Source organism: Streptomyces sp. NPDC054813 (assembly GCF_053611365.1).
Genome location: NZ_JBSHAF010000009.1, coordinates 64,464 through 119,766, shown reverse-complemented (window position 1 = coordinate 119,766; position 55,303 = coordinate 64,464). Strand labels below are relative to the sequence as shown.

General features: G+C 70.5%; 54 protein-coding genes and 7 pseudogenes (1 of these 61 running past the window's edge). 31 read left to right on the top strand and 30 right to left on the bottom strand.

Annotation, left to right across the window (positions count from 1 at the left end):
- The first annotated feature begins 602 nt into the window (after positions 1-602).
- Together ACWGJB_RS19865 and ACWGJB_RS19860 are read left to right on the top strand one after the other, a co-directional pair.
- Positions 603-980: a DUF6188 family protein gene (locus ACWGJB_RS19865; protein ID WP_453381455.1), complete on the top strand. Its 378-nt coding sequence runs from the start codon at positions 603-605 to the stop codon at positions 978-980.
- Positions 981-1,353: 373 nt separating this feature from the next.
- Positions 1,354-2,637, top strand: a complete 1,284-nt coding sequence (locus tag ACWGJB_RS19860) for an epoxide hydrolase family protein (RefSeq protein WP_453381454.1) — start codon at positions 1,354-1,356, stop codon at positions 2,635-2,637.
- Positions 2,638-2,722: 85 nt separating this feature from the next.
- On the opposite strand, the gene ACWGJB_RS19855 is transcribed toward ACWGJB_RS19860, so the two are convergent.
- Entirely contained in the window at positions 2,723-2,833 is a 111-nt protein-coding gene (locus ACWGJB_RS19855; RefSeq protein ID WP_453381655.1) for an aldehyde dehydrogenase family protein, read from the bottom strand.
- A 28-nt stretch (positions 2,834-2,861) separates the two neighbouring features.
- Here ACWGJB_RS19855 and ACWGJB_RS19850 point away from each other — a divergent pair.
- The 4 genes and pseudogenes from ACWGJB_RS19850 to ACWGJB_RS19835 form a co-directional block, all read left to right on the top strand.
- Positions 2,862-3,059: pseudogene (locus tag ACWGJB_RS19850) on the top strand (IS5/IS1182 family transposase); the annotation flags it as partial.
- A 202-nt stretch (positions 3,060-3,261) separates the two neighbouring features.
- A pseudogene (locus ACWGJB_RS19845) lies at positions 3,262-3,489 on the top strand (ATP-binding protein); the annotation flags it as partial.
- 491 nt (positions 3,490-3,980) lie between these two features.
- Positions 3,981-4,406 carry an ATP-binding protein gene (locus ACWGJB_RS19840; RefSeq protein WP_453381453.1) on the top strand — a complete coding sequence of 142 codons (426 nt, stop codon included), beginning with the start codon at positions 3,981-3,983 and terminating at the stop codon, positions 4,404-4,406.
- Positions 4,400-4,789 (top strand): hypothetical protein, encoded by a 390-nt coding sequence (locus tag ACWGJB_RS19835; protein WP_453381452.1) that lies wholly within the window; start codon positions 4,400-4,402, stop codon positions 4,787-4,789. Before ACWGJB_RS19840 ends, ACWGJB_RS19835 begins: the two co-directional genes overlap by 7 nt.
- Before the next feature lie 106 nt (positions 4,790-4,895).
- On the opposite strand, the gene ACWGJB_RS19830 is transcribed toward ACWGJB_RS19835, so the two are convergent.
- The gene (locus ACWGJB_RS19830) at positions 4,896-5,141 is read right to left on the bottom strand and encodes a hypothetical protein (protein WP_453381451.1); all 246 of its coding nucleotides are present in this window, start codon (positions 5,139-5,141) and stop codon (positions 4,896-4,898) included.
- 400 nt (positions 5,142-5,541) lie between these two features.
- Here ACWGJB_RS19830 and mgtA point away from each other — a divergent pair, with 400 nt between their 5' ends.
- The gene (gene mgtA / locus ACWGJB_RS19825; protein ID WP_453381450.1) at positions 5,542-8,202 is read left to right on the top strand and encodes a magnesium-translocating P-type ATPase; all 2,661 of its coding nucleotides are present in this window, start codon (positions 5,542-5,544) and stop codon (positions 8,200-8,202) included.
- Between the two features lie 470 nt (positions 8,203-8,672).
- Here the strand turns inward: mgtA and ACWGJB_RS19820 are convergent, their stop codons facing one another.
- Positions 8,673-9,647 (bottom strand): quinone oxidoreductase family protein, encoded by a 975-nt coding sequence (locus ACWGJB_RS19820; RefSeq protein ID WP_453381449.1) that lies wholly within the window; start codon positions 9,645-9,647, stop codon positions 8,673-8,675.
- A 113-nt stretch (positions 9,648-9,760) separates the two neighbouring features.
- On the opposite strand from ACWGJB_RS19820, the gene ACWGJB_RS19815 reads away from it, so the two are divergent.
- A complete protein-coding gene (locus ACWGJB_RS19815) occupies positions 9,761-10,105 on the top strand; it encodes an ArsR/SmtB family transcription factor (protein ID WP_382534399.1) in 345 nt (114 codons plus the stop codon).
- Between the two features lie 201 nt (positions 10,106-10,306).
- A complete protein-coding gene (locus ACWGJB_RS19810) occupies positions 10,307-10,642 on the top strand; it encodes a deoxyxylulose-5-phosphate synthase (RefSeq protein ID WP_453381654.1) in 336 nt (111 codons plus the stop codon).
- 76 nt (positions 10,643-10,718) lie between these two features.
- On the opposite strand, the gene ACWGJB_RS19805 is transcribed toward ACWGJB_RS19810, so the two are convergent.
- From ACWGJB_RS19805 to ACWGJB_RS19755, 11 genes and pseudogenes are all read right to left on the bottom strand, one after another.
- The gene (locus tag ACWGJB_RS19805; RefSeq protein WP_453381448.1) at positions 10,719-10,919 is read right to left on the bottom strand and encodes a hypothetical protein; all 201 of its coding nucleotides are present in this window, start codon (positions 10,917-10,919) and stop codon (positions 10,719-10,721) included.
- A gap of 240 nt (positions 10,920-11,159) precedes the next feature.
- Positions 11,160-11,513 (bottom strand): annotated as a pseudogene (gene crcB, locus ACWGJB_RS19800) (fluoride efflux transporter CrcB); the annotation flags it as partial.
- Positions 11,513-11,851 (bottom strand): DUF190 domain-containing protein, encoded by a 339-nt coding sequence (locus ACWGJB_RS19795; protein WP_453381653.1) that lies wholly within the window; start codon positions 11,849-11,851, stop codon positions 11,513-11,515. The pseudogene crcB (ACWGJB_RS19800) and the gene ACWGJB_RS19795, both read right to left, overlap by 1 nt.
- Before the next feature lie 94 nt (positions 11,852-11,945).
- A complete protein-coding gene (crcB, locus tag ACWGJB_RS19790) occupies positions 11,946-12,557 on the bottom strand; it encodes a fluoride efflux transporter CrcB (protein WP_453381447.1) in 612 nt (203 codons plus the stop codon).
- Between the two features lie 650 nt (positions 12,558-13,207).
- Entirely contained in the window at positions 13,208-13,975 is a 768-nt protein-coding gene (locus ACWGJB_RS19785; protein ID WP_453381446.1) for an ABC transporter ATP-binding protein, read from the bottom strand.
- Positions 13,976-13,978: 3 nt separating this feature from the next.
- A complete protein-coding gene (gene mdlC, locus ACWGJB_RS19780; RefSeq protein ID WP_453381445.1) occupies positions 13,979-15,586 on the bottom strand; it encodes a benzoylformate decarboxylase in 1,608 nt (535 codons plus the stop codon).
- Complete coding sequence (locus ACWGJB_RS19775) at positions 15,583-16,452, bottom strand: ABC transporter permease (protein ID WP_453381444.1); 870 nt, start codon at positions 16,450-16,452, stop codon at positions 15,583-15,585. Before ACWGJB_RS19775 ends, mdlC begins: the two co-directional genes overlap by 4 nt.
- A complete protein-coding gene (locus ACWGJB_RS19770; RefSeq protein WP_453381443.1) occupies positions 16,449-17,249 on the bottom strand; it encodes an ABC transporter permease in 801 nt (266 codons plus the stop codon). The genes ACWGJB_RS19775 and ACWGJB_RS19770 overlap by 4 nt, the downstream gene beginning before the upstream one ends.
- Positions 17,246-18,214, bottom strand: coding sequence for an ABC transporter substrate-binding protein (locus tag ACWGJB_RS19765; protein WP_453381442.1), 969 nt, complete (start codon positions 18,212-18,214; stop codon positions 17,246-17,248). Before ACWGJB_RS19765 ends, ACWGJB_RS19770 begins: the two co-directional genes overlap by 4 nt.
- 248 nt (positions 18,215-18,462) lie before the next feature.
- Complete coding sequence (locus tag ACWGJB_RS19760; RefSeq protein WP_453381652.1) at positions 18,463-18,672, bottom strand: hypothetical protein; 210 nt, start codon at positions 18,670-18,672, stop codon at positions 18,463-18,465.
- A gap of 369 nt (positions 18,673-19,041) precedes the next feature.
- A pseudogene (locus ACWGJB_RS19755) lies at positions 19,042-19,146 on the bottom strand (DUF2000 family protein); the annotation flags it as partial.
- Between the two features lie 261 nt (positions 19,147-19,407).
- Between ACWGJB_RS19755 and ACWGJB_RS19750 the strand changes: the two are divergent.
- The 4 genes from ACWGJB_RS19750 to ACWGJB_RS19735 all read left to right on the top strand — a co-directional run bounded on the left by ACWGJB_RS19750 (position 19,408) and on the right by ACWGJB_RS19735 (position 22,246).
- Positions 19,408-20,433 (top strand): LacI family DNA-binding transcriptional regulator, encoded by a 1,026-nt coding sequence (locus tag ACWGJB_RS19750; RefSeq protein WP_453381441.1) that lies wholly within the window; start codon positions 19,408-19,410, stop codon positions 20,431-20,433.
- Positions 20,434-20,439: 6 nt separating this feature from the next.
- Complete coding sequence (locus ACWGJB_RS19745; protein ID WP_453381440.1) at positions 20,440-20,703, top strand: hypothetical protein; 264 nt, start codon at positions 20,440-20,442, stop codon at positions 20,701-20,703.
- Positions 20,704-20,780: 77 nt separating this feature from the next.
- Positions 20,781-21,590 (top strand): hypothetical protein, encoded by an 810-nt coding sequence (locus tag ACWGJB_RS19740; protein WP_453381439.1) that lies wholly within the window; start codon positions 20,781-20,783, stop codon positions 21,588-21,590.
- A 164-nt stretch (positions 21,591-21,754) separates the two neighbouring features.
- Positions 21,755-22,246: a hypothetical protein gene (locus ACWGJB_RS19735; RefSeq protein WP_453381438.1), complete on the top strand. Its 492-nt coding sequence runs from the start codon at positions 21,755-21,757 to the stop codon at positions 22,244-22,246.
- 126 nt (positions 22,247-22,372) lie between these two features.
- On the opposite strand, the gene ACWGJB_RS19730 is transcribed toward ACWGJB_RS19735, so the two are convergent.
- Genes ACWGJB_RS19730 through ACWGJB_RS19720 form a run of 3 tightly spaced genes read right to left on the bottom strand, consistent with a single transcriptional unit; the run spans position 22,373 to position 24,899 of the window.
- Positions 22,373-23,071 carry a class I SAM-dependent methyltransferase gene (locus ACWGJB_RS19730; RefSeq protein WP_453381437.1) on the bottom strand — a complete coding sequence of 233 codons (699 nt, stop codon included), beginning with the start codon at positions 23,069-23,071 and terminating at the stop codon, positions 22,373-22,375.
- On the bottom strand, positions 23,068-23,571 hold the full coding sequence (locus ACWGJB_RS19725) for a hypothetical protein (protein WP_453381651.1): 504 nt from the start codon (positions 23,569-23,571) through the stop codon (positions 23,068-23,070). The genes ACWGJB_RS19730 and ACWGJB_RS19725 overlap by 4 nt, the downstream gene beginning before the upstream one ends.
- A 2-nt stretch (positions 23,572-23,573) precedes the next feature.
- A complete protein-coding gene (locus ACWGJB_RS19720) occupies positions 23,574-24,899 on the bottom strand; it encodes a molybdopterin-dependent oxidoreductase (RefSeq protein ID WP_453381436.1) in 1,326 nt (441 codons plus the stop codon).
- Between the two features lie 335 nt (positions 24,900-25,234).
- Between ACWGJB_RS19720 and ACWGJB_RS19715 the strand changes: the two genes are divergently transcribed.
- A complete protein-coding gene (locus ACWGJB_RS19715; protein WP_453381435.1) occupies positions 25,235-25,678 on the top strand; it encodes a GtrA family protein in 444 nt (147 codons plus the stop codon).
- 54 nt (positions 25,679-25,732) lie between these two features.
- On the opposite strand, the gene ACWGJB_RS19710 is transcribed toward ACWGJB_RS19715, so the two are convergent.
- Positions 25,733-26,470 carry a flavodoxin family protein gene (locus tag ACWGJB_RS19710; protein ID WP_453381434.1) on the bottom strand — a complete coding sequence of 246 codons (738 nt, stop codon included), beginning with the start codon at positions 26,468-26,470 and terminating at the stop codon, positions 25,733-25,735.
- A 195-nt stretch (positions 26,471-26,665) separates the two neighbouring features.
- Here ACWGJB_RS19710 and ACWGJB_RS19705 point away from each other — a divergent pair.
- Both ACWGJB_RS19705 and ACWGJB_RS19700 read left to right on the top strand, forming a co-directional pair.
- Positions 26,666-26,917: pseudogene (locus ACWGJB_RS19705) on the top strand (thiamine pyrophosphate-binding protein); the annotation flags it as partial.
- Positions 26,918-26,981: 64 nt separating this feature from the next.
- Positions 26,982-27,230 (top strand): thiamine pyrophosphate-dependent enzyme, encoded by a 249-nt coding sequence (locus ACWGJB_RS19700; RefSeq protein ID WP_453381433.1) that lies wholly within the window; start codon positions 26,982-26,984, stop codon positions 27,228-27,230.
- A 122-nt stretch (positions 27,231-27,352) separates the two neighbouring features.
- On the opposite strand, the gene ACWGJB_RS19695 is transcribed toward ACWGJB_RS19700, so the two are convergent.
- Positions 27,353-28,225: a hypothetical protein gene (locus ACWGJB_RS19695; RefSeq protein ID WP_453381432.1), complete on the bottom strand. Its 873-nt coding sequence runs from the start codon at positions 28,223-28,225 to the stop codon at positions 27,353-27,355.
- Positions 28,226-28,769: 544 nt separating this feature from the next.
- Here ACWGJB_RS19695 and ACWGJB_RS19690 point away from each other — a divergent pair.
- The 8 genes and pseudogenes from ACWGJB_RS19690 (at position 28,770) to ACWGJB_RS19655 (ending at position 35,377) form a co-directional block, all read left to right on the top strand.
- The gene (locus ACWGJB_RS19690) at positions 28,770-29,348 is read left to right on the top strand and encodes a fasciclin domain-containing protein (RefSeq protein ID WP_453381431.1); all 579 of its coding nucleotides are present in this window, start codon (positions 28,770-28,772) and stop codon (positions 29,346-29,348) included.
- A 177-nt stretch (positions 29,349-29,525) separates the two neighbouring features.
- Entirely contained in the window at positions 29,526-30,572 is a 1,047-nt protein-coding gene (locus ACWGJB_RS19685; RefSeq protein ID WP_453381430.1) for a zinc-dependent alcohol dehydrogenase family protein, read from the top strand.
- Between the two features lie 848 nt (positions 30,573-31,420).
- Complete coding sequence (locus tag ACWGJB_RS19680) at positions 31,421-31,669, top strand: hypothetical protein (RefSeq protein ID WP_453381429.1); 249 nt, start codon at positions 31,421-31,423, stop codon at positions 31,667-31,669.
- A gap of 11 nt (positions 31,670-31,680) precedes the next feature.
- Positions 31,681-32,877: an SPFH domain-containing protein gene (locus ACWGJB_RS19675; protein WP_453381428.1), complete on the top strand. Its 1,197-nt coding sequence runs from the start codon at positions 31,681-31,683 to the stop codon at positions 32,875-32,877.
- 134 nt (positions 32,878-33,011) lie between these two features.
- The gene (locus tag ACWGJB_RS19670; protein WP_453381427.1) at positions 33,012-33,206 is read left to right on the top strand and encodes a hypothetical protein; all 195 of its coding nucleotides are present in this window, start codon (positions 33,012-33,014) and stop codon (positions 33,204-33,206) included.
- A 127-nt stretch (positions 33,207-33,333) separates the two neighbouring features.
- Positions 33,334-34,269, top strand: a complete 936-nt coding sequence (locus tag ACWGJB_RS19665) for a slipin family protein (protein ID WP_453381426.1) — start codon at positions 33,334-33,336, stop codon at positions 34,267-34,269.
- A 67-nt stretch (positions 34,270-34,336) separates the two neighbouring features.
- The gene (locus ACWGJB_RS19660; protein ID WP_453381425.1) at positions 34,337-34,843 is read left to right on the top strand and encodes a glutathione peroxidase; all 507 of its coding nucleotides are present in this window, start codon (positions 34,337-34,339) and stop codon (positions 34,841-34,843) included.
- A 146-nt stretch (positions 34,844-34,989) separates the two neighbouring features.
- Positions 34,990-35,377 (top strand): annotated as a pseudogene (locus ACWGJB_RS19655) (MerR family DNA-binding transcriptional regulator).
- A gap of 212 nt (positions 35,378-35,589) precedes the next feature.
- Here ACWGJB_RS19655 and ACWGJB_RS19650 read toward each other — a convergent pair.
- The 3 genes from ACWGJB_RS19650 to ACWGJB_RS19640 form a co-directional block, all read right to left on the bottom strand.
- Complete coding sequence (locus ACWGJB_RS19650; RefSeq protein ID WP_351737387.1) at positions 35,590-35,781, bottom strand: DUF397 domain-containing protein; 192 nt, start codon at positions 35,779-35,781, stop codon at positions 35,590-35,592.
- A 256-nt stretch (positions 35,782-36,037) separates the two neighbouring features.
- Positions 36,038-36,895 carry a helix-turn-helix domain-containing protein gene (locus ACWGJB_RS19645; protein ID WP_351711674.1) on the bottom strand — a complete coding sequence of 286 codons (858 nt, stop codon included), beginning with the start codon at positions 36,893-36,895 and terminating at the stop codon, positions 36,038-36,040.
- 383 nt (positions 36,896-37,278) lie between these two features.
- Complete coding sequence (locus ACWGJB_RS19640) at positions 37,279-38,046, bottom strand: GOLPH3/VPS74 family protein (RefSeq protein ID WP_450762532.1); 768 nt, start codon at positions 38,044-38,046, stop codon at positions 37,279-37,281.
- A 177-nt stretch (positions 38,047-38,223) separates the two neighbouring features.
- Here ACWGJB_RS19640 and ACWGJB_RS19635 point away from each other — a divergent pair, with 177 nt between their 5' ends.
- Positions 38,224-41,028, top strand: a complete 2,805-nt coding sequence (locus ACWGJB_RS19635) for a serine hydrolase (protein WP_453381424.1) — start codon at positions 38,224-38,226, stop codon at positions 41,026-41,028.
- Between the two features lie 197 nt (positions 41,029-41,225).
- Positions 41,226-43,091, top strand: a complete 1,866-nt coding sequence (locus tag ACWGJB_RS19630) for an MFS transporter (protein WP_453381423.1) — start codon at positions 41,226-41,228, stop codon at positions 43,089-43,091.
- Positions 43,092-43,164: 73 nt separating this feature from the next.
- Here ACWGJB_RS19630 and ACWGJB_RS19625 read toward each other — a convergent pair whose 3' ends face one another.
- Positions 43,165-44,025: a hypothetical protein gene (locus ACWGJB_RS19625; RefSeq protein WP_453381422.1), complete on the bottom strand. Its 861-nt coding sequence runs from the start codon at positions 44,023-44,025 to the stop codon at positions 43,165-43,167.
- Positions 44,026-44,105: 80 nt separating this feature from the next.
- Here ACWGJB_RS19625 and ACWGJB_RS19620 point away from each other — a divergent pair, with 80 nt between their 5' ends.
- Together ACWGJB_RS19620 and ACWGJB_RS19615 are read left to right on the top strand one after the other, a co-directional pair.
- A complete protein-coding gene (locus tag ACWGJB_RS19620) occupies positions 44,106-44,894 on the top strand; it encodes an SDR family oxidoreductase (protein WP_351711660.1) in 789 nt (262 codons plus the stop codon).
- 228 nt (positions 44,895-45,122) lie between these two features.
- Positions 45,123-46,697 (top strand): sodium:solute symporter family protein, encoded by a 1,575-nt coding sequence (locus ACWGJB_RS19615; RefSeq protein WP_453381421.1) that lies wholly within the window; start codon positions 45,123-45,125, stop codon positions 46,695-46,697.
- A gap of 44 nt (positions 46,698-46,741) precedes the next feature.
- On the opposite strand, the gene ACWGJB_RS19610 is transcribed toward ACWGJB_RS19615, so the two are convergent.
- From ACWGJB_RS19610 to ACWGJB_RS19595, 4 genes are all read right to left on the bottom strand, one after another.
- Positions 46,742-47,860 (bottom strand): ADP-ribosylglycohydrolase family protein, encoded by a 1,119-nt coding sequence (locus tag ACWGJB_RS19610; protein WP_453381420.1) that lies wholly within the window; start codon positions 47,858-47,860, stop codon positions 46,742-46,744.
- A 251-nt stretch (positions 47,861-48,111) separates the two neighbouring features.
- Complete coding sequence (locus ACWGJB_RS19605; RefSeq protein ID WP_453381419.1) at positions 48,112-48,459, bottom strand: DUF6247 family protein; 348 nt, start codon at positions 48,457-48,459, stop codon at positions 48,112-48,114.
- Between the two features lie 107 nt (positions 48,460-48,566).
- Complete coding sequence (locus ACWGJB_RS19600) at positions 48,567-49,283, bottom strand: helix-turn-helix domain-containing protein (RefSeq protein ID WP_453381418.1); 717 nt, start codon at positions 49,281-49,283, stop codon at positions 48,567-48,569.
- Between the two features lie 296 nt (positions 49,284-49,579).
- The gene (locus ACWGJB_RS19595) at positions 49,580-50,032 is read right to left on the bottom strand and encodes an ATP-binding protein (RefSeq protein WP_453381417.1); all 453 of its coding nucleotides are present in this window, start codon (positions 50,030-50,032) and stop codon (positions 49,580-49,582) included.
- Positions 50,033-50,145: 113 nt separating this feature from the next.
- Here ACWGJB_RS19595 and ACWGJB_RS19590 point away from each other — a divergent pair.
- Positions 50,146-50,957, top strand: a pseudogene (locus tag ACWGJB_RS19590) (helix-turn-helix domain-containing protein).
- Positions 50,954-51,145: a DUF397 domain-containing protein gene (locus ACWGJB_RS19585; protein WP_453381416.1), complete on the top strand. Its 192-nt coding sequence runs from the start codon at positions 50,954-50,956 to the stop codon at positions 51,143-51,145. Before ACWGJB_RS19590 ends, ACWGJB_RS19585 begins: the two are co-directional and overlap by 4 nt.
- Here the strand turns inward: ACWGJB_RS19585 and ACWGJB_RS19580 are convergent.
- On the bottom strand, positions 51,107-53,509 hold the full coding sequence (locus ACWGJB_RS19580; RefSeq protein ID WP_453381415.1) for a tetratricopeptide repeat protein: 2,403 nt from the start codon (positions 53,507-53,509) through the stop codon (positions 51,107-51,109). The genes ACWGJB_RS19585 and ACWGJB_RS19580 overlap by 39 nt on opposite strands.
- Positions 53,510-53,599: 90 nt before the next feature.
- Between ACWGJB_RS19580 and ACWGJB_RS19575 the strand changes: the two genes are divergently transcribed.
- Positions 53,600-54,100, top strand: a complete 501-nt coding sequence (locus ACWGJB_RS19575; protein WP_453381414.1) for a DUF2165 domain-containing protein — start codon at positions 53,600-53,602, stop codon at positions 54,098-54,100.
- On the opposite strand, the gene ACWGJB_RS19570 is transcribed toward ACWGJB_RS19575, so the two are convergent.
- Together ACWGJB_RS19570 and ACWGJB_RS19565 are read right to left on the bottom strand one after the other, a co-directional pair.
- Complete coding sequence (locus ACWGJB_RS19570; protein ID WP_453381413.1) at positions 54,093-54,662, bottom strand: hypothetical protein; 570 nt, start codon at positions 54,660-54,662, stop codon at positions 54,093-54,095. The genes ACWGJB_RS19575 and ACWGJB_RS19570 overlap by 8 nt on opposite strands.
- A gap of 165 nt (positions 54,663-54,827) precedes the next feature.
- On the bottom strand, positions 54,828-55,303 hold the 3' end of the coding sequence (locus ACWGJB_RS19565; protein ID WP_453381412.1) for a bifunctional FO biosynthesis protein CofGH. The gene runs 2,113 nt beyond the window's last position; only the last 476 of its 2,589 coding nucleotides appear in the window; its start codon lies beyond the right edge, outside the window — the gene reads right to left on this strand; its stop codon occupies positions 54,828-54,830.

Below are 55,303 nucleotides of genomic sequence, written 5' to 3'. Positions count from 1 at the left end.
AGCAGCGAAGTACAGCAACCGCCACAACCGCAGTCGGCCATTCCTGCGCGTACGCGGCTGGCTGGCCAGCGCAGCAAACCTCAGCGACCGGCGCGCCCGAAGTTCGCATCGAGGGGACCGGGGCAGGGTCCCCAGCTTGTCAAGACCACGAGCGGGGGCTGACACCAACAAGCACGAACAGCAGCGGTCAGCGCTGGACCGCAGTGGACGATCGGCCGAGGCGCAGGGCCCGTTGGCCGACGTTGACAGACCCCCGTGATCGACCTGATAAGGATGCGGTCAGACCGCAAAGGCCGAGCCGTCGGGGCGCCACCTCCAACCGGTAGCTGACGCCCCCTTGGCTTGATCAGTCCCTGAGATTCCACTGACCTTGCGACGAAGGTCACTCACCGCATGCGTGCTGTTGCCCCCCCCGTACGCGGATTCCTGCTGACCTGCGAGGTCGTTGACCTGTGTGGGAGCTCCTCGCTGTCCGCGATTCCCCGTGGTTCCCCGCTTGTCTCCTGGTGATCGGGCACGCAGGGGGCACGCCGCTGGGGGAACAGGCTGCACCTACGTCGAACCATCAGGTTGTCGGTTTGCTGTGGACGTGGGGAGGCGGCGTGAAGGTTCCAGGGGCCTTGATCGGCTCTCGGGTGGAGCGCACAGCATTTGATCAGCAGGTGCGGCTGATCCTGTGCGCCCTCGATCCGGTCGAGGGGTGCCGGCTGGATGCCGAGTTGGTAGTGGAGACGCCGTTCCTGTTCCGGGATGCTGCTGGCGAGTGGCACGAGCTGGACCCCGGCACAGGTGTGAGCCTCGAGCCTGTTCTAGCGCTGTACGGGCAGTCGGTCACCGCGGTCGACGTGCGTGACCATGGTGCGTTGGTCATCGACTTTCAAGATGGCGCAGGACTCTGGATCGGGCCAGACCCGCAATTTGAGTCCTGGCATCTGACCGGACACGGGATCGACCCGATCACGGTCGGTCCTGGCGGCTAGGACGACTGGGTGCGCTGACTGGCGACACATGACCTGTGCCTCGCGAGAGTCGGCGACGACTGGTACATGGGGCAGCTCAACACCGACGGCTCAGTCATCTGCCGGGCCTCCTACGGCCCTGATCTGGGCGAAGCCATCCGAGAGGTGTGAAGCTGCCCGGCAGCCGTCCTGATCACTTTCGGAACACGGGGCGGCAGCCCTGCTCACAAACCCAGCCCGATTTCCTGACCCACTCGGCTCCCGAGTTGCCGAGGACTTTCGTTGCTTCAAGACTGGGCTCGAGGGTGTTGCCCCATCCGCTTCCGACAGGGCACCGCCGGCCTGCGCGCCGTGGCTGTCGTGGTGCCCGCGCCCTCTGCCGGAAGGATGCACAGTGGACGATTCTGCTTCGGAGCCCCAGGACATACATCGCAGAAGGGTTCTGGGGCTGCACGGTCCTGCGGACGGCGCCGCGCCGGTGGCGCCGGCTGGTGGCAGTGGGGCCACCGGGCCCACACCGTTCAAGGTGGACATACCGGACCATGTTCTCGGGGAGATCAAGCGCCGAGTCGTAGACTGCAACTTTCCCCGAACAGGTCCGACGGGGTGGGACATCGGTCCGGACCACGCGTCCATGCGGCGACTCGGAGACTACTGGTGCACGGGTTACGACTGGCGGGCTCAGGAACGCCGCATCAATCGTTTCCCCCAGTACCGTGTTGCCATATCCGGGGATCTTCTGCATTACGTTCATGTGCAGGCTCCCGGGAGCAACGGCAAGGTCCTGGTGATCCTTCACGGATGGCCGTACACCTTCGCATCCCTTCTCGGCCTCGTCGACCCTCTGATACACCCGGAGCGCCACGGCGGCAGCGCCCGGGACACAGTGGACGTGGTCATCCCCTCCCTGCCCGGGTTCGCCTTCTCCGAGAGCGCGCAGACCCCGATCGGGCCCCGTGCGATGGCGGGCCGGATCGACACGCTCGTGACCGAGGTTCTGGGCTACAACTCCTACCGCGCCCACGGCGGCGACTGGGGTGGCTACATTGCGAGCTGGCTCGGATACGAGCATCCCCGGTGCGTTGCCGTCGACCTCACGGTGTCCCTTCGCAACAGCGGCCTGCACACAGGGATCGTGGATCCTGGGGTCGGCGAGATCTCGCCCGAGGACCGCGCGAAGACTATCGAGGCACAGGGAACGCTCCAGAGGTCGTTCGCGTACTTCCAGCAGCAGGGCTACCGGCCCACCACGATCGGCTACTTCAGCGACTCCCCGGTCGGTACAGCCCAGTGGATCATCGACAAGTACTACCTCTGGAGTGACCGCCGTATCCGCAGCTTCGAGCAGATCTTCAGCATGGACCAGCTGCTCACCGAGGTCATGCTCTACGTCGCCACCGACTCCTTCGCCACCGGGCTTTGGGTGTACGAAGGCGCCTACGAGGAGAACGGCAACACTCTTCCGCAAGGCGCCCGTGTCGAACGGCCCACCGGCTTTTCCGCCTTCCCCGACCCCTTTGTGCCGCCTCCCACCCGCGCGGAGCTGCAGAAGGTCTACGACGTAGTGCAGTACGCACAGTTCGACAGCGGGGGCCACTTCCCTTTCTACGAGAACCCGTCAGCCCTCCTCCAGGGCATTGGAGAATTCCTGCAGGTCACCACCGGTCTGACGAGCTAGGGGGCTGCTCCGCCACACCTGCCGTCCGGCGCCCGTAGGCCAGGGTGGTTGCCCTGGCCCTCGTCTCGGTCGTCGGACGGATCGGTCAGGCGGCGGCGTGGTAAATGGACTTGGACTGTAGGTAGGCGGCCAGGTCTTCGGGGCCGAGTTCCCGGCCGATTCTGCTGTGCTTGTAGCCGCCGAACGGTGCGAGCAGGTCGATCTTGTAGCCGTTGACGCCGATGGTGCCGCAGCCGAAGAGGTGGAGGGTCGAGCAGACCTACGGGATCCTCATACTGCACCGGCGCCTGGTCCGCGACTACGAACACCGCCCGGCCTCCTCCGCGTCCCGCGTCTACTGGGCGATGACCCAGGTCATGGCCCGCCGGCTCACCGGCGCGAACACCCCCACCTGGCGCGACCCGCAGACGGTCACCGCGTGAACATCCAGCCCCTGCTCGACACGCTCGGCATCCAGGAGGACGCCGCCCGGGCCCTGGCCGACGACCTCCGCACACAGATCACCGAACTGCAGGCACGGCTGCGGGAAGCCGAGACCCACCTCGAGCACCTGGCCATCACCCGAAAGACCGTCACCGCCCTCAGCGAACGGCTCCCCGCCCACCCGGTCTCGCCCGACCTGCCCGGGCACCAGCCAAACTGCTGTTCCAGATCTTCACCGAACGCGAGGAACGCAAGGCCACCGCCGTCGCCTCGAACGCGCCGTTCGGCGAGTGGGACAAGACGTTCACCGACCCCCTGCTCTGCGCGGCCGTCGCCGACCGCCTCACCTTCAAGTGCACCCTCATCGAGACCGGCACAGACTTCTACCGCCTCGCCACCACCGAAGCTGGGCAGGCCAGAAACACCTGAACCCACTCAGTCCCGCCGCACCAAGGGCGTCGAAACGACCACCGTCGCCTCGACGCCTGCACCGCGGCCCGGCTGAAGATCGCCGCCTGGATCACCGGCTTCTACAACACCCACCGACTACACAGCGTGTGTGGGTACCGCAGCCCGATCGACTGCGAACAAGACCACCGGGCCGGCTCCGACCTGGAGCTGGCCGCATAAAAGATCTCCACATTCGAGGCGCGCGCGATCAAGAGCTACATCAAGGACCAGGAGTACGACACCAAGTACCCCGACCTGGGCGTCCTCGCCGCCTTCTCGGGTTCGCTCACCATCGACGGCGAGGAGACCACGGCATCTCCGCCGTCCAGACCCTGTCCCGGCTGAACCGGACCGCCGAGCGCAAGACCCAGGCCGCCCCACCCCGCCGGCCGTCCGCGCCCACGACGGCGTGAAACTCGTCTAGCCCGAACCCGCTGCACATGGCGGCCTACCAGCGCGAAGGAACTTGTATGCACGAGTATACGAGTCGAGTCCGAGTCTGGGGACTGACTTGCCCAGGATTTCCGGAAGAGGTCAGCCGGGCCCGCCGCTGGACGAGAGACATCCTGCGCGGATCGCCCCTGGCCGACGACGCGGCCCTGATCGTGAGCGAGCTGAGCACGAACGCACTCCAGCACACGAGCAGCGGCGGGGAACGCGGAAGCTTCCACCTGGCCCTGGCGGTCGCACCACAGGTCATCGCGCTGTCGGTCACGGACGACGGAGGAGGAGGCGCCCCGAAGGTCGAGCACCAGGACCAGGACGCCGAGCACGGCCGGGGCCTGGGCATGGTCAGCGCCCTCGCACACCGGGTCGTCGTCCAGGGCGCCCACGGCGGCTACACCGTCACCGCAGAACTCTTCGTGAACGCCCAACGAGGAGGCCACCCGTGCTGATGGACAAGCCCCGATGGGGTTTCTGGTGCGAGTGCTGGACCGAGGACCTCACCGACGGGATGCAGTGGCCGGCACTCCGGGCATCCTTCGACGCCTACTCCGCACCCCAGGCAGACAGATGGGGCGCCATCGCACTCCGCACGATCTCACCGGCACTCGACCCGGACGCCTCGGACGAGGTGTGGGCATGGCTCCACGACGGCCGCGCGGAAACCCGACGAGTCCTGCTGCGCTTAGAGCCCTGCACGGTGTCAGTCACCCAGGCCAACACTCGCATTACGTGGACGATCCGACCGGTCATCTTTCTGCCGATAGCCCACCGCCAAGTGGTCGAACTCCCAGCCTGCGCATACGCCTTCGAGCCCTGTGCCCGGGGCGTCTAGGTTTCAGTTGATGCTTGACGGTCCGGCGTCTCAACTGTGAGGCCGGGCCTCAGGCACGCGCGGCTGCATGAGTGCCTGCAGCGCCACTCCACCACTCAGGCAGCGTCTATTCTTCCGCCTCCACAGCCCGCGTCACCGCTTCCCTCATCCCATGCCACCCCCGGGGCCGCTGCGGCGCCAACCGTGCGACCACGCGGCCCAGCCACTCGGGGTCGCCCAGGAGGTGCGCCTGCCCGGCGTCGATGACCTGCATCGTCAGTGTCTGTAGGAAGACCAGATGGGCGCCGGGATAGTGGCGGGGGTGCCGGTCGAAGCGGGCGGTCCAGTTCTCGTAGGGGTGGCGCAGGGTCATGTGCAGGTAGCCACTGCCGCGCCCACGCCAAGGGCCCGGCAGGCCACCGAGGAGCCCCCCGAACCCATTCGAACCCCTGAGCAGCCGCCCGCCGGCCGCCCTCTCCGCAGGGCGTTCGGACGTCGCGGCACCCGCCCGGGACGCAGCTGTGCAGTATGCCGGATTGAGGGCGGGTTCCTCGGTGATCCCGGCGGGTGCGCCACGTGCCGGGCGTCGGGCCGCGCTGGGCGTGCGATGCTGGAATCCTGGAGCGCGCCGGGTCTTCGGGCCCCGCGTTCTCACCGGGCGTGACGGCGCCAGGGCGGCGATGCGTAATGACCGGGCAGCAGTGCCGGGATCGTGAGAACAGCCGGTACCAGGGTGTGCGGAAGGGCTCGCCCTGCCCGGGAGGCGGGGCCGGGTGAGCGTCTCCGCTCCGGCGCAGGAGTCCGTGCTCGCGCCCGGGGTGATGTCGGCGGCGGTCCTGTCGGGGGACGATGTCCTGCGTGAACTCGGTGTCGGCGCCGCCGAAGGTCTCGGCGGCGAGGATGTCGTACGACGGCAGGCGCGGTTCGGCCCCAACGCGGTCGCCACACACCACGCCCGGGTGTTCCCCGTGCTGTGGCATCAACTGCGCTCTCCTCTGCTCGGACTGCTGATGGCGGCCGCTGTCGCGTCCTTCCTGGTGGGCGAGCGGAACGACGCGGTGATCATCGGGCTGATCGTGAGCGCGTCCGTCGGGCTGGGCTTCGTCAACGAGTACCGGGCCGAGCAGGCGGCCGAGGCGCTGCACTCCCAGATCCACCACCAGGCCGTGGCGCTGCGCGACGGCCTGGCGACCCTGGTGGACGTCACGGCGCTGGTCCCCGGTGACGTGGTGGAACTGCGTCTGGGCGACATCGTTCCGGCGGATCTGAGGCTGCTGCGGGTCACCGGTCTGGCGTGCGACGAGTCGGTGCTGACCGGCGAGTCGCTGCCGGTGGACAAGAACCTCGCCGCGGTCGCGGCCGGGACCCCGTTGGCCGAGTTGTCCGGGTGCGCTCTCATGGGCACGGTCGTCCGGACCGGTTCCGCCCGCGGGGTGGTGGTGGCCACCGGGGCGCACACCGAGTTCGGGAAGATCGCCGCCGGGCTCGACACCCACCCGCTCGACACCGAGTTCCAGGTCGGCCTGCGGCGCTTCTCGCTGCTGCTGGTCTACGTCGCGGGCGCGCTGACCACCTCGATCTTCGTGATCAACATCGTCCTGCACAAGCCGGTCATCGACGCGCTGCTGTTCTCGCTGGCCATCGCGGTCGGTATCACCCCGCAGCTGCTGCCCGCGGTCGTCTCGACCAGCCTGGCCGCCGGGTCGCGCCGGATGAGCCGGCGCAAGGTGCTGGTGAAGCGGCTGGTCTGCATCGAGGACCTGGGCGATGTCGATGTCCTGTTCACCGACAAGACCGGCACGCTCACCATGGGCCGCATCGAGTACATGCGCGCCGTCCCCGCCGGCGGCCACGGCTTTGAGGCGGTGGTGCGATGGGGACTGCTCAGTACCGAGAACGCGGCGCGGGATGCGCAGGACATCGGCGGGAACCCGTTGGACCAGGCCCTGTGGCGGTCTGCGGCCACCGCGGGCGAGCGGGCCGCGCTGGACGGCTACACACAGGTAGCGGTGCTGCCCTTCGATCACGAACGGCGCATGGTCTCGGTCCTCGTGCGGGACGGGGACGGGCGTTCGCGTCTGGTCACCAAGGGTGCTCCGGAGACCGTCCTGGACCGCTGCGTCGAGGTCCCGCCCGAAGCCCGTGCGGCGCTGGCGGCGGAGTTCGCCGCAGGGAACCGGGTGGTCGCCGTGGCCACCCGGCCCGTCGCCCCCGGAACGCAGACCGTCGAACCCGACAGTGAGCGGGAACTGAGCCTGGCCGGACTGCTGGTGTTCCTCGACCCGCCCAAGCCGGACGCGGCCACGGCGCTGCGCAGACTCTCCGACCTCGGAATCGCGGTGAAGGTCGTCACCGGCGACAACGCCGCGGTCGCCGCCAAGGTCTGCCACGACCTGGGGCTCACCGACGCGGGCGCGATGACCGGCAGCGAGGTCGACGCCCTGGACGACGCACAGCTGGCCGAGGCGATCACCAGGACCACTGTCTTCGCACGGGTGAGTCCCGAGGCCAAGGCCCGCATCGTGCACGCACAACGGCTCAGCCGCGGCGGCGTGGCGTTCCTGGGCGACGGAGTCAACGACGCACTGGCCCTGCACGCCGCCGACGTGGGCATCTCCGTCGACTCGGCCACCGACGTCGCCAAGGACGCGGCCGACGTCATCCTGCTGGAGAAGGACCTCGACGTCCTCGCGGACGGGGTGTCCGAGGGCCGCAGGATCTTCGCCAACACCATCAAGTACGTACTGATGGGCACGTCCAGCAACTTCGGCAACATGGCCTCCGCCGCGGGCGCCTCGCTGTTCCTCTCCTTCCTGCCGATGCTCCCCTCACAGATCCTGCTGAACAACCTTCTCTACGACAGCAGTCAGCTCGCCATCCCCACCGACAACGTGGACGAGGAACAGCTGCGGAAGCCCTCGCACTGGGACATCGCCTTCATCCGCCGGTTCATGATCTGCTTCGGGCCGCTCAGCTCGGTGTTCGACTTCCTCACCTTCGGCGTCATGCTCTGGGTCTTCCACTCCGGGCCGACCCAGTTCCGCTCCGGCTGGTTCGTCGAGTCGCTGGCCACCCAGACCCTGGTGATCTTCGCCATCCGTACCCGGCGCGTCCCGTTCTTCCGCAGTCACCCCAGCCTGCCGCTGACTCTCGCGGCGCTCGGCGTCGTCCTGGTCGGCACGGTGCTGCCGGCCACTCCGCTCGCCCACGCCCTGGGCTTCCAGCCGCTTCCCGGGGCGTTCTTCACCGCGCTGGTCGGCATGATCCTCGCCTACCTGGTCCTCATCGAAATCGGCAAACGGCTGTTCTACGGCGCCGTGGCAGTGGCACCTCCGGTTCCCCGGCACTACGCCGACCGGCGTCACCTGCGGCGCCGTGCCGGCCGCTTCAGCACTGCCGCGCCCCGCCCCACTCCGGCCGACGGCTCGCCGTGATGCGGACCGTCGGCCCCGCGGCGAGCGGCGGGGCGCGGACAGGGAAGGGGATCACACTGCGGTGACCCGGCAGGCGGACATGCGCCGTGGGTCGCCGCGGGCTCGCGGCTACAGGGGCCCTCACCTGGTCTCGGTCGCCCCACTCGGTGCCGGTACCGAGTGGGGTCGGTCAGGCCGAGGTCCGGTACGGGTGCGGGAGCCGGCGGCACCGTGGCGGGAGTCCTGAGGGCCGGTACGGGTGCGGGAGCCGGCGGCACCGTGGCGGGAGCCGGCGGCACCGTGGCGGCGGCCGCGTTCGCTTCGCGGGCGAGGAAGGAGCCGAGTTCTCCGATGGTGCTCATCAGCGGTGCCGGGAAGTTTTTGTGATCACGCATCTCACCTGCATATTTGATGTAGGTGAGATGCATTCTCGCGTCCGGGGCCCGCTCTGGGCCCGCGATGCCCCCAGGGTCGTGGCGAGGGCCCCCCGCTCAGCCGCCCACCCGCAGCAGTAGCTTGCCCGTGCTCGTCCGTGCCCCCATCAACCGGTGCGCCTCCGCCGCCTCCTCCAGAGCGAACTCCGCCGTGACCGGCAGCGACACCGTGCCGTCCGCCACCTTCGCGAAGGCCCGCTCGGTCAGCGTGCGCAGCTCCGCCGGAGCCGTACGCGCCAGGGTCAGGATCGAGAAGCCAGCCACCGAGAGGCCCAGCGGGTAGAGCTCCGGCTGCCCCACGCTCCACGGCTCTGCGGAGCTCGCGTTGCCGAAGGAGACCAGGCGGCCGCGGGGCGCGAGGGAGACGAGGCTCGCCTTGAACGTCTCACCGCCGACCGGGTCGAGGGCAAGGTCGACGCCGCGGCCGTCGGTCGACGCCCGTACCGCCTCCGCGAACTCACCGACGAAGACCTCGTCGTAGCCGTGCTCGCGTGCGTACGCCGCCTTGGCCTCACTCGACACCACCCCGTACACCGCCCCGGCACCGGCCGCCTCGGCCAACTGGCCCACTGCCGTGCCGATGCCGCCGGCCGCGCCCTGCACCAGCACGGTCTCGCCCGGCTGCAGCCGGCCCACCGCGTGCACCAGGGCGTACGCCGTCGGCAGGACCGTGGGCAGCGTGGCGGCCGTACGCAGGTCGACGCCCCGGGGCAGGGGGAAGACGGCTGTTGCGTCGGCGATCGTCACCTCCGCGTAGGCGCCGCCGTCCGTCAGGGCGGTCACCTCCTGTCCCACGGCCAGGCCCTCGACGCCCGGACCGACCGCCCGCACCCGCCCGGACACCTCAAGTCCCGGCACGCACGGCAACCGCGGTACCCGGTAGCCCTCCGCGCGGGCCTTGAGGTCGGCGAAGTTCACCCCGGTATAGGCCACGTCGATGCTCACCCGGCCAGGGTCCGGCTCGGGGACCGGCACCTCGACCACCTTCAGGACCTCGGGACCGCCGTACTCCTGGAACTCGACCGCGCGCATGGCACAGCACCTCTCAGCGAGTGTTCGATAGGAAGCGAACACTCGGGAGTGTATGGTTTTCATCGAACACTCGGCAAGCGGGTGCGGCGATGGCACCGACGCGGGAGGACGGCATGACTCAGCGCGCCGGCACCAGTCACCGGGCCGCTCCGGAGCACACGCACCCCGACGACGTGCTCGTCCTCACCGCCCTCGCCGCTCTCGCCGACCCCGTACGGATTCAGCTCGTACGGGAGCTGGCCGGCTCCTGCGACTGGACCCGCAGCTGCGGCAGCTTCGACGTGCCCGTCGGAAAGGCCGCCCTCAGTCACCACTTCGCGGTGCTGAGGAACGCAGGCCTGGTCGAACAGCGCGACGAGGGACCCAAGCGGGTCAACCGGCTGCGCCGCGAGGAGTTCGAGGCCCGCTTCCCGGGGCTCCTCGATCTCGTGCTGAGTCCGGATCCGCGCGACCGGTAGTGCCTGGTGCTGTGGGTCAAGATGTGCTGACGCATCGGGCAGGCCCTGATCGAGCGGCCACTGTCAGACCCTTCCGGCATGCTCGTCCCAAAGCCGGACTGGCAGAACGGCTTCGCGTGGAACAGCATCGGCGCCATGTTCGCCACCCCGATTGCCGGAAATCTGTCGAGCCCGACCATGCGGCGGCTCTACCCTTGCCGCATGGCGCATGGAAAGACCTCGTACGTTTGTCTGCCCTGCCGGGCCTCGTACAAGCAGCCCTACCCCGGCTACCACGACCACGACCGGGTCTGTCCACGCTGCGCCGAAACACTGATCCACGTCGGCTCCGCCTTCGCGGCACCCAAGAGGCGGGACACCGCCGCCTGGCGCACCCTCTCCGTGCTGCTGCACGCCGGTGTGCGCTTCCACAAGAGCTGTTGCGGCGGCCCCGGCTACCGCCCACGCACCCTCAGCGAGGTGCGCGAGCGGATGGCCTACGCCCGGGCCACCGGAGAACCGTTCGCTCAGGCGTTGGTCCGCCGCGACCTGCCCTAGCAGCCCGAAAGCAGGGGGCGTTCCGCCGCGCGCCGAAGCGACCCCTGCTGCGTACACAGCACGCATAAGGCACACATCAGGCCACGGGATCCTCCAGGACGGCCACGGCCTCGGCAGCCTTGCGGGCCTTCTTCTCCGCCTTCTCCCGCTTGGCCTTCGCCTTGGCGAGCTGCTTGGAACGGCGCTTGTGCATCTTCTTCGAGACCTCGTCCAGGCGGTCCGGGAAGAGGTGCCCGTACGTGTCCAGGGTCAGCGTCGCGGACTTGTGGCCCAGCATCGTCTGTACGACGTTGACGTCCGCGCCGCTGCCGGGTAGTCATCCTCCTGCCACCGGCCCACAGGGAAGACAACGAACTCCCAGCCTGCGCATACGAATTCGAGCCGGATGTGACCGATTTCTAGTTCCTATTGATCACAGGCACGAAGGCGGGAGCCGCAGCCAGGGCTCTGCCTGCCTCCTGATCTTCCGCCACTCTCTTCCCCGGTTCCGCGGGCGAACAGGTAACAGCCAAGTCAGAAGGGCGTAGCCGGCGGCTGCGGCGGCAAGGCCGACCAGGAGGCTGCCGATGGCGTTGAGTCCGGCCTCGGCGAGGGAGCCGTCTTCGAGCAGCCGGACGGTTTCGAAACTAAAGGTGCTGAAGGTGGTCAGGGCTCCGCACACGCCGACGCCCAGCAGCAGCATGACGTCCCTTGGCAGGCCGTGGGCTGCTACAGCCCCGGCCAGGGAACCGAGGATGAACGACCCGGCGATGTTGACGGTGAAGGTGCCGAGCGGAAAGACACTGTCGTGGCGGGCCTGTATGGCCTTGTCGGTGAGATAGCGCAGGGGCGCGCCGAGCATGCCACCAAGGAACACCAGGAGGACGGCCATCAATTGATCTGCTCCTCGCTGACGGGGCTGAGTCCCTCGCTGCTCTGCGCGACAACCTGGACCGGTTCCCGTGTGATCAGTGCCTCGGGAGCGACCTCACGGGCCTGACACATGAAGGCGCGGATGCGGTCCTCCTCGTCGATGATGACGACAGTCAGGGGGAGGTCTTCGGCGAGATCGAGCAGGCGGGTGGTGTGCACCATCGATGAGGCGCCGAAGCCCTCAAAGCCGCGGAAGACGCTGGCGCCGGAAAGCCCGGCGTGGTGGGCACGGTGGACGATCTCGGTGTAGGCCGGCTTGTGGTGGCACTGGTCCCACTCACCCAGGTGGATGGTCATCCGCAGGACCAGGCCGTTCAGAGAGCACGGTGGCCGCGGGGGAGGCTTCTCCTCGGGGTGGTGCCGGGGAAGGTGCGGGTTCATCGCTGCTTCCTTACGGGACAGACCGCTTGGGGGGCGGGGTGACCGGTCCGGCGGTCGGCGAGGGGGGTGCTTTGCTGCGGCGGCCGGGACCACGGCGCACCGGCAGTCCGGCGGCCCGGCGGGCGGCCGCGATACCGAGCCATGCCGCGACCAGCCCGGCGAGAAGGCTCGTCAGGGCGTAGGCGTCGGCCTTTGACCAGTCGCCCAGCGAGAGCAGGTGGTGCAGCTCCACGGTGTAGGTGGAGAAGGTGGTGTAGCCGCCGAGGAAGCCGACGCCCAGGAAGGGCCGGACGTACCGGTTGGGCGGCCACACCTCCAGGACGCAGACCATGAGCAGTCCCAGGGCGAAGCTTCCGGAGATGTTGGTGATGAAGGTGGCCCAGGGGAACCCGCCGGCCGGGGTGGGCCAGGCGAGGGCGAGGCCGTAGCGGGCGATGCTGCCCAGTCCGCCGCCCAGGGCGATCACCGCCAGGACGTCCGCCTGGCGGGAGCGCTCGGCTTCGGCCGGTGGCTGGGGAGCCTGTGGTTCGGCGCCGACCTCGACGTCCGGGTCGACCGGCAGAACCTCCGCCGGCGGCGCTGCGTCGTCGCGGGGCCGGGCTGGGGGTTCTCCGGGGGACATCGGCTGCTTCCTCACCGAGCTACGCTGATCCAGTCCGACGGTGGTCCGCGCGCCGTAATCCGGCGTCCTCGCGCTGTGCGTCGCACGCGAGGGGTGACTGCGGGGCTGCGACTGGTCCTGTTCGGCTGAGGCGCTGTCCGGGACGGGCGGGGCACGATGACCTTCTACCTGTGGGCGTGCCTGCGCCGCAGGTACCAGGTAGGGACTGTTGTCGACCCAGGTACACGGTCGCGGTTTCGGCGAGCCCCACCGCCATCGCTTTTCAGCTTACGCCGTCGACCCGGGGAGAACGAATGGCGGAGCTGTCCCATCGGTCCTGGTAGGGGACCTGCGGACAGCCGTGGCCGTCGGTGACCCGTGCCGTGACGGACGCTCGCCATCGAGGTAGATCGTCAGCCGACCAGATTCCGGGCCTTGCGTGTCCGCGCGCCGGCGTCGGTCGGTCTCGGGGTCGTCCTCGTACACCTCCCAGTCGGTCCGCTGCCGGCCGCATGCCTCGAGTCGTCGCAGGCCTCGGAACGCGATCAGGTGAAACAGGGCGTACAGGCGGTCCTCTGCGACGTGGTGTTCGTCGTCCGGTCACGGCCGCAGGGTCAGGGCGACCAGTTACGACAGGGCCGCGACGACAGAGGGCACACCGTGGCGCTTGCTCATTCCGGCCCTCCCGGCGGAGCGCTTCGCACCGCCCGTCCCACCTCCGTGCGCAGCGTCACGAAACCGGGAGAGCTGCGCGTGCTGATCTGGTCCCGCTCGCCCGGCAGGGCGACCGGCAGGTCCCGGACGACACGGGAGCCGGGGCCGGGCGACAGGACGACGACACGGTCGCCCACGTACACGCTCTCGTCGATGTCGTGGGTGACGAACACGATGGTCGTGTCGTCGGTGCGATGGACCTCGAGGAGGAGGTCCTCCAGGTCCTCGCGGGTACCCGCGTCCAGCGAGCCGAACGGCTCGTCCATGAGCAGCAGCGCGGGCCGGCAGACAAGGGCGCGGGCGATGGCGACGCGCTGCTGCATACCGCCGGACAGCTCCCGGGGATGGCGCCGGGCGACCCCGTGCAGCCCGACCCGTTCGAGGATCGTCTCGGCCTCGGCCCGGCGGGCGGCGCGGGTGAGGTCCCGGCGGCGCAGCGGCAGGGCCACGTTGTCGCGGACGGTGAGCCAGGGCAGCAGCGAGCGGCCGTACTCCTGGAAGACCACCGCGAGCCGCTCCGGCACGCCGGCCACCGGTGTCCCGTCGACCGTGACCGTGCCCTCCTGCGCGGGCAGCAGCCCGGCGATGGTGCGCAGCAGCGTGGACTTGCCGCAGCCGGAGGGCCCGACCACGCTCAGGAGCTGCCCGTCGGGCACGGTCAGGCTGATGCCGTCCAGGACGTGCTGGTCGCCGAAGTGCCGGCTGACGGAGTCGAGGCGCAGCATCCCTCACCCGGCCCAGGGCTCGTACAGGGTGCCCGCGCTGCCGGTCACCGTGACGTGCAGCAGGAAGGGGCCGGCGTCGTCGCCCCGCCCCAGGGCGTGGTCCAGCGCGGCCGGCAGTTCCTCGGGGTGCTCGGCGCGGGCCGCGGGGCAGCCGAAGGACTCCGCGAGGGCCGCGAAGTCGATGCCCGTGATGTCCGTGCCGGGGACGGGCGCGATGCCGATCCGGCGGCCCAGCGCGCGGACGGCCGCGTAACCGCCGTTGTCCAGAAGGACGTAGGTGACCGGTGCCGTGTGGCGGACCGCGGTCCACAGGGCCTGCACCGAGTACATCGCCGAGCCGTCCCCGACCACGCACACCACGCGGCGCCGGTCGGCGAGGGCCCGGCCCACCGCGAGGGGCAGGCCCCAGCCGAGCGCCCCGCTGCCCGTGGTGAGGAAGCCGCCGCTCGGTTCGACGGGCACGCGCGCGTGGAGCGCGTCACGGTGGCTCGGTGCCTCCTCGACGAGGACCCGGTCGCGCGGCAGCCGGGCGCGCAGCAGATCGAAGAGCAGCTCCGGGGTGATGTGCCCCTCGGCGCGGGCCGGGACGGGTGCCGGCCGGGGCGGCGGCGGGGCGCGGTCGGGTTCCTTCAGCAGCCCGGTGAGCCGTTCCAGGGCCGGCCGCAGGGTGGTGACGAGGCTGGTGCCGGTGGGCAGCCAGGCGGCCTGTCCGGGGTCGCAGTCCAGATGGAACAGCTCGGTACCGGGCGCGAGCGGCGGACCGCCGTCCGCCACGTGATAGGTGAACACCGGTGCGCCGAGGGCGACCACCACGTCGTACGGCGCGAGACGCGCGGACAGTTGGCGGGCGACCGGCGGCAGGAAGCCCTGGAACAGCGGGTGCGACTCCGGGAAGCCGGAGCGGCCGGAGAGCGGGCTGATCCACACCCCGGCCCGGATCCGCTCGGCCAGCGCCCGCACGTGTTCCAGCGCGTCCTCGTCGTCCACGCCCGGGCCGACCACGAGCGCCGGGCGCGCGCAGGTCTCCAGCCGGGCGGCGAGCGCGGCCAGGGCGTCCGGGTCGGCCATGAAGGCCGACCGCACCGTACGAGGCGTGACGGGCTCGGCGGGCCGGTCCCAGTCGTCCTCGGGCACGGACACGAACACCGGGCCGCGTGGCGGCGCCATCGCGATCCGGTACGCCTCGGCGAGCACGGCCGGCACGTCCTCGGCCCGCTCCGGCTGGCGCGCGGACTTCACGTACGGGCGCGGGAACAGGGCCGGTTCGTCGGCGCCGAGGAACGGCCGCAGCTGGATCAGCGAACGCGCCTGCTGGCCCGCCACGATCACCAGCGGCACCCGGTCGCGGAAGGCGTTGAAGACCGCGCCGAGCGCGTGCCCCACCCCGCCGGCCGAGTGCAGGCTGACGAACGCGGCCCGCCGGGTGCCGAGCGCGTGCCCGGCCGCCATGCCGACGGCGACGGACTCCTGCAGACCCAGCACATAGGTGAAGTCGTCCGGCCAGTCGCGGAACATCCGCAGTTCCGTGGAGCCCGGATTGCCGAAGACCGTGGTCATGCCGGTGTCGCGCAGGAATCGTACGACCGCCTCCCGCACCGTGGGCGTGGTCATGCTGTCCTCCTTGCGGATGCGGACGAAACCGGGCCGACGAGCCGTTTCTCGACCGCCAGCAGTCCGGTGTTGAGGAGATACCCGAGTGCGCCGAGCAGCAGCAGCACCGACCACACCGTGAGCAGGTCGGAGCGGGTCTGGGCGTCGGTGAGCAGGAACCCGATGCCGTCGTCACTGCCCGGCAGCAGCTCCGAGAACACCATCAGGATCAGGCACAGCGACAGGCTGAGCCGGAGCCCCGCGAAGATCCGGGGCAGCGCCGAGGGCAGGATCAGGTACCACAGCCGCTCGGGTGCCGTCAGCCGCAGCACGGCCGCCACCTCGAGCCGCAGCGGATCGGTGGCACGGGCGCCCTCGGCCGAGTTGACCAGCACCGGCCATACGGCGCTGAACACGATCGACGCCACCTGCATGGGCGTACCGACATCGAAGACGACGACGAACACCGGCACCAGCGCGGGCGGCGGTACGGCCCGCGCGAACTGGAGGACCGGGTTGCACAGCGCGTACGCCCGGCGTGAGCGGCCCACCGCGATCCCCAGGGCGATCCCGGCGACGGCGGCGAGCGCGAACCCGGCCGCCATCCGGCCCAGGCTCGGCAGGATGGTGCCGACGGCGCCCGAGGTGAGGAACAGATGGCCGACAGGGCCCGAGAACCACAGGTCGCGGGCGTGCCGGGCGATCCGCAGCGGCGGCGGGAAGTACACGCTGTGCTGCGCGCGGGCGGCCAGCTCCCAGCAGAGGACGGCGCCGAGGAACACCGACCAGCGCAGCAGGAAGGGCACGGCGGTGGTGCGAGGTGAGCCGGGTGCGGATCCGGGCCGTTCGTCGCCCTGCGTCTGCGTCAGCTTCCGCGTCCGCCTCATGGGCGGCCCCGTTCCGACTTCCCTGCCGCCGGGCGGGGTTCCTGCCCCCAGGCGAACAACCGCCGCTCGGCGCCGACCAGTACGCCGTTGATCACCAGTCCGAGGCCGCCCGCCCACACCACCCCGGCCAGCACGTCCCGGGTGCCGTCCGTCTCGTTCTGGGCCTGGGCGATGAAGATGCCGAGGCCCTGGCCGAAGCCGGAGAGGATCTCCGTCGCGACGGCGAGGATCAGGGCGACCGCGGCCGAGATCCGTACGCCGGCGGCGATGAACGGGGCGGTGGCCGGCAGCTCCACCCGCAGCAGCACCGCGAGCCGGCCGAACCCGAAGGCGCGCAGGGTGTCCCTGGCCAGCGGGTCGGTCTCGCCGAGGCCGTAGACGGTGTTGAACAGCACCGGCCACAGCGAGGCGTACGCGATCAGCGTCACCTCCGTCTGCGTGCCCGACCCGAGCAGCAGTGACACCAGCGGGATCAGCGCGACGGACGGCAGGGGTCGCAGGAACTCGATCACGGCACGTGCGGCGGCCTCCACCACCGGCACCGCGCCGAGCAGCAGTCCCAGCGGCACGGCGAGCGCACAGGCGAGCCCGAGGCCGAGTGCCCACGCCCGCAGGGTCACCCCGATCCCGTCGCGAAAGGCCGGGTCACCTGCCAACCGTGCGGCGCGGGCAAGGACTTCGGATGCGGGCGGCAGATAGCTGCGCCGGACGATCCCGGCCCGGGCCACCGCCTCACAGATCCCGAAGGCCGCCGCCGCGCCGAGCAGGCCCAGCAGGAGTTCCTGACGCCGTGTCATTTCACCAGCAGGGGTGCCGGGTCGATGTCCTTCGTCAGCACGCCCTGGGCGCGCATGAGCCGGATGAGCCGGCGCAGGGCGGACGGATCGGCGGTCACCGGATAGGCCGGCAGGTGGATCGACGCGGCCTGGTCCGCGGTCACCTTGGCGTACTTGGGCAGTTCGGTGCGCACCGACGACGGATCCTCGGCGGCCAGCTTGGACGCCGCCTCGACGGCACGCCGGAAGCCCGCTGCCGCCTTCGGGTTCTTCTTCACGAAGTCGGCCGTGGTGACGTACCCGCTGGCGGGCAGGCCCCTCGCCGGTCCCGAACCGCCGTCGAGCAGCACCCTCGCGCCCAGCTCGCCCTGGATGGCCGTGTCGAAGGGCTCGACCGCGTGTACGGCGTCCACCTGGCCCCGCTGCAGAGCGGGGCCCATCTGCGGGAACAGGATCTGCCGGTAGACGGGTCGCCCGGCGTGCCGGGCGTCGAGGATCGCGTTCAGGGTCAGGGACTGGATGTTGTTCAGGACGGCGACGGCGACCTTCTTGCCGGCGAGGTCCGCGGGCGACTTCAGGGCGGAGTCCTTGGGCACGAGGACGTCCATCATGTGCGGGGCGGTCCGCACGCCCTCGGCGAGAATGCGCAGGTCCAGGGTGCCCTTCTCGTACGCCTGGAAGTAGGTGACGTAGTTCGCGCTCGCAATGACGTCCACCTGGCCCTTGAGCAGCGCGGGCAGCGCCTGGATGCTCTGCTGCACGGGCTGGATGCGTACGTCCAGGCCCTCCTTGGCGAACAGCCCGCGGTCCCGGGCCAGATAGAGGGCGGCGGAGTCGGTGAGCGGCAGTGCCGCCACGGTCAGTTCCTGCCGGCCGTCAGCCGAGTGCGGTGTGCGGCCGCTGTCACAGCCCACCAGGATCAGCGCCGCGGCGGCGACGAGCGCGGCGAGCCGTTTGGTTCCCGAACGTGATCGACGTAAAGGCATGTCGGCATGACTACCCGAATTTGTCATGATCTCTACAGATCCGGGGCAGGTTTCGGGGGCTTTGCAGAAATACGAATCGAGCGCCGGAGAGCTGCGCAAGCCGGGCAGGGGCGTACCGCGGGAACGCCTGACGATCAAGCCCCCCACCGGCGAATACGCGGGTAGGGGGCTGGTCGCTGCAGACGCCGGTCGGCGGTCAGGCCGCCGGTATCAGCGATCCCGCGACAGGGAGTCCCGCGATCCGACGATCAGAAGGAGAGGGTGACGCCGACCTGGCGGTACTGGCCGACGGTGTCCAGGACCTCGTCCTTGAGCGCGCCGACCTGAGCCACGAGGTCCGAGCTGCTGATCGTCGTGGGGCCGGCGGCGATGCCGATCTGCGGGCCGAGGCCGCCGGAGACGGTGTCGAGCTCGGCGTCAGAGATTTCGAGGGTCTGAACCTGGGGAGCGGAGTTCATGATGAAACTGCCCTTCATATGGATGTTCCACAAGGGGGAGCGGCCATGCTGGGGATAGAACGTGGGCCGCGACCGCAGGCGCGCGCCATCCGTTTCCGGACGCCTTGGCGCGATCCCGGCGGCGCGAAGGATCAAATCACGGAGCGTGCCCGGCATCCAGTCGGTCGCTGCCCCCGGCGGGGCAGTTGAATCAGTCGGCCCCTCATCCATGCACGCATGCACACGAATTGAGGGCAGCTTCTCTACATGTAGCCCCGCACAGGAAGCCGACAGCTATTGCCACGGCAGCTCCGGCCAGGACAACTCCGTACCAACAGAACGCAACCGTGCCGCAGTTGCACATTCGCTGTGCAGATTGAGTGACGTTTGCATCCGCGCACCCCTCAGCGCCTTGTCCACCGCGTTCCACGGCCCGTGCACCACCGGCCCCATCAGGTCCAGCTCCTGCGTCGGCACGGCCGGGACGGCGGCGCGATATACGGAACTGCTGAGGCCGCCTCGAAGCTCAAGCCAGTGAGCGTGCCACGGCCGTGCCTTGTCTAGCACTCAGGCCGGTATCCGGCCCCCCTCTCCTCAACTGGCGGGTCCTGGCTCCCACTTGATGGCGCCTGCTTGCCGAAAGTGCTGCAGAGCCCTTGACGTCGGCGATCCTGCGGGCTTGTAATCGCCATCGAACCGGTTCGCGAACCGGTTCGACCCGGTACCGCAGGCCCCTGTCGGTCTGAGAGGTGAGCAGTGAACATCGGCGAAATCGCCAAACGAGCCGGGGTGTCACGTAGCACCGTGTCCTACGTGCTGAGCGGCAAGCGTCCGGTGTCGGAAGAGGTCAGGGCTCGGGTTGAGCGGGTCATCAAGGAGTCGGGATACCGGCCGAGTGCCACCGCACGCGCGCTGGCTCAGGGCTCCACAAGAGCCTTCGGTCTGGTGATCCCTCCGATGGGAGGCCATCTCAGCATCGATCAGTTGCACTTCGTCGGTTCCGTCGCCGAGGCCGCGGCCGATCACGACTACGACGTCCTGCTGTCGCCCAGTGGTCGCGAGGAGGCTTTCGACCGCATGCTCGGCGAGCGCCGGGTGGACGGCGTGATGGTGATGGAGACCGTGCTGCACGATGCCCGGGTGGTGCGGCTGCTGGAGCAGTCGATGCCGTGCGTCACCATCGGCCGTACCGGCAGCGACGCCGAACACGGGTGGGTGGATCTGGACTATGCCGGGCTGGTGACCACGGCCGTGGAGCGGCTGGCGGAGCTCGGGCATCGCAGGATCGCCCTGGTGAACCGCCCGCAGGCGCTCCTGGACCGTGAGTACGGTCCTGCGTACCGCGCGCTGGACGCCTTCGAGAAGACCGTGGTCGAGCTCGGGCTGCGGGGACGGGCGGTGTGCTGTGAGGACGAGCAGTCCGCCGGACAGGAGTGCGCACGGGCACTGCTGGCAGAAGATCCCACTCTCACCGCCTTGGTGACGATCAACGAACGGTCACTGGCGGGCGTCCTGCGGGGCCTTCGGCAGGCCGGTCTGCGCCTGCCCGAGGACTTCTCGCTGGTGGCCGTCACCTCTCAGGACAATGCGTGCGGTCTCAGTCCTCAGGTCACCGCCGCCGACGTTCCCACCGCCGAGATGGGGCGCCGGGCCGTCGAGGCGCTGCACAAGGCGGTGACCAGCGCGGCCACGTCTTTCGATCACGTGCTGCTCCGGCCCGACCTGGTCGAACGCGGCACCCTGGGGCCCGCGCCCGGCCCCGGCGGCGTGCACCCGCGCTGAAGCCTCGTGTCCCGAGGCCGAGCCGCCGAGCCCACCGCCTGGACGGTCGAGGACCAGTTCCTGTGCGGCCCCGACCTGCTCGTCGCCCCCGTCACCCGGCTCGGCGAGCGCCACCGCCAGGTCTACCTGCCCGCGGGCGCGGACTGGATCGACACGGCCGGCCACCACCTCCACCCGGGCGGCCGGACGGTCCCCGCCGACGCACCGCTCGACCGCATCCCGGTCTTCGTCCGGCACGGATCCCCGCTCGCCACCGCGTTCGCCCGCTGAAGCAGGCCGCCGCCCAGCCGGCCGTCCCCTGGAGCCGCCCCAGCCCACCGGGCTGCGGACAAAGAAAGGGACACTCGATGTCACACGTGCTGCACTCCCCACCGCCCGGACCGCGCCCAGCCGGACCGCGCCCAGCCGACAGCACCGGCATCCGCCGCCGCGGCAGACTCGCCGCACTGCTCGCCTCGCTCGCCCTGCTCGTCACCGGCGGCCAACTGGCCGCGACCGCACCGGCTCACGCCGACGGACAGGCCGTCACCGTCGACCTGGCCACCACCCAGGGCACTGCCACCGGTGTCGGCAGCGGCTTTCTGTACGGGCTGAGCGAGGACGGGAGCGGCCCTGACGACAGCCTGCTGGCCCCGCTCGCCCCACGCTCGGCGCGTGGGGGCGGCGCCCGTCTCGACGGCGGCGGATGGGTCGGCGACAACTACTCCCCCGGCAGCGGCTACACCCGCCGCCTGAACTCCGCGCTCGCCCAGGCCCGCAGGCTCACCACACCGCCCTACGACGGCACCTACGACCTGCTCGTCAGTGACATCTGGGGTGCCGACAGCACCCAGCCCGCCGCCACCGTCTATCCCTGCACCGGCGGCGACTGCGGCAACTGGGTGACCTTCCTGCGCCGCCTGGCCGCCGATGTCGCCGCCTCCGGGGTCAAGGTCCGCTACGACATCTGGAACGAGCCCGCCGGCGCGTTCTTCCCGCCCGGCTTCAACACCGCGCAGTACTACCAGATGTGGGACACCGCGGTACGCGAACTGCGGGCCGCCGCCCCGCAGGCGGTGATCGTGGGCCCCTCCCTGTGGGACTTCAGCCCGGGCAACGTCTCCCCCTTCCTCGACCACACCAAAGCCGCCGGTACCGTTCCCGACGTCGTCAACTGACACTTCAGCGGCACGCCCGTCGCCGACGCCCAGACCATGCGCTTCTCACCGTCAACGGCCTGACCAGCCCGGCGCTGTCCGGCGGCAGCGGCCTCACCGTCACCGTCCAGCGCATTCCCGACCAGGCGCCGCTGGAGCAGCCCGTCACCGTCAGCAGCCAGACCGTGCCGGCCGGAACCGACAGCGTGCACCTGTCGCTCGCCGGAACGGCCGACCAGGATGCCTTCCTCATCACCGTCGTCCCTGCCGGCCAGGGCAGCACGACCGTCGACGCCGCCGTGACGGGCAGCGGATCGGACTACTTCCGGTACGGAACGAACTGGGGGCAGACCAACGGCGTGAGCGACATGTACGACGCCACCGCCAACTGGAGTTACGTTCCCGGCTCGACGGCGCTGCTGCACTTCACGGGCCGGCAGGTGACCCTGCGGGCCGTCCGCGACACCGACCAGGGGCGCATGTACGTCAGCGTCGACGGCTCGGTCCCCGTGACGGTGGACGACTACGCGTCCGGGCGAGCGGCTTCGTCGAGCGTGTGGACCAGTCCGCAGCTGCCGGCCGGACCCCACACCGTCGTGGTCACCGTCGCACCCGACATCAACCCCGCCAGCGGCGGGCACAACATCGCCCTGGACAGCGCTGTGATCCAGAAGTGATCGGGCCACCGGTCCCGCGGCCCGGCGCGGGACCGGCGGCCGGCGCCGTCGACGCCAGGCCCGTGACGGTGTCCGAAGGAACCGATCAGCCGGTATGCGTCCCCGGCAGGCCGCATCCATGGCGGATCAGCCGGCCGACGCGGGCGATGCAGGACGGTCCGAGGCTGATCTCCGGTGAGCCAGGGTGGCAAAGCACCGGTGCCCGCTCGTCCACTGGTCGGTGACGCTGAGGGCAAGGTCCTCGGCAACCCTGTGCAGCGCGCGTCGTCCGAGCCGCGCCCAGGGGAAGGGTGGTCCGCTGTGGCCCTGGAAGTCCTCGAACCGGGCGGTGCAGAGCTCGTCGACGTCGTGGGGGTCGACCTCGATGACGAGGCGCCCGGTCGGCGCGATGAGCCCACGACAGCGGTGCAGCAGGCCGCGAGGGTCGCCTCCGATGCCGATGTTGCCGTCGATGAGCAGAACCGTCTGCCAGCCCGTCTCGGCCGGCAGCCGGTCGAAGACCGACCGGCACAGTGCGAGCCCGCCCAGGGCGGTGGTCAGGGCGACCGCGCGAGGCGCGATGTCGACTCCCAGGGCGAAGACTCCCCGGCTCAGGAGTGCTCTGCACATGCGGCCCGGGCCGCAGCCGATGTCGAGGACGGGGCCGGCGCAGCGTTCCAGCACGGTCCTGTCGGCCGCTGTGGGCTGCGCGTGCCAGCGGTGGACCGGCATCCGGATGCGGCGCCCGTCCACCAGCCGCAGATAAACCGGTCCGGGGCCGGGTCGCAGGGCCAGCGCGTAGGGATCCTCGCCGGCGCCGTACAGCTCGTCCTCGTCGGTCGTCACGGTGTGGCGCCATGACCTGTGGCGGGCCTGCTCCCGTTGCCGCGGCCGGCCCGCCGGACGCGGCGGAGCCTGAGCGCGAAGGCCACCGCGGAGGCGACGAAGAGCACGCCGGTGATCGCCAGCCATCGGCCGAGGTAGACGTCGTAGGACAACCCGGTGTCACCGGGGTAGGGGACCGCCAGCCGGAAGACGAGGGGGAACCAGACCAGCAGGAGCAGACCGGACAGGAAGGTGGGGACGCGCACGTGGTTGATCCACGGGACCGTCGGTCCGGTGGTGGCGCGATGGCGTAGTACGGAGAGGGCCGACAGGTCCGCCAGCGAGTACAGGGGCAGCAGGATCAGGTCGTGGAGGATCGCCGCGCCGACGAACCAGATCGCCACCTCCAGCGGCTGTACGGCGAACAGCCGCACCATGGCGTAGCCGGTGAGGGCGAACGAGGCGATGAGGACGAGCAGGTGCAGGGGGCCGGAGCCGTACCAGCGGACGAATCGTGCCATGGTCACGCCCTGAAGGTGAGCCGGTGGACCCACTTGGTGTTGTTCACGCCGGGGTTGGCCGGGACGATGATGCGGGCCGGGTAGCCGTGGTCGAGTGAGAGGTCCGCGCCGTTGACGCGGAGGGCGAGCAGTGCCCGGGGGTCGCGGATCTGATTGCCCCGCAGCACCACCCTGGTGAAGGGGCCTGGGGGCTGGATGGATTCGACCAGGACGCTTCCGGTACCGGACATGCCTGCCAGGGCGGCGAGGTCGGCCAGCCGCAGGCCGTTCCAGTGCTGGTCGTCGGTGGACCATCCCTCCACGCAGGCGATCGGCAGTGCGGCCGCATGCCGGGGCATCGCCAGGAGCTGCTCGCGGGTGAAGACCAGTGGTTCTCCGCGTCCGTGGATCTCCAGTCGCCAGTCCGGTCCGACGAGCGCGGGCGTGACGCCGACGGCCGCCGCCGTCTTGTTGATCTGGAAGCCGCTGGGGCCGCTGCCCGGATCACGGTTGTGCGGTGCGAGGAGAGCGGTTTCGCGCAGCCACCCGCCGATGCTCTGACCGGCCGTCACGACGAGCAGGAGCAGCGATCCCGCTCCCACCATGCCCACCGCTCCGCGGCGCGTCATCGTCGGCGGGGCGGGAGCGGCTGCCACCAGGCCGTCGGGGTCGGGTGGTTCGGGCAGGGTGTGGGCGAGGTCGGTGCGCAGTTCGGCGCCCAGGCTGCGGGAGCGCAGGGCACGGGTCATCCGGCCGAGTCTGAGGCACACGTGGACGACGAAGGCGGCGATGAACACCCAGGCGCCGTAGAAGTGCAGGCGGTAGAACGAGCCCGGGAAGACGTAGTACAGCTGGATGTTGAGGATTCCGGTGACGAACTCGAAGATGACGCCGCCGACCAGCATCAGCAAGGACAGCCGCTCCAGGCCGTGGGCGACGGAGCGTACCGGCAGCCACTCGAACAGCTTCGGGATCACCGACCACAACTTGGCCAGCAGCACCGGTACGAGGACCACGCCCAGCGTCACGTGCACGCCCTGGAGCAGCCGGTAGAGCCAGTACGGGTGGGTGGGCCAGCTGAAGAGGTAGAAGCCCAGGACGCCCTTGTCCGGGGTCTCGTCGTTGAGGGGACTCAGCCCGGGGTTGTAGGCGGCGTAGGAGAGCAGGCCGGTGATGAACAGCAGCGGAATGCCGATCAGCAGCACCAGGCCGAACACCGAGGTCAGCCAGGGCCCGCGGATCGGACTGCGCCAGAACCCGGGACGGAACGGGCCAGGGGGCGGGGGCGTCCGGCCGACGCGCCGCGCCGCCGCCCGGGCACGCGCGGTCGCAGCTCCCAGAGCAGCCACCGGAGCAGCCCCCAAGGCAGCCCCCACGCGCTCACGCCACGCCCGCGTGCGCTCTCCGTCCGATCCCCGACGTCGCGGCCTCCCGGATGGAGCGGGCCCCGACGGCTGTCCGCCACTTGTCATCGGCCGTCTCCTCCGGTCGCCGAGCGGCCCCCCACGACGGGGCGATCCCATGCCGCGGCCTGTGCCTGACGAACGGGACACTCACAAGCTGACACAGGCCGGGTCGGCTGTCCGGGCCTGAGGTGCAAGCGGGTGTCTGTCACCGCCCGAACGGTCGAACAACTGCTCAAAGGGGTCCCCCAGGTCTCCGTGCCCCGGCTCATGATGGGCAGGTGCGACGCCTCAGCGCAGGGCACAGCGCCTCCGACCGGCCCGGCCGCGCCGCCCTGACCAGGCAGGTCGGCTGGTTCGCCGTGATCGGCGTCGTCTCCACCGCGGGTCAGGCCCTGCTGTACTGGGTGCTGCGCCACTGGTCGCCTCCGCTCGTGGCCGATCTGGCCTCCCTCGCCGTCGTCACCGTCCTCAACACCGAGGCGAACCGGCGGCTGACCTTCCGCGGCTCGCCGGTCCGTGCCGCCCAGGCGCACCTGGCGGCAGGCGTCCTGTTCGTCCTGGCGTACCTGGTCACGTCCGGAGCGGTTCTGCTCTTCCGCCACTACCGGCCCACCGCCTCACCCGCAGGCGAGACCCTGGTGCTGGTACCGAGCTTCGCCCTGGTGACGGTGGCGCGCTTCACCGTGCTGCGTCTGGTCGTCTTCGGAGGCCACCTCCGCTGAGTCCCTCACCTGGACGTGCCCGGCACACCGCCAGGAGACCGAACGCGTGAATCGCTAGCGGTGCTCGGGGTTCTCGAAGTCGCGGCGGCAGCCGGCGTCCCAGGCGGTGCGCTGGTTGCCGTAGGCCGGGATGCCGCCCAGATCCTTCAACGCCCGGGCCAGATGCAGCAGGTTCCAGGTCATGAAGGCGGTGTTGCGGTTGGTGAAGTCGTTCTCCGGGCCGCCCGAGCCGGGATCGAGGTACGAGGGGCCGGGGCCCGCCTCGCCGATCCATCCGGCGTCCGCCTGGGGCGGGATGGTGTAGCCCAGGTGCTGAAGGCTGTAGAGGACGTTCATGGCGCAGTGCTTGACGCCGTCCTCGTTGCCGGTGATCAGGCAGCCGCCGACACGGCCGTAATAGGAGTACTGGCCGGCTTCGTTGAGCAGGCTGGAGCAGGCGTAGAGGCGTTCGATCACCTGCTTCATCACCGAGCTGTTGTCACCCAGCCAGATGGGGCCGGCCAGCACGAGGATGTCGGCCTCCATGACCTGCTGGTACAGGTCCGGCCAGGCGTCCGTCTCCCAGCCGTGCTCCGTCATGTCGGGCCACACACCGGTGGCGATGTCGTGGTCGACCGCCCGTACGACATCCACGTGCACTCCCTGCGCGTCCAGGATGGCGGTGCACCGGTCGATCAGCCCCTGGGTGTTGCTCGTCTCCGGCGAGCGCTTGAGGGTGCAGTTGATCACCAGCGCACGAAGGTCGTCGTACCGGGCCGGCGGTGCGTCGGTGGCGGGCGACGAAGCGGTCACACGGCCCTCCCAGAGCCCTTGCGCCACGCGGCGCGCGGCGGCGTTTCCGTGTCCAGCCTGCGGCCCGCCCCTGTCAGCCGCCACACAACTCATCCGAACGGCCCGGGCGGGCTCGGGACATCGGTACCCGTACGGCCGCCTCGGCCGACGGCTGATGAGTGGCCGGGGCCGGCCGAGCGTGCCTACGTTCGTCTCATGGGTGCCGAAGGATCGGCCGACGCGCGGACCACGGCAGCGGTGGAGGACGTCGCGCACCTGTTGGTGCGCTGTCTGCGGGCCGAGGGCGTGGAGTACGTCTTCGGAATCCCCGGTGAGGAGAACATCCGGTTCGTCGACGCGCTGAACGGATCCGGGATCCGGTACGTCCTGGTGCGCCACGAGCAGGCCGCCTCGTTCATGGCGGAGATCTACGGGCGGCTGACCGGCCGGGCCGGGGTGTGCTCGGCCACGCCGGGGACCGGCGCGATCAATCTGCTGCTGGGTACCGCGGACGCCATGACCAACAGCGCCGATGGTGGCCCTGGCCGCCCAGGGCTCCCTGCGCCGTATCCACAAGGAGTCGCACCAGATCATCGACCTGGTCGCCTACGCCGGGAGCTTCGGCGCACGCGGCTACGCGATCGAAGCCGCCGACCAGCTGCTGCCCGTACTGCGCCGCGCCCTCGACGACGACACGGTCTCCGTGATCGCGTGCCCCGTCGACTACTCCGAGAACCTGCGTCTGACCGACAGACTCGGCAGTCTCCACGGCCCCTTCTGACGCACAGGGGCGGGAAAGAGGTGACGAGCCGGGCGGAGGCGTACGGGGGGGCGTCTGCCCGGCGGGGTATCGGCCTCATGCCGATCCGTCTCCGTCCTCAGGCAGGGAGGAGCACGGGCCGGTCATGCCGGCTCGGCCGGCTTCGGGCGCTCGAAGTACTGGAAGAGTCCGCCGGCCGTGAAACACAGCGCCCCGACGAGGGTCCCCCAGTTGGCGATGGTGGTGTTGAGTTCGCTGCCGGTCGCCGGGCGGGTGAACGCGGCCAGGGCGGAGACCAGGAAGAGCCATGAGCCGAACTGGTTGATCGCGACGATCCACCAGCCGAGGCTCCGCGCCCGCAGACAGGGCCACGGCCATGGCCATCCATGGCAGATCTCGCCGAAGGCGAGGTGACCGGAGACGAGGAAGAGGGCGCAACCGATCAGGTCCGGGGCCCAGATCAGCCGGTTGGTCTGCCGGACGCTGAGCCCGTGCAGGAAGGAGTCGAGGAGGTTGATACCGAAGACGAGCGTTCCGGCGAACAGGACGAAGGTGCTCAGCCAGTCGATGCGCTGGGGCTCGTAGCTCCACCATCTCCAGTCGCTGGTCAGCAGAGCCCCGTGGTCGGCCCGGCGCGGCGTGTTGATCGCCTGCAGCAACGACGCGTAGCCGCCGGCGGTGAAGAACAGGCCCCCGGTGAAGTAGACCGAGGCACTCGTCGTGGCGCTGCCGGAACCGAACTGGGAGAGGCCGGCGCCCAGAGCGAACAGAAGCCCGCCGATGCAGAAGGAGACGGCCGCGACGGTGTTCAGCCTGCGCAGCCGTACGAGTGACACCGGGTCCGCGGTGCGCGGGTGTTCCTCGGCAGTCCCTTCGGCGCGCACAGTCAACGTTCCGCGCCTACGCGCGGCCCGCGACTCCCAGACCGCCGTACCGCCCCCGGGGAGAGCCCACGTGAGCCGCGTGGTGAACGGTCCCGCGCCCTCTTCGTGCCGGTCGGACCGACGTGTGCTCATGGCCGTTCCGTGGTGTCATCCGTGCCCTGGGGCGTCCGCGGTCGGCGGTGGCGGAGACTTGCCGCCGTGTCCCTGCCGTGCGCCGGCTGCCGGGGGCGGCGGCCCGTCCAGCCCGTCCAGCCCGTCCACAGAGGCGTACCTGTTCTTGTGGATCATGTTCCGTCCCGGCCCTCCGCGATCGGCAGCGTCCCCTCCGGCTCCGTCGGAACGGCGACGAACGCCGCCGGATCCGCCACGAGCCGCCGTCGGGCGCCCCGAGAGCGACACCGCCACCGTAAGTCCGGGGCGCACGTGGCGCGATACGAGGCGCGGGCCAGGCTCGCACCGGTCCCGACACGGCGGGCCCCGGGGCTCCTGGCCGCCGCCGGCCCCGGGGCGACCCGTTTCGAGATGCGGTCACTCGCACCCGCTGGATACGCTCGCTGAGTGGTCGGGTGACGTCGGCCCGGGGCCGGGCGCGGCGGCCGCACCCAGCCCACCGGACACGAAGGCTTCCGCAGTCAAACCTCTGCAGTGTTCATGCCTCCATGGGAGGAAGGTTGCGATGAGGTTCACCCGCATGCGTACGGCAAAGGCCACCGCGGCAGTCGTGGTCGCCATCCCGCTCGCGCTTGGAGGTCTGGCGTCGCAGAGTCACGCGCAGGATGCGTCTCCCAGCCCGTCGGGGACCTTCGGTCCGGGCTGTTCGGCACTCGCTCAGAAGGCCAACACCGCCAAGGACAAGGTCGTTGAGGCCGCGGCCGCATATCCGCAGCTCAGCCATCTGGTCTCGGCCGCGGTCAGGGCAAAGCTGAGCGACACCCTCGACGGAAAACCCGACGTCACCATCTTCGCTCCCAACGACCAGGCTTTCCAGCAGGTGACCGTGGAGCAGCTTGCCTCGCTGCTCGGCAACGAGGGGCAGCTGAAGAAGGTGCTGACTTACCACGTCGTGGACCAGCAGATCACCCCGGACGAACTCGCCAAGGGCTCCTTCACGACGCTGGAAGGCGGCAAACTGACCACATCGGGCTCGGGCACCGACTTCAAGGTCAACGGCAAGGCGAACATCGTCTGCGGCAACATCAAGACCGCGAACGCCACCATCTACATCATTGACACAGTCCTCAAGCCCCCGTCCTGACTCATGGCCCCCGTGCCCGGCGGCTGTCGGAGTCGAGGCAGTCCATCGAGGTGATCGATGACGACTGACAGCGCACCCGGGTCAGTGTGCCGCGGCGAGCGGTCCGCGTTCCTCCTGTCCAGGACGCCTGCCGAGTTCGTCGGGCGCTGAGAGACGAGGTCCCCCATGGCGCAATCCATGCGCGCGCTCGTAGCCGGAAGGGTCGGCGAACCGGCCGATGTCCTGCGGCTGGAATCCCGGCCCGTTCCCACGCCGGAGGCAGGTCAGGCGCTGATCCGGGTGAAGGCGACTCCGGTGCACGCCAGTGATCTGCACGTGCTGCGTGGCCGCTACGGTTTCTCCCCCGGGTTTCCCGCTGTCGGCGGGCACATGGAATGCGTGGGCCGTATCGAGGCCCTGGGTCCGGACACCGAGGAACTGACGGTCGGCGAGCGCGTGGTGGCCGTCGCCGTCCCGGCGGTGCCCGGGCCGCCGGTGGCCGGTACCTGGCAGGAATACCTTGTCGCCGACAAGCACCGGCTCCTGCCGGTCCCCGACAGTCTGAGCGACTCCAGCGCCTGTCAACTCGCCGTCAACCCCTTGACCGCGCTGCTCCTGGTCACCCGCGAACTCGACGTACAGCCGGGTGAATGGCTGTTGCAGACGGCAGCGGGATCCACCGTCGGCCGGCTCGTCATCCAGCTGGCCAGGCATCTGGGGATTCCCACGATCAACGTGGTGCGGCGGCGCGCCGCCGTCGAGGAGATCAAGGCGCTCGGCGGTGACGAGGTCATCTGCACCGAGGACGAGGACCTGTTGCGGCGTGTGGAGGAGATCGCAGGACCGGCCGGCGTGCGCAAGGCCACCGACTGTGTCGCGGGCCCTGTGGGCGCCCAGGTGTCCCAGGCGCTGGCTCCGGGAGGCGAGGTCGTGGTCTACGGCGCGCTCTCCACGCATCGCCAGACCGACCCGGCGGCGCTGACGATCCCGCTGCAGGCACGCTCGGTCATCTACGAGACCAAAGCGGTCCGTGGCTTCTGGCTGAACCGCTGGTTCGGCACCGCTTCACCTGCGGAGGCGCTGCGCGCGCTGTCCGAGGTTCGCGGTCTCGTCGCCGACGGAGTGCTGGCCATTCCCCAAGGGCGGCCCTTCCCGCTCGAACGCTTCGCTGAGGCCATCGAGTTCGCCGAAGCACCCGCACACGGCGCGAAACCGCTCTTCGTCTTCGACGACGGCCGGGGCTGAGACAACAGCTGAGACGCGGCCCGGTCTAGCGCCGGTGCCGATGCCGGTGTCAGTGTCGGTGTCGGTGTCGAGCAACAGGAGCGCGCCGTGAGCGGCTGTCCGGCCTGTCGGTGCCGCGACCCGTCATGGGCGGATCGGAGGCAGCTTCCGGCGCTTCCCGCGCCTCCGGCCGCCACGACCGTTCCGGAACGTGTCCGGGCCACGCGCCACCAGGGTGTAGCCGACCACGCTGAGTACGGCGAAACAGCCGACGAGGATGAGGCCGAGCGGCTGGCGGTCCCCGGCCAAGGAGGCCACTGCACGTATCAACTGCCCCAGCCCGAGGGCAAGTCCGCCCCACCCCACGAGGGTGCCGGCATGCCTGCGGCGTTGCCGCCGAACGAACCATCCCCCAATAGCAAGGCAGATGACACCGGCAACGCCGAAAACCACCGCATTGGCCATTCCCGCCTCCGGACGGAAGCGTACCGGTCGAGGAGCGTTCAGGAGCCGCCGGGTTGACGGCGCCGACGCCACAGAGGCCGACGGCCACGAGCGGCAGCGATCGGCTCGACGGCGGCCGGAGAGCCGGTGCCCGACTGTCGTCTCGGCGGGGCGGGCGGGATCCGCGTAGGCAGCCCTGGAGGGGGCGCGGGACCGGTGAGCCGCAGGGAGTGCGGGACCGGTGGGCCGCAGGGAGTGCGGGGCCGGTGAGCCGCAGGGGGTGCAGGGCCGGGGGGCGCCGATCGGTGGCCCGGAGGGGGGTGCCGGACCGGCCGGCCGACAGGAGGTGCCGCCTGGCCGTTGGGTGCTGAGCCTGGTGGGTCTATCGTCGGAATCATGGGCCAGGACGAGGAGGGCGGCCGGTGATGCCGCAGGACGACGCCGTGATCGGCTGCACGGGACTGGTACTCATCGGAACCCGTGGTTCCGCCGGCCCCGGCGAAGTCCTGGTACGGGTCCGAGGCGGCTCCGAGACCTTCCTCGCCTGGTCGGAGGATCCCCTGCCGGTGGGCGCCACGGTGCTCGTGATCGAATCACGTGGATGCCGCGAAGTCGGCGTCATCGAGTGGGTGGATCCATTGGACGCGCTCGGCGACAGTGCCGAGGCCGGCTGAGGAGTACAAGCATGTTCGGATACCGCGTACCCGCTCCCGACGAGGCGATGTTGATCTCGGGGGGCAGGCGGGGACTGGGGGGCGCGCCGTTCCGAGTGGTGACGGGGCACGGCAAGTTCGTGCTGCCGGTCTTCCGGAAGGTCCGGTTCCTCACCCTGTCCATGTGTGAGTCCGAGGTCACCGAGACCTGTGTGACCAAGCAGGGCATCGCGTTGCACGTGCGCGCGGTCATCGCCTTCAAGGTCGGCAACGACAATGAAAGCATCATCAACGCCGGCCAGCGGTTCCTCTCCGACCAGGAGCAGATGTCCGTGCTCACCGGCCGGATCTTCGCCGGCCACCTGCGGGCCATCATCGGTTCGATGACGGTCGAGGAGATCGTCACCGAGCGGCAGAAGCTCGCCGCTGAGGTCCTGGACACGTCGAAGACGGAGATGGCGAAGATCGGCCTGATCGTCGACTCGCTGCAGATCCAGTCGATCGACGACGGCGACGTCGGCTACATCGACGCGATGTCGGCCCCGCACAAGGCGGCCATCCAGCGGCAGGCGCAGATCGCCCAGGCGCAGGCCACCCAGGCCTCGGTCGAGGCGGAGCAGGTGGCGGCCCGCAACCAGGCCGAGTACGCCCGGCAGACCGCGATCGTCAGGGCCGAGTACTCGGCCGAGGTGGACCGCGCCCAGGCGCAGGCCGCGCAGGCCGGGCCGCTGGCGCAGGCGCACGCCCAGCAGGAGGTGCTCGCCGCCCAGACGGAGCTGGCCCTGCGCCAGGCCAAGCTGCGCCAGCAGCAGCTGGTCGCCGAGGTCGTGAAGCCCGCCGAGGCCGAGGCCGAGCGGGTCAGGATCCTCGCGGCCGCCGAGGCGGAGCGGATGACGATCCAGGCCCAGGCGGCGGCGTCGTACGACCGGGTCGCGCTCGACCGGATGCTGATCGACCAGCTCCCGCAGATCGTCAAGGAGGCCGCCGGCGGCCTCGCCGGCGCCAACGTGAACGTCCTCAACGGCGCGGACGGCCTCGGCGAGATCGCCGCCGGCCTGGTGTCCCAGGGCCTGACGATCCTCGATTCGGTCCGGCAGAACCTGGGCGGCCAGGACTCCGACGGCCACCGCCCCGAGAAGAGCGAGGGCAACGCTAGCGGCAGCGCCCTGCTCCAGCTGCCTACCAGCAAGGGGAGGAAGTCGGACGACGGTCCGGTGGACGTCGACTAGGGGCGCTCGGCCAGCACGCGAGCGGTTCACGCAGGGCAGCGCAGGCGCGCCCGGCCGGGTTCTCCCGGCCGGGCGTTCTGCGTGACCGCCTCGATCGGCTCTATCACCGTGAGGCGCTGCTCGCCTCGCCGGCCGTGGCCGGCCACCGCGAGCGGCGCGAGCGTCTCGCGGCGACCGTCGGGTCGGCCGACGAGACGGTGGACCGGGCGGCGAGGGCCGTGAGGGCGACGGCCACGGCGACAGCGACGGCGACGGCGACGGCGACGGCGACGGCGACGGCGACGGCGACCGGCTACCCCTACCGCGCGGTGGACATCGTGCCGAGGTGACCGCGGGTCCCGCTCGTTTTCTTTACGCACTCCTGACGCCCGCCCCTGCATCCCGGGGAGCCCGGCCGGTGTCCTCTTCCTTACCGGATCCTTGTCGGGATCTCGTCGGAGAATGGAGTGAGTGCCGATGGACGGCGCCGTCGTAGGGGTCGTAATCGCCTTCGTACTGGCCCTGCTCGTGCTGCGCAGCGGGATGCGGGTGGTCAACCAGGTCGAGCGCGGGGTCGTGTTCCGGATGGGCAAGGCGCTGCCGGCGTACCGGCACCCGGGGATCACCTTCCTCGTCCCCTTCGCCGACCGGATGCGCAAGGTGAACGTGCAGGTGGTCACCATGCCGGTGCCCACCCAGGAGGGCATCACCAAGGACAACGTGTCCGTGAAGGTCGACGCCGTCGTCTACTTCCGGGTCACCGACCCGATCCGCGCCGCCATCGAGGTGCAGGACTACGTCTTCGCCGTCGGGCAGGTCGCCCAGTCGTCGCTGCGGTCCATCATCGGCAAGAGCGACCTCGACGACCTGCTCACCGACCGGGAGCGGCTGCACGAGGGGCTCGCCCTGATGATCGACAGCCCGGCCGCCGAGTGGGGCATCCACATCGACCGCGTCGAGATCAAGGACGTACAGCTGCCGGAGTCGCTGAAGCGGTCCATGTCCCGGCAGGCGGAGGCCGAGCGGGAGCGGCGGGCCCGGGTCATCACCGCGGACGGTGAGTTCCAGGCCGCGCAGCAGCTCGCCAACGCCTCCAAGATCATGTCCGACTCGCCCGAGGCGATGCAGCTGCGGCTGCTGCAGACCGTCGTCGAGGTCGCCGCCGAGAAGAACTCCACGCTGGTGATGCCCTTCCCGGTCGAGTTGCTGCGCTACTTCGAGCGCGCGACCAAGCGGCTCGACCAGGAGGTCGAGAAGAACGAGCGGGAGCTCGAGGCCCCGGAGGGGCAGGCCGCGCTCAAGGCCGGGATCGAGCAGATCGCCGCCGTCGCCGACAGGTTCGGGCCGGTGGCCGAGGTCACCGCTCCGCGGGAACCGTCGCCGGGATCTTCCGCTCCTGCCGACCGGCAGTAGCCGGCGTCAGCGTCACGGCGAGTGGGCCGGGACCCGGTCCGCCACTTAGCGGAGTTAGCATCCGCTCATGACGACTACTGAGAACAACGGGTCCGTGCTCGACATCGAGATCGGTGCTCTCCAGGGCGGTTCCGCCGACCTGGAGAGCTACGCCGGTCAGGCCGTGCTCATTGTCAACGTGGCCTCCAAGTGCGGTCTGACCCCGCAGTACAGCGGCCTGGAGCGGCTCCAGGAGCGGTACGCGGCGCAGGGCTTCACCGTGCTCGGAGTGCCCTGCAACCAGTTCATGGGCCAGGAGCCCGGCAGCGCCGAGGAGATCGCCGAGTTCTGCTCGGCGACGTACGGCGTGACCTTCCCGCTGACCGAGAAGGTCGAGGTCAACGGGGAGGGCCGGCACCCGCTCTACGACCGTCTCACCCCATTCGCCGACGGCGAGGGGCACACCGGTGACATCCGCTGGAACTTCGAGAAGTTCCTGATCGGCCGGGACGGCCAGGTCGTCGGCCGGTTCGCGCCGCAGACCGAGCCGGAGTCGGCGGAGGTCGTGGCGGCGGTGGAGAAGGCCATCGGCTGACGTTCCGAGCCTCGCGTCGGCGGTCACGGGAGACGGTGTCCCGTGGCCGCCGTCGGCGTTCCGGTCCTGCTGTCCCGCTGTCCCGCTGCTTGACCTTCCCCCTGGGGCAAGGGCGAGCGTCGGTCGCGCCGGGCCACGGGTGCCCGGTGACGGAGGATGTGGGCGTGGAGGACGAGGAACTGCTCACGATCGGCGCGTTCGCGGCGCGGTCCCGGCTCTCGGCGAAGGCCCTGCGCCTGTACGACCGGCTGGGGCTGCTCGCCCCGGCGCACGTCGACGAGACGACCGGCTACCGGTACTACCGGGCCGGGCAGAAGGACCGGCAAGGCGCAGGTGGCGCATCCGCAGATCCTGGCGGCCTTCGAGGCGGTGGAGGGGTGGGTGACCCGACAGGGCGGTCCGGAGAACGGCGCAGAGGGGGGTCTGGAGTACGACGGTCCCTGCCGGGAGGTCTATTTCGCGGACTGGGACGCGGCGGGCCCACAGGACCCGGTGTGCGATGTGGCCTTCCCCGTCCGCCAGGTGACGCGGTGACCGGTCCGACGACCGGTGCCACGAGTGGTCGAACGACCGGTGGGACGACTGGTGGAACGACTGGTCGAACGACCGGTGGGACGACCGGTCGGGCGGGCACAAGCCGAGCCCCCTCGGCAAGGACGGCGAGCTAGTCGAGAGGGCTCTTGAGGTGACGCTTGTGCAGTTGTGGTTGTCGTCGTGGGGAGCGTGGCCGACAGGTCAGCGAGGCCCTACGCCTTGACCGAAGCCACGAACGCGTTCCACGCGCCGGTCGGGAACGCGAGGACCGGGCCCTCCTCGACCTTGGAGTCGCGTACGGCGAGTCCAGCGGTCGTCGGCGACTTGACCTCGACGCACGCCCCGTTCCCTGCGGAATAGGAGGACTTCGTCCACGTCTCCGTGGTGCCCTGAAGCAGTGCCATGTCCACTCCTGTAGCGAGTTGCTGTGGTGCTTGCTGTGGTGTTGCTGTAGTGCGATTCACGCCAACCGTCTGACCGGTTGGCGTGATCGACGCTACTAGCCAACTCCTACGCCTGGAGCACTCGTTCACTCGACCGGATGGCATATTCCAGAGGAGACTTCCGCTGGAGCGGGGCGCCGGTGTAAGATCCGGCGCTCGCCGTCCGGGAAGGGCGCCGACGGCTCCCTGAAGGCTCCCCGGAAGCCCCCGGGAGGGCTCAGCGCGCGTACTCCTTGGCCGCGTCGGCGATGAACTGCCGGGACTGCTCGACGTTCAGCGACTGGGCCCGCAGGTGCTCGTACATCACGGCGTACTTCTGCACGTCGTGGGCCTTCTCCAGGTAGAGGTCGCTGGTGACGCCCTCCAGGTAGACGACGCTGGAGTCGGCCGCGTCGGCGAACTCCAGGATCGCGTACTGACCGTTGAGGCCGGGATGCGCGCCCACCTCGAACGGCAGCACCTGGACGGTGATGTGTGGCTGCTGGGACATCTCGATCAGGTACTCCAGCTGCTCGCGCATCACGAGCCTGTTGCCGACGAGCCGGCGCAGCGCGGCCTCGTCGAGCACCACCCAGAGACGGAGGGGGTTGTGTTCGGCGGTGATACGTTCCTGTCGCCGCATCCGCACCTGGACGCGCTTCTCGATGTCGGCGGCGGAGGTCTCCGGCAACGCGCCCTGCACCAGGGCCTCGGCGTACGCCCGGGTCTGCAACAGCCCGGTGACCAGCTGGGGTTCGTACACCCTCAGCGACTCGGCGTCCGTCTCCAGACCGATGTAGACGCTGTACGGGATGTCCCCGAACGCGTGCCACCAGCCTTGCTGCCGCGAATCCCTGGCCATCTCCATCAGGGACTCGACGACCCGCTGGTCCTCGACCTCGTAGACCCCGCACAGGTCGCGGACATCGCGTTGACTGATGCTCCGGCGCCCGTTCTCCAGCCGGCTGATCTTCGACTGGGAGACGAGCAACCGCTCCGCCACCTCCTCCGCCGTCATGCCCTTGAGCTCGCGGAGCCTGCGCAGCTCCTGGCCCAGCCGGCGTCGCCTGACGGTGGGATTGACATTGGACGCCACGGGACGTGCACCTCCGGCTGCCTGCTACTACCACTTTGCGTATCTGCTGTTGAGCAGACTGCCACCAAGGTGGTTCCTACCGCTGGGAAACCGTGTATATGCGGCGCGTACGCGTCAGTTCGGGCACGTTCCGGATACGCGGGACGTCGGCCGAGGCCGGTGGGACGGGTACGCCGACACAAGACGCCGGCACGAAGACGCCGGCACAGGTACGCCGTCACGGGTACGCCGTCACGAGTACGCCGTCACGAGTACGCCGGAAAGCCGAGCGGGGCGGTGGGGCGCGCACTGCGTGCGCCTCACCGCCCCGCTCGGACCAGCGGCTCCCGAACCGGGTCTCAGGGGTGCCGTGTTGCCGGCCGTCGCTGCCGTGGCACTGCGGCTCAGTGCACCACGGCTCGCGCCATCGCGCCCGCGCCTCGGCGCGGTTGCATCGGAACACCGCGGGCGGGTTCCGGCGCACCGGGCCTGGCGGCCGGTGCGGTCTGGCGCCCGGCCGGCGCGGCCGGGTTACGGCGTGGCTGGGCGCCGGCGCCGTTCTGCACGTCCATGACTGCGTGGGCCACGAGCCCACCCATCGGGTCGTGCCGGATCAAGTCCCGCAGCCGGGAACGCGAGGAGCGTCCCTCGTTCCCCGGATACAGGTGCTTGCCGAGACCGACCGCGTGGGCCAGGGCGGCGAGCGCCGCGGTCCGCGGGTCCGGTGGTACGCCGGTACGGATCGCCGAATCCAGCCGGGCACGGATGTCCCGGCAGATCTCGTTGTCCGTCGCCTGGTACCGGGTCGTCGGCAGCACCCCGCACATCTGGCCCGCCACGGCATGCACCATGCCGCACCGCTCCAGATGCGAGAGGTACGTCTGGCGAAGTCCCAGACGTGGCCCGCCGATCCAGTGCACAGCCCGCACGGGAGCGCCACGCCTTCGCAGCAACTCCAACGCGCAGTCCAAAGTCGGATCTCCAGTCGGCCGTGGTTGCACCACGGCGATACGATCCCCGTCTGGGGCTATCCGTCCGGCCAGCGCCAGCTCCACTAGCTGTGCTCCGGCCAGACCGAGGTCGAGCGACTGCGGCTGTGCAGTGGTACCCGTGGTCGGGTCCAATGCCAGCAGCAGAAGCTCCTCCGGAAGTGTTCTGCGGCTCCTGCCCATCCATGCCTCCCCGCGTGGATGAATGACAGGGTGACCCCTCTCACATTGGTCTGTCGAGGGTGCGTGACCGGTTTGTAAGGGAACCGGAAGGTATGTCGTTCTCGTCTACCACAGGGGCTAAGCCCGCACACAGGACACTGGTACATGGTTCGGACAACGCACGGAAACGTGCGAAGCGTGGAGGAGGCATCGGTGGCGGGCGAGTCCCCCGACAGGTCGAAGCAGCGCGAGTCGTCGGCGGAACCGACGTCGGGGAGTGCGGGAACGGTTCCCGAACCACGCGACCCACGACTGGCGGTGGCCGCCGAGGACGCGAAGGAGACGGCCGGCGGCGTGGACACCGCGACCCGGATCTTCTCGGTACGGGACCCGAAGACGGACGGCGACGACAACACGAAGCTCCGTCAGGCGGTGGCGGCGTGGGTACGCACGGGTCCGCCGGCGGAGGAGGCCGCGGACTCCGGCGAGGACACGGAAGAGCACGGCACCCCGGAGGAGCCCGGGCGACCCGAGGCGGCCACGGAGCCCGAGGAGGGCCCCGAGGGGCCCCAGGAGGCCCCCGGGCCACCGAAGGGCGCCGACAGGGCCATTACGGCGCCTGGGGCAACGACTGAGGCGAAGCCGGACCCCCGGACCGCCGCCCCGACGGCCACCGCCGCCAAGGACGTTCCCCCCAAGAACACCCCGAAGACCACGACCGAGCCGAAGGCCGCCGGGCGGGAAGCCGCCGAGCCCGAGGACACCAGTCCCGCGACCACCGCCCCGAAGGCGACCGCCGAACCCGAAGACGCCGCACCGGAGGACGAGCCGGAGGCTGGCGCCAAACCCGAGGACACCGCCGCGCCCGAAGACGAGCCCAAGGCATCCGCCGAACTCGAAGACGCCGCGCCGGAGGACGCCCCGGAGACTGCCGCCGAACCCGAAGACGCCGCGCCCGAAGACGAGCCCGAGGCTGCCGCCGAACCCGAGGACACCGCCGCGCCGGAGGACGCCCCCAAGGCATCCGCCGAACCCGAGGACGCCAAGCCCAAGGACGCCCCGAAGGCTGCCGCCGAACCCGAGGACGCCGCGCCCGACGACAAGCCCAAGGCCGCCGCCGAACCCGAAGACGCCGCGCCCGAAGGCGAGCCCAAGGACGCTCCGAAGGCTGCCGGCGAACCCGAAGACGCCCTTCCGGAGGGCGAGTCGGAGGCGGGTGTCGAGCCCGAAGACGCCGCGCCCGGCGTCGAATCCGCGGACGCCGGGCACGAACCCGCGGACGCCGGCGGCGAGGGCGCCCCGCAGGGGGCACCCGCACCCGACGGCGATTCCCGCACGGGTGGTGCGGGTGGGAAGACCAAGACCGGCGAAGGCGAAGCCGAGGCCGGCGTCGATCAGCCCACCACCATGCTCAAGGCCCCCCGGCCCCCGCAGGTCGACCAGCCCACCACCACGCTCAAGCTCGGCGACGCCAAGCCCAGGACCCCCGGGTCCGACCCCGAGCGCACCAGCAAGTTCGTCGCCCTCAAGTCGGACCTCAAGCCGGACACCAAGCCGGACACCAAGCCGGACACCAAACCCGGCACCGAACCCGACGCGAAGCCGGATGCCACACCCGACGCCAAGCCTGCCGCCAGGCCCGGTACCGCCTCCACCACCCGTACCACCGTCATCCCCCAGGTCGGCCCCGAGCGCACCACCCAGGTGCCGCTCCCCCCGAAGCCCCCGCTGGACCTGCTCGCCGAGCTGACCAACACGCCCCCGCCGCCGGAGACCTCCGTCAGGACCTTCGTCCGGCGGGTCAAGATCTGGACGCCCCTGGTAATCGTCCTCCTGATCATCTTTGCGGTCGTACAGACTCTCCGCCCGCTCCCGCAGCCCACCCTCGACCTCACCGCGAAGGACAGCTACACCTTCGACGGCAGCAAGGCCGACATCCCCTGGCCCGCCGACGGCCAGGCGGCGCTCGACGTCCAGGGCATCGGCTCGTTCGGTTCCTCCGGCGAGCAGAAGCCCGTACCGATCGCGAGCGTCGCCAAGGTGATGACCGCGTACATCATCCTGCGCGACCACCCCCTGAAGAGCGGTGCCGCCGGCCCCAAGATAAAGATCGACCAGACGGCCGAGGACCAGTCGAACGCCGGCCAGGAGTCCACCGTCGACGTGACGGCCGGCGACTCGATCACCCAGCGCGAGGCCCTGGAGTCCATCCTCATCGCCTCCGCCAACAACGTGGCCCGGCTGCTGGCCCGTTGGGACGCCGGTTCCGAGAAGGCGTTCGTGGCGAAGATGAACACCACCGCGAAGAAGCTCGGTATGACGAACACGACGTACACCGATCCCTCCGGCCTCACCGACTCCACCGTCTCCACGGCCGTGGACCAGGTGAAGCTGGCGAAGGCGGCCATGTCGAGCGAGCCGTCGTTCCGCGAGGTCGCCGCGATGATGTCGTACGACGACTACAAGGGTGCCAACCACGGCAACTGGAACCAGCTGGTCGGTCACAACGACGTCGTCGGCATCAAGACCGGCACCACCACCTCCGCCCTCGGCAACCTGGTCTTCGCCGCGAAGAAGGAAGTGAACGGCGAGACCCGCACGATCATCGGCGCGGTGCTCCGGCAGCCGGCCAGCGCCGCCTCGGACAACAGCATCCTCACCGCCGCCCTCAACGGCGGCGACAAGCTGATCCGGGCCGCCCAGGGCGCGCTGAAGCCGGCCACGATCTACAAGAAGGGTGCTGTCGTCGGGTACGTCGACGACGGTCTCGGCGGCCGTACCCCGGTCGTGGCGACCAAGGACGTCACCGCGGTCGGCTGGTCGGGCCTGAAGGTGAAGCTGACCTTCCAGGCCGACGACGTCCCGCACACCGCGAAGGCCGGCACCAAGGTCGGCGCCCTCACCGTGGGTGACGGCTCCGGCTCCGCGGTCCAGGTCCCGGTCGCCCTGCAGAAGGATCTGGCCGAGCCCGGGTTCACGAGCAAGCTGACCCGCCTCGGCTGACACAACACGCACATTCCGTCCCCGCACCCCGCCGATGGCGGCCCACCCCAGGGCCCCGCGGCGGGGTGCGTGCTAGCGTCACGAATCGGGGCAGGTCGTCGGCCGCCGGGACACGGCCACGAACTGGACGAGAAGCGGCCGGTAACACCGTGGAACGCGGCCGAGAACAGAAGACGGGACACGGGGAGTGCCTTCAGGTGGCCACAGCGGAGCCGACACACGCCGACGACGCCGATCCGGGCCCGGTATCCGGCCCGCGAATAGCCCTGCCCGAAACCGGTCCGCACGGCGCGCCCGACAGACCCGGCACGCAGCGTAACGACAGGCTCCGTCGCCTCCTCGACCTGGACGAACCCCTGCGCGAGTGGCCGTCGCGTCACCCGGTGCTGGCGGTCACGGCCCTCGCCGGCGTCCTGCACATCATCTGGCTCTTCACGTTCGCGAACAGCGGTGGCGATCTCGCGGCGCAGGACGCCTGGGCCGAGTTCGTCGGCCGGCACCCGGACTCGGCGTACAACCTCGCCTGGTACGGCGGTATGCACCCGGTGTCGTACAGCGTGGTCTCGCCGTACCTGATGTCGGTGCTCGGTGTCCGTACGACGATGATGATCGCCGGCACGGTCTCGGCCGGGCTGCTGACCCTGCTCCTCATCCGCAGCCGCGCGGTGAAGAACCCCCTGTGGGGCTCGCTCGCCGGGGTGCTCGCGCTGATATGCAACGCGGTGTCCGGACGGGTCACCTTCGGGCTCGGCACGGTGTTCGCGCTGGCCTCGGTGGGGGCGGTGTTCTGCTGGCCGTACCGCTGGCGCCACAAACGGTGGGCGAAGGCGCTGGTCGCCGCCCCGCTGGCGGCCCTGGCGACCATGTCGTCGCCGGTCGCCGGACTCTTCGTCGGCCTGGTCGCGGTCGCGCTGTTCCTCCAGAAGCGGCGCCCGGGCGCCTGGGCGCTCGGTCTGGCACCTGCGGTGGTGGTCGCCGTCTCCGCCTGGCTGTTCCCGTTCTCCGGCACCCAGCCGATGGGTATCGGCTCGGTGATCATGCCCCTGCTGTACGGCCTGCTCTGCCTCTTCCTCGTGCCCAAGGAGTGGAAGACGGTCCGGCTGACGGCGGCCGTGTACAGCGTCGGGGTCGTGCTGGTGTGGCTGGTCAGTTCGCAGATCGGCTCGAACATCTCGCGGCTGCCGATGCTGTTCGCGGGCGCGACCCTGATCGCGGCCCTGCCGTACACCGTGCCGCGCTCACGCAAGTACTACGTCACCGTCCTCGCCTTCCTCGGCTTCGTCGGCTGGATCGGCTTCAAGGCGGTCGACGACATCGTCCATACGACCCCGGCCGCGTCCTGGGCCCGCGAACTCGCCCCGCTCGTCCACCAGCTCCAGCAGGTCGGCGCCGAGAAGGGCCGCGTCGAGGTGGTCCCGGCCCGCTCGCACCGGGAGGCGTCCGCGCTCGCGCCGTACGTCAACCTGGCCCGCGGCTGGAACCGCCAGGCCGACATGGAACGCAACCCGCTCTTCTACGACGACACCCTCAACTCCGCGAACTACCACGAGTGGCTGCAGCGCTGGGCCGTGCACTTCGTGGTGCTGCCGAAGGACGAGCCCGACGGCGACGGCGGCGAACGCGAGCGGGCGCTGGTCCAGCGCGGGATGCCGTATCTGAAGCAGGTCTGGGGCGACGCCAACTGGCAGCTGTTCCGGGTGACCGACCCGGTGCCGCTCGCCGAGCCGAACGCGGTGGTGGACAGCGCCGAGCAGGGCGAGCTGACCATCGAGGTGCGCAGCGCCGGGCGGATCCTGATCCGGATCCCGTACTCGCCGTGGCTGAGCATCGTGGACGCGGACGGCAAGAGCCTGAAGCCGCCGCAGGAGACCCAGGCCTCCAAGCACCGGGCCGAGGGCACACCGAAGAAGTACGTCAACGTCAACGGCTGCCTGGCGGAGACGGCGGAGGACGCCAAGGGCGACAGGTGGACGATGCTGCTGGCACCGAAGGCGGGCACCTACCGGCTGGCGGCGCCGTACCAGCTGCCACGGGGCACGCCGTGTCCCGACGAGCTGAAGTGACCCCCGCCGATGCGGGCGCCGCCGGGGGCCGCCACGCCCCCGGACCCCCGCTTCGGCCTGACCGGCCTCGTCCTCAGTCGCCGGACGGGACGGGTGCCCTGAGCTCCGCCACATAGCGGTCCGTGCCCGGCACCGTCGGTACGAACGGTGCCACCAGTTCCAACCTGCCCAGCCCGGACCCGGCCACGTCCTCGTCCAGGCCGGTGAAGCGGGCGTCCCAGCACTCCCTCGGGTCCGTCTCCAGGAACCACAGCAGCGTCAGCCGGGTGTCGACCCCCTCCACCTGCTTCACGTACGTCATCCGGTCGCCGGGCAGCGGCGTCGGACGGAACACCGTGACCATCGCCGTCGGTGAGCCCGCCAGCCGCTTCGGCAGGTGCCGGCCGCGCATCCACTCCAGCAGTTCCGCCCGCTGCTCCGGCGACTCGCTGTCGACGACCTGCACCACCAGCCCGGCGTACGGGTGGTCGAGGGCGTGGAAGTCGCGGGGGCCGGCCGCCCCGTCCCGGTACACCGTGGCCTCGTGGTCCTGGAACGCCGTGAAGACGTGGGTGCGGTCCTGGTAGACCCGCGCGTCCCGGTTCAGCCGCCGGTTGATGGCGACCGTCCACTTCATGTGGTCGGCGTAGCGGCCGTCGGTGATCCAGTAGACGGAGAGGTAGCAGCCGGTGGTGACGGGCTGGGCGATCGCCGACTTCTCGGGGTAGCGCAGGAGCTGCAGATCGCGGGTGGCGACCCAGCGGCGGCCCGCGTACATCCAGGGCATGGCCATGGCGCCGGCGTAGTAGTGGTCGTCCTCGTACCAGCGGTTGTACGCGTACTCGTGGCCGGGGTGCGGCTCGACCATGGTGATGAGGGCGTGACCGGGGCGGACGCCGTACGGGCCGACCGCGGCCAGCTCGGCGTACACATCGCTGCGCGTGTCCTCGCTCATGCGCCTTCCCTTCCTTCCGCCTGCGCTCGCCCATACTCTGACGCTCCGTCAGATAAAGCGCCAGAGCCGGGAGGTCATCGATGTCACTGCTCATGGGCAAGACGGTCGTCGTCTCGGGGGTCGGCGCCGGGCTCGGGCACCAGGTCGCGGCGGCCGTCGTACGGGACGGCGGGAACGCCGTGCTCGGTGCGCGGACCGAGGCGAACCTCGTCAAGAGCGCGGCCGGGATCGACCCCGAGGGCGGCCGGACCGCGTACCGCCCCACCGACATCACCGACGAGGGCCAGTGCGAGGCGCTGGCGGCGCTCGCCCGGGAGCGGTTCGGGGGTATCGACGCGGTGGTGCACGTGGCCGCGTGGGACTCCTACTTCGGCGGGGTCGAGGACGCGGACTTCGCGACCTGGGCGTCGGTGGTCGACGTGAACCTGCTGGGCACGCTGCGGATGACCCGGGCCTGCCTGCCGGCGCTGAAGGAGGCGGGCGGCGGCTCGGTGGTCTTCGTCGGTACGCAGTCGGCCGTCGCCGCGCCCTCGCAGGTGAGGCAGGCCGCGTACGCCGCCTCGAAGGGGGCGCTGACCAGCGCGATGTACTCGCTGGCTCGGGAGCTGGGGCCGTACCGGATCCGGGTCAACACGGTGCTGCCGGGGTGGATGTGGGGGCCGCCGGTGCAGGCGTACGTGCAGTTCACGGCGCACACGGAGGGGGTGCCGGAGGACGAGGTACTGGGGCGGCTGACGGGGCGGATGGCACTGCCGGAGCTGGCGACGGACGGGGACGTGGCGGACGCGGCGGTGTTCCTGGCGTCGGACCGGGCGCGGGCCATCACGGGCCAGTCGCTGCTGGTCAACGCGGGGGAGCTGATGCGCTGAGACACTGATTCCGGCCATCCGGGCCACCCCGGATCGTTCATGGACATGAACCAAGGTCAGTGAGGCGAACGATTTTACCGTCCCTTGACCCTACGCCCGCTTGTCGTGCCCGCGTAACCGAACCCACGATGAGCGGGCACTTCGCGGCCTTCCCCGTCCCCACTCCGCTTATGCGAAGTGCCAGCCAGCTGAGCGGAGTTCAGAAGGCGGACCCTGGAAGGGGGGCACATGAACGGGCTCGACTGGGCCGTGCTCATCGGCTACTTCGGCGTGATGGTGGCGATCGGCGTCTGGTCGCACAAGCGCGTGGACAACGTCAGCGACTTCTTCACGGCCGGCGGAAAGATGCCCTGGTGGCTCTCCGGCATCTCGCATCACATGTCGGGCTACAGCGCGGTGATGTTCACCGGCTACGCGGGCATCGCCTACACCTACGGCGTGACGTCGTTCGTCACCTGGTCCTTCCCGATCGCGCTGGGCATCGCGATCGGCTCGAAACTCTTCGCACCGCGCGTCAACCGCCTGCGCTCCCGCCTCCATGTGGCGTCACCCCTCGAATACCTGAAGAACCGCTACAACCTGTCCACGCAGCAGGCGCTGGCCTGGTCCGGCATGCTGCTGAAGATCGTGGACGTGGCCGCCAAGTGGGCCGCGATCGCGACCCTGTTGTCGGTGTTCACGGGTGTCTCCCTCAACCAGGGCATCCTCATCACCGGCGCGATCACCGCGGTCTACTGCACGATCGGCGGCCTGTGGGCGGACGCGCTGACCGAACTGGGCCAGTTCATCATCCAGTTGCTGGCCGGCGTCTCGATGTTCGTCGCCGTCGTCCTGAAGCTGAACGACAAGGGCATCGGCTTCTTCGACGCCTTCGACCAGCCGGCCCTGCACGGCCACGGCAAGCCGCTGGTGGGCCCCTACGGCACGGTCTTCCTGCTCGCCTTCCTCTTCATCAAGCTCTTCGAGTACAACGGCGGCATGCTCAACCAGGCCCAGCGCTACATGGCGACGGCCGGACCCAAGGAGGCCGAGCGCAGTGCCCGCCTCTCCGCGGCGCTCTGGCTGGTCTGGCCGGTGGTCCTGTTCTTCCCCATGTGGATGTCGCCCCTGCTCGTCCACGCCCAGAAGCCGGACGGCTCCGACTCCTACGGCCTGATGACCGAACAGCTCCTCCCCCACGGTCTGCTGGGCCTGGTCGTCGTCGGCTTCTTCTCCCACACGATGGCGATGTGCTCCTCGGACGCCAACGCGATCGCGGCCGTCTTCACCCGTGACGTGGCGCCGGTGCTGTCGTCGCGGGCACGGTCCTGGAGCGAGCGCTCCGGGCTGATCGCGGCCCGGGTGACGACGGTGGTCTTCCTCGGTCTGTCCATGGCGGTGGCCACCCAGGTCAACTCGCCCACGTTCAAGGACATCATCACCGTGGTCATCAAGTGGGTGGCCGGTCTGATGGGCCCGATCGCGATCCCCATGATGCTGGGTCTGCTCCGTCCGTTCCGCCGCTCCGGCCCGACGGCCGCGCTCACCAGCTGGGCCGCGGGCCTGCTTGCCTTCTGGCTGGTCAACTACCCGATCAACTGGAACGTCGACGGCGGCGTACCGCTCCAGTACCAGGTCTCGGTGCCGCTGGCCGTCTCCCTGGTCCTCTACATCCTCATCGGCTACCTGAAGCCGGAGGACACCCCGGAGCGCCTCGCGATCATCGAGACGGTGAACACGGACGGGGACAGTGCGGCGGCGACGGCCCCGGTACCGGCCCAGGCCCAGGCTCCGGCGGGCGGCGGGGAGGTCCTGCGGGACTGACCGACTCCGACGACCGGCTCGGGCAACCAGCTCGGACGACCGGCTCAGGCGCCTCGCGGGTAGCGGGCCAGCCAGCCGGGGGCCGCGCCCGCCGGGCTGTGCAGGGCCGGCCCCTGGGTCATCTCCATCGCGAAGTCGTCGGCGAGTTCGAGGATCGTAGGACGGCCCTCCAGTTCGGCCACCCAGGCCGGCGGGAGGGCCGTCTCGCCGTGCAGGGCGCCGAGCAGGCCGCCGGTGAGGGCGCCGGCGACGGCGGAGGGGCCGGCCTGGTTGACGGCGAGGCTCAGCCCGTGCCGTACGTCCTCACCCACGAGGGCGCAGTACACGGCCGCGGCGAGCGTCCCGTCCGCCGCCCCGTCCCCGGTCAGCTCCTCGACCCGGGCCGGGGAGGGCATCCCCTGCCGTACGGCGCCGAGCGCGTGCTGCAACGCGTCCGAGACGGGCTGGTGCCCCGGCCGGGCGGCCAGCAGGGCCAGGGCCCGCTGGACGGCCCCGTCCAGCGAGTCCCCGCGGGCCAGCGCGTGCACGATCACGGCATACGCGCCCGCGGACAGGCAGGCGGTCGGATGGCCGTGGGTCTGCGCCGCGCACTCCACGGCCAGCTGGATGACGAGCTGCGGCTCCCAGCCGACGAGCAGCCCGAACGGCGCGGACCGGGCGACGGCCTCCGGCCCCATGTCATCGGGGTTCTTCGGCGACTCCAGGGTCCCCATGGTCTCGTCCCCGAGCCCGATCAGCAGCGACCGCGTCGGGTCCCGCCGGGCGTACAGCCACTCCTCCCGAGCCAGCCACCCGTCCTCCTTCCGCCGCTCGTCCGGCCCCCAGTCCCGCTGGGTGGCCGCCCACCGCAGATAGGCGCGATGCAGGTCGGTGGGCGGGTGCCAGGCGCCGGTATCCCGTCTCACCTGGGCTCTTATCAATCCGTCCACGGTGAAGAGGGTCAGCTGGGTGTGATGGGTCACCGTCCCGCGCCGTCCGTGCCCGAACCCGAGATCGACCAGCCCCTCCGGCCCGTAGGCAGCCCGGATCTCCTCCAGCGTCAGCCCGTCGACCGGGCCGCCCAGCGCATCTCCGACCGCCGACCCCAGCAACGTGCCCCGCACCCGGCTCCGGAAGTCCTGCTGCTCGACACGGCCCCAGACGGCACCCGACGTCGCACTCACCACCATGACCTCCCCACGGGCACCGTCCGTACATACGAGCGCACAGCACTGTAATCGACCGGGAACGGTCCGTTCAGGGGGCAGTTAGGTATGCGAAGTGTGGGTTATGTGGCCCCGAGTGACCGGTTTTCGGCCAGGTAGGGCGGGTGGGGAGGGGACGGTCAGGCGGTGCGCCTGGGGTCAGCCGTGCCAGGTGACGTTGCACACGTACACACACTCGGCACTCGGGTTTTGGTCCCAGGCCCAGTCCGTCACAGGCCGGCCTCCGCCTCGGCTGCCTCCCAGATCATCCGGATCTCGGCAATGGCGGCCGTCGGATCCTGTTCCCCCTCGTCCACCAGCCGCTCCAGCTCGTGCAGGCGTGCTGCGCGCTCCGGGTGACGTTGAATCGCCACGAAAACGGCCCACGAGTGCACGAAGGCGCGCAGCGGCGCGAGGCTCTGCGTCTGTTGCGCGTTCGTCGTAGCCTCGAAGAGGTGCTGGGTGAGGGCCGGGACACGACTCGGGGTGATCCGCGCCACCGCCGCCCCTAGAGCGTCCGGGGTGAGTTCGGGCATGGGGATCAGCGGTTCGATCGGACCGTCGGTCTGGGCGCTCACTGTGGCCTCCGGTGCGGGTGGCTCAGTCCTCGTACGGTACCCGGGCAGCCGACGGTGTGACGCCTTGGCGGCGCTTGTCATAAAGCTCACTTCTCACATCCCCTTTCCTAGGCCGCCGCGCCGACGGCGCGGCAGTCCCGGCACCGCCCCGGGCCAGCGGCGCGGAACGCGCGTTCGCAGCCGTCGCAGGTCTGCCAGGGGTCCCGGCGGAGGGCCGGGGACGCGGGCGGGGCTGCGGTCGGGAGGGGGATGGCCGGGGGCAGGAGGTTGGTGAGGCGGTGGGCCAGGAAGGCCGCCGGCTGTTTGATCCGGTCCTGGGGCAGGCCGGTCGTCAGGGTCCGCTCCACGACGGTGGCGGGCACGCCCCGCTCCAGCCATGCGGAGACCTCGGGCACCAGCCGCCGTACGTCCCGTTCGGAGAGCAGCAGGCGGGAGTCGTAGGTGCGCAGGCGGGTGAGGAGGGCGGCGGCCGGGGTCTTCGGGGCGGGGGCCTTCGGCTCGGTAGCCGGAGCCGGAGTCGACGTCGGTCCGGTCCGCGACCTGTTCGGCTTGTTGTACGAGGTCGTCCGGGTCCTCACTTGCCCCGATTGAAGACGCTCCCTGGCACGCGTGAGGTATCCGTGTTCCTCCAGCTCCCGCAGCGCGGCAGCGATCCGGATCTCCCCCTCGGGGAACTTCGCCGTCAGCGTCTTGATCCCGATCGACGCCCCGGCGGGCAGCGACTGGATGTGCGCCGCGAGGCCGATCGCCATCAGGGACAGCTCGGGGTGCTGGAGGAGGTGATTGCCGACCACCGTGAAGTTCTCGGTGTGAGGTTCATTCACGTGGATGACACCGGAGTGGGAATGCCGGGTCTTCGCGGGCGCGGGCCCGCTAGGCTGCTTGGCAGTCATCGGGAAGGGTCTCGCTTCCTGGGTGATCAGGCCCTCGCAGTGGGATGGCAGTCCCCGCGAGGGCCGAAGTATGTCTGGACTTGTCGCCGCAGACGCTGCCGCACAACTACCCCTCCGCGCCAGCCGAGTTCGGCATATTCACTCCGGCGGGTGATCGACGGGGACGGTAGGGGCGGGTTGGGTTCTTTCCCCGGTTCTTTGGTCTTTTGACGTCGGGAACGACCAGGTCATGGGTTCCCGCGACCCGGCGCCCCCAGCTCCGCCCATACGACCTTGCACCCGGCCGGGGCCTCCTCCACGCCCCAACGGTCCGCGTACGCCGTCACGATCAGCAGGCCCCGGCCCGACTTCGCGTCGGCGGTCACCGGATCGTGGGCGCACGGGACGCGGTCGCCCCGGGCGTCGGTCACCTCGATACGGAGCATGCGGTCGGGGCGCAGCCGTAGCCCCAGCCTGAAATCCCGTCCCACGACGCGTCCGTGCAGCACGGCGTTGGACGCCAGCTCGGCCACGACGTGCACAGCCGCCTCGTACGCCAGTCCCCAGTCGTCCAGTTGGCGTTCCGTGAGCAGCCGCGCGAGTCGGGCACCCCTGCGCGTCGCGGACAGCTGGACCGTGAAGTGGCGCGTGGGGGCCGTCACTTCTCGCGGGACCTCCCGCGGGAGGGATTTCTGGTTCATGTCACCCAGCGTGGCCGCGGCTCTCTACTCTGAACAGCGATACACCGGGCACAGAGAGTGACTGTCCGGGTGTCGGTCGATGCCGTACGGGTCGTACGTCGGAGGGAGCGGCCGTGGAGGACGAGGAGGCCGAGGCCGTACTCAGGGCGGTCGGGCGGCAGATCAAGGTGTGGCGGAGGCCGCCGGGATGCGGCAGGCCGAACTCGGCACGGCCATCGGTTACAGCGAGGAGATGGTGTCGGCCGTGGAACGCGGGCGACGGATCCCCAAGCCGGACTTCCTGGACAAGACCGATGACGCGGTCGGGGCGGGCGGGAAGGTCTCGTCCATGAAGGAGGACGTGGAGCGGGCCCGGTACCCGAAGAAGGTCCGGGATCTGGCGCGGTTGGAGGATGAGGCGGTCGAACTCGGGGCCTACGCCAATCACAACATGCACGGCCTGCTCCAGACACCCGAGTACGCACGGGCGTTGTTCGCCATGCGGCGGCCCGCGTACCCGGAGGATGAGCTCGAACGCCAGGTCTCTGCGCGTATGGCACGCCGAGGCGTCTTCGAGCGGGTTCCCCTGCCACTGCTCACATTTGTCCAGGAAGAGGTGACACTGCGTCGGCCGATCGGAGGCAGAATGGTGCTGCGACAACAGCTCGAACACCTGCTGCGACTAGGCAGGTTGAGGCACGTGGAAATCCAGGTGATGCCCACGGACCGCGAGGACCACGCTGGCATGGGCGGGCCGATCCGACTGCTCAAGCTCCGGGACGGCAAGACTCTCGGGCACTCGGAAGCCCAGCTGCACAGTCGCGTGATCAGTGATCCCCGGGAAGTCCAGATCCTGGAGATGCGCTATGGAATGATCCGGGCGCAGGCGCTCCCGCCACGGGAGTCACTCACCTTCATCGAGAAAGTGCTGGGAGAAGAAGCATGACCCCCGACGCGCTGGACTGGTTCAAGAGCAGCTACAGCAGCAACGACGGCCCTGATTGCGTAGAGGTCGCCATATCCCCCGCGACCGTGACCGTCCACGTCCGCGACTCCAAGGACAAGGACGGCGCGCGGCTGGCGTTCGGCGCCGCCTCATGGGCGTCCTTCGTCTCCGCCGCCCCGTCGCGATAGGACGTACGCCCGCTGTTCCCGGGCCCAGGGGTAGTCGGGGTTCAACGCGAGGGCGCGGTCCAGGTCGGTCAGGGCCTCCTCGTGGCGGCCCAGGTTGGACAGGGACACGCCTCGGCTCGCGTACGCCGACGCGTAACCGGGATCGAGTTCGAGGGCGCGGTCGTAGTCGGCCAGGGCCTCCTCGTCGCGGCCGTTGACGCGCAGGGCGTCGCCGCGCTCGCAGCGGCCCCAGGCCCAGTCGGGTTGCAGGGCGAGGGCACGGTCGAGGTCGGCGAGGCGGCGGGCCTGGTCGCCGAGGCCGCGCCAGACGCGGGCCCGGCGGGCGAGGGCCCAGGCGTAGTCCGGCTTGAGTTCCATCGCCCGGTCGAAGTCGGCCAGGGCCGCGTCGAGGTCGCCGTGACGTTCGTGGGCCGCGCCACGGGAGGCCCACGCGAACTCGCTGGCGGGGTCCCGCCCGATCCCCTCGCTCAAGTCCGCAACCGCTTCGGCGTGGTGGCGGGCCAGCCGGTGGTGCTCGCCGCGCAGGATGACGTTCCACGGGTTGTCCGGCTCCAGTGCGAGCACCCGGTCGAGGTCGGCGAGCGCGCCTTCGTAGTCGCCTGCCCCGCCCCGGGTGACGGCTCTGCCGCGGTGGGCCCGCACCAGGTCCGGGTCCAGGGCGAGAGCGCGGTCGTAGTCCTCCATGGCCCGCTCGTGCGCGCCGTCCCGGGCTAGCGCGTCGGCCCGCAGCGACCATGCCGTCGCCCGCCACGGCTCGTCGCCGCGGGCCCGGTCGAGGAGCAGCCGGAGGAGTTCGGCGAGCCCGGCCCCGGCGAGCGCCCGCGACAGCTCGCCGCCGCGGGTCCGTACCGCCTCGGCGTCGGCGTCCCGCCCGGCTTCGGCCAGGAGCCTCACCCAGGGTCGTACGACGCCCTCGCCGTGGGCGCAGGCCGTGACGACGTCGGCGAGCACGGCCGGGAGCGCGGCGCGGGGTCTCGCGCAGAGCAGGTGGTACGACTCGCCGAGCCGCAGCTCCCGCCACTCCTCGTCCGCCCACACCTCCTCGGGCCGCAGGCCGGTTTCGGCCTCCGCGCGCCGTCGGCCGTACGCCCCGGCGAGCCGGGTGTGCCGGTCGGTCCAGCCCTGGGGCGAACGCAGTCGCTGCAGCCGGAGCATCGGTGCCCGTACGACGTCGTGGTACCGCACCCGGCCCCCGCGCTCGCTGACGAACGGCATGGTCCTCAGCCATGCGAAGAGCGCGCCCGCCTGGTCCTCGGAACCCGCCACGGCCGACCGGAACGTGTCCTCGTCGAGGCCCCGGGGCAGCGCGCCCGTCAGCGCGGCGGCTCTCCGCACGGGGTCCCGCTCCCATTTCAGGAACCGGTCGACCGCCGTGACGCTCGGATCCCCCACGTCCCCGGGGCCGACGGGCCCGGACTCGGCCAGCGTGGAGACGAGTACCGGCAGCCCGCCCGTCAGACGCAGTACCTCGGCGACCACCGGTTCGTCCCGTACCCCCTTGTCCGCGAGCAGGCCCCGTGCCTCCGCCTCCGTGAACGGGCCGAGCGGCACGTCGGTCATGAAGTCGGCGAAGCCGCCCCAGCGGGCGCTGTCGAACGGGTGCTGGCCGGAGGTGACCACGACGACGTCGGCGGGAAGGGCGCCGTACCGGTCGGTGGTCATCACGTCGTGCAGCCAGCGGTCCAGGAACGGTCCAGTGCGCTCGTAGGTGTCCAGGAGGAGGACGATCCAGGGTGCGGTCTCGGCCACCGCGGCCAGCTCGGCCAGCAGTACGGGGGTCAGGATCCGCTCGGGGGACAGCACCAGTTGCACGTCCTCCTGGTTGCGGAAACGGGCCCGGAGCCGGTCGGCGCCCTGGGCGAGCCGCTCCGCGTCCAGGGCGGCGGCGAAGGCGCCGGCCACCGGGAGCATCCCCAGGCCGACCAGCCCGGCGCGCGCCATCGCGAGGCTGCCCGCCGACGGCCCGTCCGGCTCCGCCGGATCGTCCATCACCAGGGCGGCCTCCGCCTCGTGCCGCCGCTCCCGGTGTGCGGCCAGCAGCCGCTCCAGTTCCTTGAACCGGCGTCCCTGGCCCGCGAATTGACGGGCCATCGCGGCCATCGCCTCGGGTACGCCGGCCGCGTCCTCGTCGACGTACGCGGTCAGTGCCCCGGCCTCCCGGGCGATCTGCTCCAACTCCCGCACGAGAAAGGTCTTCCCGACTCCCGCGTCGCCGTGCACGTGGAAGAGGAAACGGTGCCGCTCGTCCTCGGCCGGCAGGGCGAGGTTCCGCCGGAACGCGGCCCGCTCGTCGACCCGCCCGACGAATCCGGCTCTCCGGCGCCGCCCGATCAGCTCCTGCATCGACGGTCGTGTCGACCCCATCCGCACCACCCCCCGCAGCCGGCCCACACCGAGTCTGGCAGAAGCCCCGATGGAAGGGTGTGCATCGGTGAGGCGGGGAAGGACGGTGACATGTCCACCTCCCACGCGCCTCGTGCGCTCTCGCTTGCCGCTGCCCTTCTCACCGGCACCGTCGCTCTCTACATCGCCCTCGTCGCCCTGGGGAACATCACCGACTTCGGCACCAACCAGGCGTTCGTCCAGCATGTGCTGGCCATGGACACGACGTTCAAGGACGACGACCTGATGTGGCGGGCCATCACCAGCAGAGGGCTTCAGAACACCGCTTACGTCGCCATCATCGTGTGGGAGACCGTCGCCGCGCTCGTGCTCGTCGCCGGGACCGCGCTGTGGTTCCGGCGCGACAACGGCCGTGCGCGGCGCCTGTCCACCTACGGTCTGCTGATGCTCGTGCTGCTCTTCGGCGCCGGGTTCATCGCCATCGGCGGGGAGTGGTTCTCCATGTGGCAGTCCAAGACCTGGAACGGTCTCGACGCGGCGACCCGGGTACTGGTGCTCACCGGGATCGCGCTCGTCGTCGTACAGCTGCCGGAGCGGTCGCCGGCTACTTGATCACCGTCACCTTGGTGTTCGGTTCCGTGCCGAACGTCCACAGGGCCGCGCCGTCCGCCTTGTGCATGCGGATGCCGCTGGTCTGCTTGCCCGCTGCGGGCGGCGGGGACGAGCCGTCGACCGCGTTGGAGAAGGCGATCGACAGGCCCGACTTCGAGGCGAAGTAGAGGATGTGCTCGATCTGGACGCCGTCCGAGCCGGTCGTGGCGGACAGGGTCTTGGAGATCGTGTACGTGCCGGGGTCGGGGCTCACCGTCCCCGGCCACACCGTGAACGTGCGGGTCGCCTTGTCGCTCGCGCCCACCGTCCACACCCGCTTGTCACCGAGCGAGTAGACGATACGGCGGCCCGTGCCGGAGGCGGCCGGCACGGCGGGGGCCTTCGTGGGCTTCGGGGACGCGGAGGGGTGGGCGCCCGCCGACGCGCTCGCCGACGGGCGGACCGCCGCGGCCGTGGGGTGCGGCCCCTTGTCGGCCTGTAGGGCGAGGAAGACGACGGCCACCGTCGCCCCGGCCGTCAGACCGGTGACCCAGACCCAGGAGGGCAGCAGTCGGGCAGCCACGGGTACGCATCTCCTCCGTTATGAGGGCCCCACGTATTCGCACAGGGGTCGGATCATCGTACTGTGCGCTGCCCGCCCGCTCGGTCCGCTCCCCGTCCGCTCCCCGTCCGCTCCCCGTCCGCTCCCGGTCCGCTGCCGGTCCGCTGCGGTCCGCTCTCCGTCCGCTCAGTCCAGCACCGGCAGCAGCTCCGGCAGGTGCCCGTCGGACGCCTCCGCCGCCCGTCGGCGCTCCTCCGACACCTCGCCGTACAGCGTCGTGCGCGGCTTCGCCGGGCGGCCCGCCGCCTCGGCCACGGCGATCAGGTCCCGTACCGACTTGTACGAGCCGTACGACGAGCCCGCCATCCGCGAGATCGTCTCCTCCATGAGCGTGCCGCCCAGGTCGTTCGCGCCCGAGCGGAGCATCTCCGCCGCACCCTCCGCGCCCAGTTTCACCCAGCTTGTCTGGATGTTCGGGATGTAGGGGTGGAGCAGGAGACGGGCCATCGCCGTCACCGCGCGGTTGTCGCGCATGGTCGGGCCGGGCCGCGAGATGCCCGCCAGGTAGACGGGGGCGTTGGTGTGGATGAAGGGCAGGGTCACGAACTCCGTGAAGCCGCCGGTCCGCTGCTGGATGCGGGCCAGGGTGCGCAGGTGGCCCA

What these genes read in the sequence shown, in the direction of transcription:
- ACWGJB_RS19840 (WP_453381453.1), top strand. Translation starts at nt 3,981, where the DNA reads ATGCACGAGTATACGAGTCGAGTCCGAGTCTGGGGACTGACTTGCCCA.
- ACWGJB_RS19830 (WP_453381451.1), bottom strand. Translation starts at nt 5,141, where the DNA reads ATGACCCTGCGCCACCCCTACGAGAACTGGACCGCCCGCTTCGACCGG.
- ACWGJB_RS19820 (WP_453381449.1), bottom strand. Translation starts at nt 9,647, where the DNA reads ATGCGCGCGGTCGAGTTCCAGGAGTACGGCGGTCCCGAGGTCCTGAAG.
- ACWGJB_RS19815 (WP_382534399.1), top strand. Translation starts at nt 9,761, where the DNA reads ATGACTCAGCGCGCCGGCACCAGTCACCGGGCCGCTCCGGAGCACACG.
- ACWGJB_RS19810 (WP_453381654.1), top strand. Translation starts at nt 10,307, where the DNA reads ATGGCGCATGGAAAGACCTCGTACGTTTGTCTGCCCTGCCGGGCCTCG.
- ACWGJB_RS19805 (WP_453381448.1), bottom strand. Translation starts at nt 10,919, where the DNA reads ATGCTGGGCCACAAGTCCGCGACGCTGACCCTGGACACGTACGGGCAC.
- ACWGJB_RS19795 (WP_453381653.1), bottom strand. Translation starts at nt 11,851, where the DNA reads ATGACCATCCACCTGGGTGAGTGGGACCAGTGCCACCACAAGCCGGCC.
- crcB (WP_453381447.1), bottom strand. Translation starts at nt 12,557, where the DNA reads ATGTCCCCCGGAGAACCCCCAGCCCGGCCCCGCGACGACGCAGCGCCG.
- ACWGJB_RS19785 (WP_453381446.1), bottom strand. Translation starts at nt 13,975, where the DNA reads ATGCTGCGCCTCGACTCCGTCAGCCGGCACTTCGGCGACCAGCACGTC.
- mdlC (WP_453381445.1), bottom strand. Translation starts at nt 15,586, where the DNA reads ATGACCACGCCCACGGTGCGGGAGGCGGTCGTACGATTCCTGCGCGAC.
- ACWGJB_RS19775 (WP_453381444.1), bottom strand. Translation starts at nt 16,452, where the DNA reads ATGAGGCGGACGCGGAAGCTGACGCAGACGCAGGGCGACGAACGGCCC.
- ACWGJB_RS19770 (WP_453381443.1), bottom strand. Translation starts at nt 17,249, where the DNA reads ATGACACGGCGTCAGGAACTCCTGCTGGGCCTGCTCGGCGCGGCGGCG.
- ACWGJB_RS19765 (WP_453381442.1), bottom strand. Translation starts at nt 18,214, where the DNA reads ATGCCTTTACGTCGATCACGTTCGGGAACCAAACGGCTCGCCGCGCTC.
- ACWGJB_RS19760 (WP_453381652.1), bottom strand. Translation starts at nt 18,672, where the DNA reads ATGAACTCCGCTCCCCAGGTTCAGACCCTCGAAATCTCTGACGCCGAG.
- ACWGJB_RS19740 (WP_453381439.1), top strand. Translation starts at nt 20,781, where the DNA reads ATGTCACACGTGCTGCACTCCCCACCGCCCGGACCGCGCCCAGCCGGA.
- ACWGJB_RS19725 (WP_453381651.1), bottom strand. Translation starts at nt 23,571, where the DNA reads ATGGCACGATTCGTCCGCTGGTACGGCTCCGGCCCCCTGCACCTGCTC.
- ACWGJB_RS19700 (WP_453381433.1), top strand. Translation starts at nt 26,982, where the DNA reads ATGGTGGCCCTGGCCGCCCAGGGCTCCCTGCGCCGTATCCACAAGGAG.
- ACWGJB_RS19695 (WP_453381432.1), bottom strand. Translation starts at nt 28,225, where the DNA reads ATGAGCACACGTCGGTCCGACCGGCACGAAGAGGGCGCGGGACCGTTC.
- ACWGJB_RS19690 (WP_453381431.1), top strand. Translation starts at nt 28,770, where the DNA reads ATGAGGTTCACCCGCATGCGTACGGCAAAGGCCACCGCGGCAGTCGTG.
- ACWGJB_RS19685 (WP_453381430.1), top strand. Translation starts at nt 29,526, where the DNA reads ATGCGCGCGCTCGTAGCCGGAAGGGTCGGCGAACCGGCCGATGTCCTG.
- ACWGJB_RS19680 (WP_453381429.1), top strand. Translation starts at nt 31,421, where the DNA reads ATGCCGCAGGACGACGCCGTGATCGGCTGCACGGGACTGGTACTCATC.
- ACWGJB_RS19675 (WP_453381428.1), top strand. Translation starts at nt 31,681, where the DNA reads ATGTTCGGATACCGCGTACCCGCTCCCGACGAGGCGATGTTGATCTCG.
- ACWGJB_RS19665 (WP_453381426.1), top strand. Translation starts at nt 33,334, where the DNA reads ATGGACGGCGCCGTCGTAGGGGTCGTAATCGCCTTCGTACTGGCCCTG.
- ACWGJB_RS19660 (WP_453381425.1), top strand. Translation starts at nt 34,337, where the DNA reads ATGACGACTACTGAGAACAACGGGTCCGTGCTCGACATCGAGATCGGT.
- ACWGJB_RS19650 (WP_351737387.1), bottom strand. Translation starts at nt 35,781, where the DNA reads ATGGCACTGCTTCAGGGCACCACGGAGACGTGGACGAAGTCCTCCTAT.
- ACWGJB_RS19640 (WP_450762532.1), bottom strand. Translation starts at nt 38,046, where the DNA reads ATGGGCAGGAGCCGCAGAACACTTCCGGAGGAGCTTCTGCTGCTGGCA.
- ACWGJB_RS19625 (WP_453381422.1), bottom strand. Translation starts at nt 44,025, where the DNA reads ATGAGCGAGGACACGCGCAGCGATGTGTACGCCGAGCTGGCCGCGGTC.
- ACWGJB_RS19620 (WP_351711660.1), top strand. Translation starts at nt 44,106, where the DNA reads ATGTCACTGCTCATGGGCAAGACGGTCGTCGTCTCGGGGGTCGGCGCC.
- ACWGJB_RS19615 (WP_453381421.1), top strand. Translation starts at nt 45,123, where the DNA reads ATGAACGGGCTCGACTGGGCCGTGCTCATCGGCTACTTCGGCGTGATG.
- ACWGJB_RS19595 (WP_453381417.1), bottom strand. Translation starts at nt 50,032, where the DNA reads ATGAACCAGAAATCCCTCCCGCGGGAGGTCCCGCGAGAAGTGACGGCC.
- ACWGJB_RS19585 (WP_453381416.1), top strand. Translation starts at nt 50,954, where the DNA reads ATGACCCCCGACGCGCTGGACTGGTTCAAGAGCAGCTACAGCAGCAAC.
- ACWGJB_RS19580 (WP_453381415.1), bottom strand. Translation starts at nt 53,509, where the DNA reads ATGGGGTCGACACGACCGTCGATGCAGGAGCTGATCGGGCGGCGCCGG.
- ACWGJB_RS19575 (WP_453381414.1), top strand. Translation starts at nt 53,600, where the DNA reads ATGTCCACCTCCCACGCGCCTCGTGCGCTCTCGCTTGCCGCTGCCCTT.